43 protein-coding genes and 2 pseudogenes (1 of these 45 only partly in view) are annotated in these 57,671 nt (G+C 60.5%); 19 read left to right on the top strand and 26 right to left on the bottom strand.

The window, feature by feature from the left end:
- Positions 1-28 precede the first annotated feature (28 nt).
- The 6 genes and pseudogenes from xerC to TU75_RS20665 all read right to left on the bottom strand — a co-directional run.
- The gene (gene xerC, locus TU75_RS20680; protein ID WP_060549951.1) at positions 29-1,126 is read right to left on the bottom strand and encodes a site-specific tyrosine recombinase XerC; all 1,098 of its coding nucleotides are present in this window, start codon (positions 1,124-1,126) and stop codon (positions 29-31) included.
- Positions 1,127-1,717: 591 nt separating this feature from the next.
- The gene (locus tag TU75_RS26975) at positions 1,718-1,966 is read right to left on the bottom strand and encodes a hypothetical protein (protein ID WP_082630509.1); all 249 of its coding nucleotides are present in this window, start codon (positions 1,964-1,966) and stop codon (positions 1,718-1,720) included.
- Positions 1,967-2,313: 347 nt separating this feature from the next.
- Positions 2,314-2,595 (bottom strand): hypothetical protein, encoded by a 282-nt coding sequence (locus TU75_RS27460; RefSeq protein ID WP_141719142.1) that lies wholly within the window; start codon positions 2,593-2,595, stop codon positions 2,314-2,316.
- A gap of 141 nt (positions 2,596-2,736) precedes the next feature.
- Positions 2,737-3,141, bottom strand: a complete 405-nt coding sequence (locus TU75_RS20670; RefSeq protein WP_060549949.1) for a HEAT repeat domain-containing protein — start codon at positions 3,139-3,141, stop codon at positions 2,737-2,739.
- A gap of 10 nt (positions 3,142-3,151) precedes the next feature.
- Positions 3,152-3,505 (bottom strand): annotated as a pseudogene (locus tag TU75_RS28675) (EndoU domain-containing protein); the annotation flags it as partial.
- Positions 3,506-4,276: 771 nt separating this feature from the next.
- Positions 4,277-6,480 (bottom strand): annotated as a pseudogene (locus TU75_RS20665) (DUF637 domain-containing protein); the annotation flags it as partial.
- Between the two features lie 469 nt (positions 6,481-6,949).
- Between TU75_RS20665 and TU75_RS28670 the strand changes: the two are divergent.
- Genes TU75_RS28670 through TU75_RS28660 form a run of 3 tightly spaced genes read left to right on the top strand, consistent with a single transcriptional unit; the run spans position 6,950 to position 8,083 of the window.
- Positions 6,950-7,252, top strand: a complete 303-nt coding sequence (locus tag TU75_RS28670) for a transposase (RefSeq protein ID WP_060549947.1) — start codon at positions 6,950-6,952, stop codon at positions 7,250-7,252.
- Positions 7,249-7,878, top strand: a complete 630-nt coding sequence (locus tag TU75_RS28665) for an IS3 family transposase (RefSeq protein WP_060549946.1) — start codon at positions 7,249-7,251, stop codon at positions 7,876-7,878. Before TU75_RS28670 ends, TU75_RS28665 begins: the two co-directional genes overlap by 4 nt.
- A 31-nt stretch (positions 7,879-7,909) precedes the next feature.
- The gene (locus TU75_RS28660; protein WP_060549945.1) at positions 7,910-8,083 is read left to right on the top strand and encodes an integrase core domain-containing protein; all 174 of its coding nucleotides are present in this window, start codon (positions 7,910-7,912) and stop codon (positions 8,081-8,083) included.
- A 240-nt stretch (positions 8,084-8,323) separates the two neighbouring features.
- On the opposite strand, the gene TU75_RS20645 is transcribed toward TU75_RS28660, so the two are convergent.
- The 4 genes from TU75_RS20645 to TU75_RS27715 form a co-directional block, all read right to left on the bottom strand.
- Positions 8,324-8,647, bottom strand: coding sequence for a hypothetical protein (locus TU75_RS20645; RefSeq protein WP_069665458.1), 324 nt, complete (start codon positions 8,645-8,647; stop codon positions 8,324-8,326).
- Positions 8,640-23,201, bottom strand: a complete 14,562-nt coding sequence (locus tag TU75_RS28160; protein WP_060549943.1) for a two-partner secretion domain-containing protein — start codon at positions 23,199-23,201, stop codon at positions 8,640-8,642. The genes TU75_RS20645 and TU75_RS28160 overlap by 8 nt, the downstream gene beginning before the upstream one ends.
- 33 nt (positions 23,202-23,234) lie before the next feature.
- Positions 23,235-24,941 (bottom strand): ShlB/FhaC/HecB family hemolysin secretion/activation protein, encoded by a 1,707-nt coding sequence (locus tag TU75_RS20635; protein WP_060549942.1) that lies wholly within the window; start codon positions 24,939-24,941, stop codon positions 23,235-23,237.
- Between the two features lie 153 nt (positions 24,942-25,094).
- Positions 25,095-25,253: a hypothetical protein gene (locus TU75_RS27715; RefSeq protein ID WP_003230791.1), complete on the bottom strand. Its 159-nt coding sequence runs from the start codon at positions 25,251-25,253 to the stop codon at positions 25,095-25,097.
- Between the two features lie 216 nt (positions 25,254-25,469).
- Here TU75_RS27715 and TU75_RS26885 point away from each other — a divergent pair, with 216 nt between their 5' ends.
- Positions 25,470-25,601, top strand: coding sequence for a DUF2256 domain-containing protein (locus TU75_RS26885; RefSeq protein WP_003230793.1), 132 nt, complete (start codon positions 25,470-25,472; stop codon positions 25,599-25,601).
- A gap of 45 nt (positions 25,602-25,646) precedes the next feature.
- On the opposite strand, the gene TU75_RS20630 is transcribed toward TU75_RS26885, so the two are convergent.
- On the bottom strand, positions 25,647-26,012 hold the full coding sequence (locus TU75_RS20630; RefSeq protein ID WP_003230219.1) for a histone-like nucleoid-structuring protein, MvaT/MvaU family: 366 nt from the start codon (positions 26,010-26,012) through the stop codon (positions 25,647-25,649).
- Between the two features lie 450 nt (positions 26,013-26,462).
- Between TU75_RS20630 and TU75_RS20625 the strand changes: the two genes are divergently transcribed.
- The 9 genes from TU75_RS20625 to TU75_RS20585 are packed head-to-tail and all read left to right on the top strand — an operon-like array spanning position 26,463 to position 35,091.
- Complete coding sequence (locus TU75_RS20625; RefSeq protein ID WP_060549941.1) at positions 26,463-27,671, top strand: methyl-accepting chemotaxis protein; 1,209 nt, start codon at positions 26,463-26,465, stop codon at positions 27,669-27,671.
- 10 nt (positions 27,672-27,681) lie between these two features.
- Positions 27,682-28,050: a response regulator gene (locus TU75_RS20620; protein WP_003230217.1), complete on the top strand. Its 369-nt coding sequence runs from the start codon at positions 27,682-27,684 to the stop codon at positions 28,048-28,050.
- A 25-nt stretch (positions 28,051-28,075) separates the two neighbouring features.
- A complete protein-coding gene (locus TU75_RS20615; protein ID WP_003230216.1) occupies positions 28,076-28,363 on the top strand; it encodes an STAS domain-containing protein in 288 nt (95 codons plus the stop codon).
- A 40-nt stretch (positions 28,364-28,403) separates the two neighbouring features.
- Positions 28,404-30,437, top strand: a complete 2,034-nt coding sequence (locus TU75_RS20610; protein ID WP_060549940.1) for a chemotaxis protein CheA — start codon at positions 28,404-28,406, stop codon at positions 30,435-30,437.
- Between the two features lie 29 nt (positions 30,438-30,466).
- Positions 30,467-32,122 (top strand): methyl-accepting chemotaxis protein, encoded by a 1,656-nt coding sequence (locus tag TU75_RS20605; RefSeq protein ID WP_060549939.1) that lies wholly within the window; start codon positions 30,467-30,469, stop codon positions 32,120-32,122.
- Positions 32,123-32,158: 36 nt separating this feature from the next.
- Complete coding sequence (locus TU75_RS20600) at positions 32,159-32,698, top strand: chemotaxis protein CheW (RefSeq protein WP_015372014.1); 540 nt, start codon at positions 32,159-32,161, stop codon at positions 32,696-32,698.
- 9 nt (positions 32,699-32,707) lie between these two features.
- Positions 32,708-33,517 carry a CheR family methyltransferase gene (locus TU75_RS20595; protein ID WP_003230208.1) on the top strand — a complete coding sequence of 270 codons (810 nt, stop codon included), beginning with the start codon at positions 32,708-32,710 and terminating at the stop codon, positions 33,515-33,517.
- Positions 33,514-34,008: a chemoreceptor glutamine deamidase CheD gene (gene cheD, locus TU75_RS20590; RefSeq protein WP_015372013.1), complete on the top strand. Its 495-nt coding sequence runs from the start codon at positions 33,514-33,516 to the stop codon at positions 34,006-34,008. Before TU75_RS20595 ends, cheD begins: the two co-directional genes overlap by 4 nt.
- The gene (locus TU75_RS20585) at positions 34,009-35,091 is read left to right on the top strand and encodes a protein-glutamate methylesterase/protein-glutamine glutaminase (protein WP_015372012.1); all 1,083 of its coding nucleotides are present in this window, start codon (positions 34,009-34,011) and stop codon (positions 35,089-35,091) included.
- Here TU75_RS20585 and TU75_RS20580 read toward each other — a convergent pair.
- From TU75_RS20580 to pstS, 6 genes are all read right to left on the bottom strand, one after another.
- The gene (locus TU75_RS20580) at positions 35,080-35,628 is read right to left on the bottom strand and encodes a hypothetical protein (RefSeq protein ID WP_060549938.1); all 549 of its coding nucleotides are present in this window, start codon (positions 35,626-35,628) and stop codon (positions 35,080-35,082) included. The two genes, TU75_RS20585 and TU75_RS20580, sit on opposite strands and share 12 nt — an antisense overlap.
- Positions 35,628-36,326: a hypothetical protein gene (locus tag TU75_RS20575; RefSeq protein ID WP_003230201.1), complete on the bottom strand. Its 699-nt coding sequence runs from the start codon at positions 36,324-36,326 to the stop codon at positions 35,628-35,630. The genes TU75_RS20580 and TU75_RS20575 overlap by 1 nt, the downstream gene beginning before the upstream one ends.
- Before the next feature lie 97 nt (positions 36,327-36,423).
- Positions 36,424-37,185 (bottom strand): phosphate ABC transporter ATP-binding protein PstB, encoded by a 762-nt coding sequence (pstB, locus tag TU75_RS20570; protein WP_049818560.1) that lies wholly within the window; start codon positions 37,183-37,185, stop codon positions 36,424-36,426.
- Positions 37,186-37,261: 76 nt separating this feature from the next.
- On the bottom strand, positions 37,262-38,155 hold the full coding sequence (gene pstA / locus TU75_RS20565; RefSeq protein ID WP_003230198.1) for a phosphate ABC transporter permease PstA: 894 nt from the start codon (positions 38,153-38,155) through the stop codon (positions 37,262-37,264).
- On the bottom strand, positions 38,152-39,120 hold the full coding sequence (gene pstC, locus TU75_RS20560; protein WP_003230197.1) for a phosphate ABC transporter permease subunit PstC: 969 nt from the start codon (positions 39,118-39,120) through the stop codon (positions 38,152-38,154). Before pstC ends, pstA begins: the two co-directional genes overlap by 4 nt.
- A gap of 74 nt (positions 39,121-39,194) precedes the next feature.
- Entirely contained in the window at positions 39,195-40,223 is a 1,029-nt protein-coding gene (gene pstS / locus TU75_RS20555; RefSeq protein ID WP_003230196.1) for a phosphate ABC transporter substrate-binding protein PstS, read from the bottom strand.
- 186 nt (positions 40,224-40,409) lie between these two features.
- Here pstS and ppk2 point away from each other — a divergent pair, with 186 nt between their 5' ends.
- Positions 40,410-41,327 (top strand): polyphosphate kinase 2, encoded by a 918-nt coding sequence (ppk2, locus tag TU75_RS20550; protein ID WP_003230195.1) that lies wholly within the window; start codon positions 40,410-40,412, stop codon positions 41,325-41,327.
- 69 nt (positions 41,328-41,396) lie between these two features.
- Here the strand turns inward: ppk2 and TU75_RS20545 are convergent, their stop codons facing one another.
- Complete coding sequence (locus TU75_RS20545) at positions 41,397-43,250, bottom strand: ABC transporter ATP-binding protein (RefSeq protein ID WP_060549937.1); 1,854 nt, start codon at positions 43,248-43,250, stop codon at positions 41,397-41,399.
- An 83-nt stretch (positions 43,251-43,333) separates the two neighbouring features.
- Positions 43,334-43,480 carry a hypothetical protein gene (locus TU75_RS27450; protein WP_156422790.1) on the bottom strand — a complete coding sequence of 49 codons (147 nt, stop codon included), beginning with the start codon at positions 43,478-43,480 and terminating at the stop codon, positions 43,334-43,336.
- A gap of 278 nt (positions 43,481-43,758) precedes the next feature.
- On the opposite strand from TU75_RS27450, the gene TU75_RS20535 reads away from it, so the two are divergent.
- Positions 43,759-44,418, top strand: coding sequence for a glutathione S-transferase family protein (locus TU75_RS20535; RefSeq protein ID WP_041931465.1), 660 nt, complete (start codon positions 43,759-43,761; stop codon positions 44,416-44,418).
- A gap of 46 nt (positions 44,419-44,464) precedes the next feature.
- Here TU75_RS20535 and TU75_RS28340 read toward each other — a convergent pair whose 3' ends face one another.
- On the bottom strand, positions 44,465-44,587 hold the full coding sequence (locus tag TU75_RS28340) for a hypothetical protein (RefSeq protein ID WP_003230191.1): 123 nt from the start codon (positions 44,585-44,587) through the stop codon (positions 44,465-44,467).
- 153 nt (positions 44,588-44,740) lie between these two features.
- On the opposite strand from TU75_RS28340, the gene ligD reads away from it, so the two are divergent.
- Both ligD and TU75_RS20525 read left to right on the top strand, forming a co-directional pair.
- Positions 44,741-48,109 carry a DNA ligase D gene (gene ligD / locus TU75_RS20530; protein WP_060549935.1) on the top strand — a complete coding sequence of 1,123 codons (3,369 nt, stop codon included), beginning with the start codon at positions 44,741-44,743 and terminating at the stop codon, positions 48,107-48,109.
- Positions 48,106-48,426 (top strand): hypothetical protein, encoded by a 321-nt coding sequence (locus tag TU75_RS20525; RefSeq protein ID WP_060549934.1) that lies wholly within the window; start codon positions 48,106-48,108, stop codon positions 48,424-48,426. The genes ligD and TU75_RS20525 overlap by 4 nt, the downstream gene beginning before the upstream one ends.
- Before the next feature lie 28 nt (positions 48,427-48,454).
- On the opposite strand, the gene treS is transcribed toward TU75_RS20525, so the two are convergent.
- From treS to TU75_RS20510, 3 genes are all read right to left on the bottom strand, one after another.
- Positions 48,455-50,521 (bottom strand): maltose alpha-D-glucosyltransferase, encoded by a 2,067-nt coding sequence (treS, locus tag TU75_RS20520; protein ID WP_060549933.1) that lies wholly within the window; start codon positions 50,519-50,521, stop codon positions 48,455-48,457.
- A gap of 164 nt (positions 50,522-50,685) precedes the next feature.
- Positions 50,686-51,960 carry a glucarate dehydratase family protein gene (locus TU75_RS20515; protein WP_060549932.1) on the bottom strand — a complete coding sequence of 425 codons (1,275 nt, stop codon included), beginning with the start codon at positions 51,958-51,960 and terminating at the stop codon, positions 50,686-50,688.
- Positions 51,957-53,348 carry an MFS transporter gene (locus tag TU75_RS20510; protein WP_060549931.1) on the bottom strand — a complete coding sequence of 464 codons (1,392 nt, stop codon included), beginning with the start codon at positions 53,346-53,348 and terminating at the stop codon, positions 51,957-51,959. The genes TU75_RS20515 and TU75_RS20510 overlap by 4 nt, the downstream gene beginning before the upstream one ends.
- Before the next feature lie 106 nt (positions 53,349-53,454).
- On the opposite strand from TU75_RS20510, the gene TU75_RS20505 reads away from it, so the two are divergent.
- Positions 53,455-54,363 carry a LysR family transcriptional regulator gene (locus TU75_RS20505; RefSeq protein WP_003230182.1) on the top strand — a complete coding sequence of 303 codons (909 nt, stop codon included), beginning with the start codon at positions 53,455-53,457 and terminating at the stop codon, positions 54,361-54,363.
- A gap of 6 nt (positions 54,364-54,369) precedes the next feature.
- Here the strand turns inward: TU75_RS20505 and TU75_RS20500 are convergent, their stop codons facing one another.
- From TU75_RS20500 to TU75_RS20490, 3 genes are all read right to left on the bottom strand, one after another.
- A complete protein-coding gene (locus tag TU75_RS20500; RefSeq protein ID WP_060549930.1) occupies positions 54,370-54,840 on the bottom strand; it encodes a hypothetical protein in 471 nt (156 codons plus the stop codon).
- Positions 54,841-54,907: 67 nt separating this feature from the next.
- On the bottom strand, positions 54,908-56,191 hold the full coding sequence (locus TU75_RS20495) for a HAMP domain-containing sensor histidine kinase (RefSeq protein WP_060549929.1): 1,284 nt from the start codon (positions 56,189-56,191) through the stop codon (positions 54,908-54,910).
- Positions 56,188-56,871: a response regulator transcription factor gene (locus tag TU75_RS20490; RefSeq protein WP_060549928.1), complete on the bottom strand. Its 684-nt coding sequence runs from the start codon at positions 56,869-56,871 to the stop codon at positions 56,188-56,190. The genes TU75_RS20495 and TU75_RS20490 overlap by 4 nt, the downstream gene beginning before the upstream one ends.
- Positions 56,872-57,025: 154 nt before the next feature.
- On the opposite strand from TU75_RS20490, the gene bamA reads away from it, so the two are divergent.
- Positions 57,026-57,671, top strand: the start of a protein-coding gene (gene bamA / locus TU75_RS20485; RefSeq protein WP_060549927.1) for an outer membrane protein assembly factor BamA. The gene runs 1,721 nt beyond the window's last position; only the first 646 of its 2,367 coding nucleotides appear in the window; its start codon is at positions 57,026-57,028; its stop codon lies beyond the right edge, outside the window.

Below are 57,671 nucleotides of genomic sequence, written 5' to 3'. Positions count from 1 at the left end.
CGCGGCCTGCGTGGCTGTCAGGCGTTTGTCAGGCCTGATCGCTCTCTTCGTACGCTTCGGCGTCCAGAGCGGTTAACAGAGCCTCGACGGGGTCATCACGAAGGGGTTCAGTCATGGTTTGGCTGGCTGTGTTCTGACGGTGCAAACGTGCCGGATGGGGCGCGGTATGAATTTCCTTCAACGCCCGGATACTGACCTGGGTGTAAATCTGCGTGGTGTTCAGGCTGACATGTCCAAGCATGGCCTGGATGAAACGAATATCGGCACCGTTCTCCAGCATCAGCGTGGCCATGGTGTGGCGGAATAAATGGCAACTGCCACGCTTGCCGATGTTGGCTTTTTCGATGTGTTCGCGCACCAGTTGCGTCAGCCGATTGGGGCTGAATCCTTCGCCCTGCTGGGTCAAAAACAACGTGCCATCGTCCTGGCCCAAAACAAAATGGGGCCGGACGTCGTCGCGGTATTTGGTGATGCAAGCCAGAGCCCGTTCACCGATGGGAATCATGCGATCTTTTTTGCCCTTGCCCTGGCGAATCATCACCGTACCGCGCTCGTAATCGATGGCGCTCCAACTCAGGCCAATCAACTCCATGCGGCGCATGCCGGTGCTGTAGAGGGTTTCCAGCATCGCCCTGTCGCGGATGCCGGTCGAGGTTTGGGTGTCCGGCACATTGAGAATACGCTCGGCTTCGTCGCCGCTGAGGATATGCTTTGGCAAACGCTGCTCCATTCTCGGCAAATCAAGGTCAGGAGCATGGTTGTACAAGATGCGATTGGTTTTGGTCAGCCACTTGAACCACACCCGAATCGGCGTGATGCGCACCGTTTGGCTACGCGCTGACAGCGCTTCGCCATCGGCTTTTCGATACAAAAAAAGATGGCGCTGGTAGCGCTCTAAAATCGGTCGGGTGATTTCTTGTGGCCGGGTCAAACCTCGTTCATCACACCAGCGGATAAACGCAATCAGCAGGCTTTCGCGGTTGCCCACGGTGCGCTCGGAATAACCACGTTCGCGCTGGTATTGCAGGAACTGTTTCATCTGAAAATACAGGCTGCCGGGATCGCCTAGCGGGCCAATGATTTGTTCCGAAACACGCTGCTTTTTGCTCTCGCCTTTTTTCGGCATAACCACCTCGACTTAGACGGCGCTGGGGCCGGACGACCGCCTGAAACTTCAGTTTGAGGCCATTTCCAAGCTGGACGACAAAGAGCGCGAAGCCCTGGAGACAGTGATCAGTAGCGCATTGCACATGCACGACGCCAAGCGCTGGACACAAGCTGCGACTAAAAGAGACAGCTTGCCGGGCCAATAAAACGGGCCAACCTTGAAAAAAGGACCAGTTCTGTGGTGCTGCCGCTGTGTATAACAAATGCTATACAACTCACGTCAGTGCTTGCTGGATGAAACACTCGTTTTGTATGACAAATGTATAACAGCACCCAGAAGACAGAAACCGGATAACCAATTGATACATATAGAAAATACCCAACTCGCGAGAGGTGCGTGATGTGTATTGAGATTTTGTTCCTGTTAAGGAGCAAAAAATCATGCTGAAAAAGAGCGTATTGGTTAGGTAGACCGAAGGTCGTCAGGCTGAGGTGCAGAAAGACTACAGAACGGGTGCAACTTTAGTGCAGAAAGGGTGCTGCCAGAGGGCAAACAGGGTGCAAAAAACACCGGCGCAAGGCCGGTGCTGGGAATGTCAATTTAGTGCAGCTAACTTAACTCAATTGATTTTAACTGCCCTTCCTCATCACACAAAATAACTACTGTGCCGTAAGGGCAATCCAGAATTATTACTTTATCCTTATACTCTTCATCAACAATCCCAGATGCCTTGCGAGTAGAGCTGTCAAATCTAATTTCTAGAAAGTAGCCCTCCCCATTATCTTGATTTGGCAAGGAATCTTTATTGCCTTGCGCAAACAGGATTTTTTGAATTTCCTCAATATGAATTGAAGCCACAAGTCCTCCGAAAATTCAAGGTAACGGGACAAATCGCCCTTGTCTAACAAATTTTTAACTTGGTTAGGTCTAATTGGGCCAACAGAAATAATCTTCATCTCGTCTCTTGTTACGGTAATTCGAATCAGCTTCCCTTCAACTTCTTGAATTACATTGATATGCCTTGTCCTTGCGTCCATGAACCGAGTAGCGCTGGGATGATTAGCAAGCTTCTGTAATGCATCGGCATCAAGCTTTCCTGCAAATTTCCCCATTCGAGGATCATTGAGCTGACCAAAGATGCGATCGGCAATTGAGAAGTTTTTTGCCGACCCTGAAGCTTCGCCTATCCCTTTTGTACCAATACTTTAAGACGCAAAAAAACACCCATTCTCATCTATCCAAATTACTCCTGGAATATCATAAAAATAAATCGTTAACTCTCCATCATTTTCAGAATCTGCGCTTTCTGGCCAGCCATCTCTTAGATAAGAAACAATCTCCTTTACAGCTAAATCCCAATGGGCCATCTCATCGCAAATAGAGAGCCTTGGGTGGGGATTATCTGGGGAAACATAACAATCTGCCCCAGGCTTAATAAATTTCCACCGAGAGGCCGAGGCTCTGTTGCTGTGGATGGCGTTGTCCATCAGGTAGCGGAACAGTGCATCGTCGGAATCACCAGGCTGCGATCGATACAAATGTTATGGCACTTGGGATAAAAAAGAGACAGATTTATTTTCCAAATAAAATAAACTTGTCCCTTTTTTCAAAACTTCAGCCACCCCTCATTAATTTTTAAGATTTTTAGCTAGCGTCGCAGACATTAACTGCATTGTTCTGGAAGAGTTCTCAAAGCCGTCAGCTAGGACGTTCAATACATCTTCAACATCAAGGATACTACCAGCCAAAAAAAGTGAATTGATTGACTCTATAGCGTGAATAGCCACACATTCGTCTTCCGCCCTAATCAACTCTAATAGAATATATAGAGCTCGCTCATCATTCACGTCACTTAACGATTCGGCGCAGCGGCCTCTCCACTCTTCAGATTTCATTGACAATGTAGATTTCAACTTACACCAGTCGAAATCATCGAATTTATTTACTTGAGAGCAGGCAACATCGACTCCTATATCAGACCAATAATCTTCAGAACTGATCGATTCTAGAAAAACCTCATACTCTTCAAACATTTTTCACCTATTAGAATTTTGTTGGATCAGTACAGCCTTTACCACAAGGGTAGCCAGCAGTCACTCTATCACCTACTTTAATAACCTCAACCTTAACTCCATTTACCGTCGCCTGGTGCAATGAGGCGCCATCAGCGCGAGTTGCGATTGCCGGCCCATTTCCAGTGGCTCGTACCGCGTTCATAGTCTCCGCGTCCGACCATGATACTGGGAACAAGGTACTTGTCTTAATTTTCGAAATATTTCCATCCGAAAATTGGGCTACCAGTTTTGAATTTCGACTTCCATCTGCGTTGCTTGATAAAACTTCAACAGCGTAATCCGGATGCACATCGCTTATATCTCCTGAATGAGCGCCTATAATTTCGTTTTTTGGATTTCCTGAGGAAGAGATTTTACGCTCACCGTAAAGTATTTTCTGCTCAACTTCTGGAGATATGAAAGTTTTGCTTATTAGTGAATATGGACCTGCGATCTCATTTGAGGTAAGAGGTCCCCTATCATCTACAGTCGCTTCAAGCTTCTGGCTCGGCAATAGAACCGATGCTCTCTCTCCACTCGCAAGTTTCGCGGCTCCTCTGAACAGCGCAATTTCCAAGGCTGCACGTGCTGCCGCCGTTCCATAATCACGCATCGGGTTAACATCACCCGGATAGGTATCTGAACTGAACGAATCCAGTACCTTGCCTCCCTGCGTATATTGGTAGGGTGTAAAGAGCTCACCCGTCGCTTGCATACCATCGTGAAAAGACAGCGCACCGCCCAAACCAGAAAGTGCAGGTACGGCACACCCCACTAATGTCACGCAGGCTGGCGTAGACAATATAGCACCACCTAACCCGGCAGCAGCCCCTATAGCCCCCAGGACGGCTCGGCTCGCATTACCCGAGCGAGTAAGCGCTTTGTCATTCTTAAGCAACGCGTCGTTTGCCTTATCCCAACTGCCGTACTCATCGAAAGCGCCCGTTGCCAATAGTTGCTTTTGAGCATCCTTGAAGCCGTTGCCATCCAACTCAAGATCGCGGACATATTTGTAGTTACGATCATCAACTGGAACGGAAGCACTGCATTGCACCAGGGCGCACGCTGCAGCCTTTAATTTGTAGGCGTTGTTTGGATCCTCCTTTTGTAACGCCTCAAGCGCGATTGTTTCCTTCTGGTGCAACTGGCGGTTGTATTGATCCGCCATTTGCGAGACCCAGGACGCCTTGTTGACATCGCCTCCAGCCAGGCCGGCGGCAGTTAAACCTACAATTTGCGCGAACCCTTGTCTCATTTCAGGTTGCTTGTCGAACGTATCGTTCAAGATCTGCGCCATTGCCTGGCTAGCACCCGCAGCGATTGCGCCAGTCTTGAAATCACCACCTGTAGCACTGGCAACCGCGCCGCCAAATAATGCGTGCATGGAGACACGGGCGGGTCCACCTTCTGCCCAGGCTGCCATACCGTTGATATCACCGGCCGCCTTGGCGGCCTGCCAATGCTCTTGAGCGTAATTGCCTACATAATTGAATGCTGTCGCAGCCACAACGTTTCCAGCCTGCGCAACCAAGCCACTTGTAATGTTTTGGCCTAAGCTTCCACCACCGATCGCAGTCTGGATGGTTCCAGCAGCCACCCCTTGTGCTGCAGCATGAATCGCAAATCCTCCAATCCCTTCCAGCGATTTCAGATCAAATCCTTTGGTCAGGTTATTGAACGGCGCAGTCGCCCCTCCCAAATAGGGATCAATGACACCTGTCGTAAAACCGCCAGTGATCCCCGAAATCGCCGCATTCTTTAAGCTGTTACTGCTGAAGGTGTCCTTGAAAGCGGCCCCGAGGTTTCCTTTGTTGTTAATAACGCTAACCGCACCTGTACCGGCCATTGACGTAAACGCAGCCGTAGCCATCGCATTGCCCCAACCGGCAGCCGTGAACTGAGCCCCAGCGGCCAAAGCCTGTGATGTAGTAGCTGCAGCCATTGTCATTCCGGAGCCAGCCCCCGCTCCCGCAGCACCACCTATCGCCGCACTGGCCGTTCCGGCAGTCAGAACCGTCACGATGATGATGATCGCTAGCATCGCTCCCTGCCCAAGGCTGGAGTTACTGTACTTGTAAGAGTCGTGCGTCTCCTTGATCAGCTTCCAGTCAACATCGCCACGCTTCTCGGCGTCTTTCAACCACGCCATCTGCGGATCAGCCTGCACCATCGCATCAATGGCCTGGCTAACCGTCTGCTGATTCACCTGCTTCACATCAATATGCAGCCCATCCAATGCTTTGATGACAACGTCACCTTTAGCCGCCATCTGCGTTTGCCTGAACGTTTCGTCGGTATTGCCCTTACCGCTCATGCTGTTCCAGGCGAGGCTCGATTTGCTTTTTGAATGGTTCTCCTGATCCAGGTCCTTCACGCCCTCGAAGTTGATTCCTCCACCACTTTGCAGGGTCAGGTCTTCACCGCTTTCCAGCCTGGCCGCTTGATAGCGTTGATCGCCGCCGCTAACCAGCGCGACGGTGCCACCGCCCTTGACCTCGCTTCCCACATTGACGACCTTGGTCACTTCATCGTGCTTGGTCTGCTTACTCCCCCAACTCCCCTTCTTCATGTCATACAACGAATAATCACTGTCCTGCGCCGCCAGCACATCCAGTCGATCACCCGCCACCAGATACGCCTCATCCCCCGCCGTCACGCGGCTGGAAATCAGCGCCATGTCATTCCCCGCGCTCAGGCGGATATCCGCCCCGGCGCTCACGACAGTGCCGACCTGGCTGACGTGATCTTCCTGAGTGGTTTTCTTTTTGCTCTTGGCCAGCGAGTGGTCCTCGTCCGCTGCCGAGGCCAGGTTCATGTCTTCTCTGGCCGACAGGCCGATATCGCGCTTGGCGTCGATCACGCTGGCGATGGCGTTGAGGTCGCGGCCGGCGTTCATCTGCACATCGCGGCCGGCGCTGACGGTCGAACCGCTTTGCGTGGTGTTGGAGGTGTGTTTCCACATGCCCCCGTCGCCGGAGTCGAGGGTTTGCGTGGCGACAATATTGATATCCCGCCCAACATTGATCAGCGTATCCGCACCACTCTTCAGCACACTGCCACTGTTGGTGAAATCGCGGCCCGCCTTGATCGTCAGGTCGTTGGCCGCTTCCACGCGGGCCGCGTCGCCAAAGTAGCTGCGGTTGTCCTCGCCCATGCCCAGCCCGGTGAGGCTGCGTTCGTTGATCACATCGCCCTTCACGGCCGTCAGCGTCACATCCCGCCCGGCGATCACGCCGCCGGACTGGTTGACGATGTGACGTTGTTGCCGGCCAGCAGGTTGACGTCCTGGCCGGCGATGAGCGCGCCGTTGGAGGCCAGGCACTGGTCAGCGCGGCGACCTGTTCGCCGGTGAATGACACGCCCACCGAAAGGCCCAGGCTATGTTTGCAGCCGGCCACCCAGTGCGTAGCCAAAAAAGGGCCGATCTGAAGGAGTGAACCCACTTGCTTGCTTCGCGGCTGCGTATCGCAAAAACTATACGCCATACGTCAATGTTTATTGGGTGAACCTGCATTTTTTATTACAAATGTATAGCAGCATTTAAAAAGCAGTAATAGGATAACTAATTGATACATATAGGAAATACCCACCTCGCAAGAGGTGCGTGTTGTGTATTGAGATTTTGCTCCTGTTAAGGAGCGAAAATTCATGATCAAAAAGGGCGTCTTGAGCAGATAGACCGTAGGTCGTCAGGGGGGGGCAAAAGGGATGCAACTTGAACTGGCCTAATGATTTTGGACACTTCATTCGGGCGCTATGATAGCGCCCAAATTTGAGGTGTTTGGATATGCGTAAATCTTATTCGAGTGAGTTCAAGCTCAAGGCCGCCAGCATGGTGTTGGATGAAGGTCAGCCAGTTACCGAAGTCTGTGCCAGCCTGGATATCGGCCCCACAGCGCTGCGTCGCTGGATCGATCAAGTGCAAAAAGAACGCTTGGGCTCGACTCCCGTAGGGGCCAAGGCGATTACCGCTGATCAACGAGAAATCCAGAGGCTCAAAGCTCTGCTCAGAGAGAAAGACCTGGATATCGAAATCCTAAAAAAGGCCAGTGCTCTCCTGCTTTTGGACGCCAAAGATCATTCACGTTGATCGATGAGCTGGACGAGCAGTACGGCGTTAAAAGGTGTTGTCGGGCGTTCGGGGTCAACCGCAGCAGTTTCTACGCCTGGCGTCAGCGCCAGGGCAGAGCAAATCCTGAACGCGACAAGCTCAAGGCCGCGCTGGTCAGGCACCACAAGGCGTCCAGAGAGTCGGCCGGCGCACGTACATTGTCCAAGGAGCTACAAGCCAAAGGGCATCGTATCGGACGTTATATGGCTCGCAGTTTGATGCGCGAAGCTGGCATCGCTAGTCGTCAACGCAGGCGCCATAAGTACAAGTCGCCGGGCGCGGAGGCCTTGGTGGCGCCACACGTGCTCAAGCGGAAATTTGATGTGACGGCGGTTAATCAGGTGTGGTGTGGCGACGTGACTTACATCAAGGTCGGCAAGCGGTGGATGTACTTTGCCGCCGTTTTGGATTTGTACGCTCGCAGGATCGTAGGCTGGTCGTTCTCGATGATTTCTGATGCCAACCTGACCTGCGAAGCGCTACGCATGGCGGTTGAGCTACGCGGCCATCCCCAGAATGTGTTGTTTCATTCTGACAAGGTTGCCAGTACACCAGTCATAAGTTTCGAAACGAGCTGCTCAAACAGGGTTTTAGGCAAAGCATGAGCCGTAAAGGCGAGTGCTGGGATACGCCCCGATGGAGCGTTTCTTTGGCAGTTTGAAATCAGAGTGGGTGCCTGAGACGGGCTACAAGCTGGAACATGAGGCCCGAGCAGACGTACAGCGCTATGTCTCTCGCTACAACATCAGCAGGCCTCACAGCTATAACGACTACCGGTCGCCGGTCATGAAGGAAAGGTTGGCGGCGTGAACCGTAATCAGTGTCCAAGATTACTTGACCAGTTCAGTGTTGCGCCGTCCATGGTGAGCGACCGTTTAACATCATCTATTGATTTCCCCCAAACGGCGGAAGGATTTTCAGTAATATTCCGAGGAATACCAGCTTGCGCCGCTAAGTCTTCGCGTAACCCGTCCCGAGCCAGCGGGGATGTTGCTGGAATATCGTCTGCTACCTTTCCAGCATTTCCTGCGCCAGTTGCTTTTGCACCAGCTAATCAAGCGAAAATGATGAGAAGTAAAACGACAACTTTTTATCCTCAAGATCACTCAGTTGATAACGCATCCTATCAAAGCCAGAATCAAGCTTACTAACGTTCATGTGCATCAGCTGAGTTAATCCGCCGCCGAAATCACGGGACGTAAATTGGCTAATATCAATGAACCTGATACTAACGTCATCAGCCCCTACCTTTTCAGACACCGAAATCGATAGAGATAAATCATAAGCTATCCCGTCAGCATTCAACTGAATACTAATTGCATGCAAGCAGTTGTGAGCAACAAGCAACTCATTCAACTCTGGAAGACTAATCATTATTGTTCCTCGTCTCTTTCCCGTTGGAGCCATAGCCTGGACCATATTCATAGGTATGCGTGTGGGGGTCGGAATGATATTCAGCAGGCTTTTCTTGGTTCCCATATCCGTGATTAGTGTAATCCGTTCTTTTAACCTGCCGGCCATACTGGTCGTACTCGATCACAGACTTCTCCAGTTTCCCAGTCGCGGGGTTGTACCTCTCCTGTGTCACACTCCCTATTCCAGGAGTGGTCTGATGCGGTTTCTTCCCGGTAAATACCTCGTCTGGAAACGTTCCTTGCGTTGCAGCACCTTTTGCCCCAACCGCAACGCTTGGCTTGCTCCCTGGAAATCCCAACCCCGCAATCGCCAACGCGCCAGCCAGCAGATTACCTGCCGCGTTCCATCCATCCCCATTGAAGGCCTGCTTGGCACCTTGACCAGCCTGGAGCACCCCATTAGCCGCTGCAGCAATTCGAACACTAGCGCCTAACGGCCCCGAAAGTCCATAGATTGCGGGGCTACCGATATTCGCGAGACCTTGCTGCTCATTGTTGATACGCAAAATGCCTTCGGCATCTCTGTAAACAAGCTCGTTAGCGCTCTTGTCTCTAGTCCAGAAAAATTGCTCCCCCCAACTGAGTTCAGCGCGCGCTGCATCAGCGTATGCGTTCTTCGCATCGGAGGTGCCTGCATAATAAAAGTCTGATGACGGTACAGGTCCCTTTTCAAGTAAATTAGCCAATTCTGCACGCGCTTGTGTCTCGCCCTTGGCTGCAACTTGCTCGTATGTGTAGACCTGCAGATAGGCGGTCAGCTCGGCTACTTCGGCGGCGGATAAAGACCCGGGATCGTTCTTGTAAGCCGCTAACAGGTTATCGCTGCGTTGATCCGCGCCCTCCAGTGTTATAAGGGTTTTGGCTGAGTCGATACGTTGATCCTTTGCAAACGCGTTACGCGCTTTATCCCGCTCAGATGAAGAGTGACCTCCCAAAAAGTTATATTGAGTAGCATTCTTCGCAACCCACCCACCCTGCTCCATGGATTTCGCATCCGCATCCTTCTGCGACGCAGCGGCCAGCACGCCCACAATCTGGGAACTCATCGACAGCAGGTCTTTATCGCCTTTAACCAATGTATCGAGCTGAACGACTAGCGCTTCGTTAATACCCGCCGCCAGCGCACCGGTCTTGAAATCGCCGCCTGTGGCTTTGGAAAGCAATCCTCCCACCATGGCGTGCACGATCACCTTGGGCGGATACCCTTCCGTCAGCACGCCTTGGGTATAGTCGCCAATGGCGTTAAAACTTGCCGCCGCCAGTGTGTTGAACAGCGCGCCCTTGAGCGCATCACCCAGATCCCCGCCTTGCCCCAATGCCTTGCCCAACAGCGTTGAAGTGGTATTTTGCAAGACTTGGTTCGCGGCGAACTGTCCAACGCCGGCCCAGGTTCCAAGGGCGCCAGGCACGGTAACAATTTTGCCAGTGGCATTGACGGTTTCGGTTCCGGTCCAGCCATCGAACAGGCCGGCCGTCAAACCTGCCGTCACGCCCGAAATGAAGTAACCCTTGATCGCATCCGAAGACGTCACATCTTTGAATACTGCCCCCAGGTTGCCACGGTTGTTAATGACACTGACCGTGGCGTTAGTCGCCGCACCCGCGGCAACAGCGCCTGTCGCGGCTGATATCCCGGCAGCGGTTCCTGCCGATAGCGTTCCTGCAGTAACCAGCCCTTCCGTGGCAGTGCCCATCGCACCGGCAGCCAATGGCCCAAGCACAGTCGCCATGACGATCGCGATAATCAGCTGCGAAGCCGGCCCCAGCCCTGAGTTGCTGTACTTGAAGCTATCGTGGATCTCCTTGACCTGCCGCCAGTCAACATCTCCTCGCTGTTCCGCGTCCTTAAGCCAGGCCAACTGCGGGTCAGCCTTTACCATTGCATCAATCGACTGGCTTACGCTCTGTTGATTGACTTGAGTAACGTCGATTTTCAGCCCGTTGACTGCGTGAATGGCGATGGTCCCTTCCGCCACCATTTGCGTCTGACGCTGAGTCTCATCGGTATTACCTTTGCCCTTCGACGATACCCAGAACGCATTGTTGTTGGTCTTCTCGTGACTCTCCTGATGCAGGTCCTTCACACTTTCAAACGCAATATCGCCACCGCTCTGCAGAGTCAGGTCCCCGCCGCTTTGCAATTTCGCGGCCTGGTAACGTTGACCACTGCCGCTGATCAGAGAAACATCACCACCCGCCGTGATCGCGCTCCCAATATTCTTCACATCGGTCACTTCATCACGCTGGGTTTTCTTGCTGCCCCAACTCCCCTTCTTCTTCATGTCATACAACGAATAATCACTGTCCTGCGCCGCCAGCACATCCAGTCGATCACCCGCCACCAGATACGCCTCATCCCCCGCCGTCACGCGGCTGGAAATCAGCGCCATGTCATTCCCCGCGCTCAGGCGGATATCCGCCCCGGCGCTCACGACAGTGCCGACCTGGCTGACGTGATCTTCCTGAGTGGTTTTCTTTTTGCTCTTGGCCAGCGAGTGGTCCTCGTCCGCTGCCGAGGCCAGGTTCATGTCTTCTCTGGCCGACAGGCCGATATCGCGCTTGGCGTCGATCACGCTGGCGATGGCGTTGAGGTCGCGGCCGGCGTTCATCTGCACATCGCGGCCGGCGCTGACGGTCGAACCGCTTTGCGTGGTGTTGGAGGTGTGTTTCCACATGCCCCCGTCGCCGGAGTCGAGGGTTTGCGTGGCGACAATATTGATATCCCGCCCAACATTGATCAGCGTATCCGCACCACTCTTCAGCACACTGCCACTGTTGGTGAAATCGCGGCCCGCCTTGATCGTCAGGTCGTTGGCCGCTTCCACGCGGGCCGCGTCGCCAAAGTAGCTGCGGTTGTCCTCGCCCATGCCCAGCCCGGTGAGGCTGCGCTCGTTGATCACATCGCCCTTCACGGCCGTCAGCGTCACGTCCCGCCCGGCGATCACGCCGCCGGACTGGTTGACGAGGTTGTTGCCGGCCAGCAGGTCCAGGCGGTTGCCCGCTTCGATGCGGCCGCTGTTGATCAGGTCGTTGCCGGCGGCGGCCGAGAGGTTGTTGCTGGCGCGCAGGGTGCCGGCGTTGGTCAGGTCTTTGCCTGCGATCAGGTTGACGTCCTGGCCGGCGATGAGCGCGCCGTTGGAGGCCAGGCGCTGGTCGGCGTTGGCGAGGTAGAGCACCGGCACCAGGACTTTTTCGCCGTTCACTTCGTGCTCTTCCAGCCACACGATGTCGTGGGTCAGCGCGGCGACCTGTTCGCCGGTCAGCGACACGCCCACCGAGAGGCCGAGGCTCTGTTTGCTGTGGATGGCGTTGTCCATCAGGTAGCGGAACAGTGCGTCGTCGGAGGTCTGGCCGTCGAGGAAGCGTTGACCGGTGCGGGCGACCACGGCCTGTTGGATCAGGCGCTGTTCGTAGAGGCCGTCGCCGAGGCGTTTGGCGCTGTCGTCGGGGTTGTAGCCGAGGCCGGCGAGCAGGTAGTCCGAGCTGACGAATTGCTTGAGGTCGGTGAGGACCGGGTTGGTTTCGATCAGGTATTTGTGGGGTTGCGAGGCGGCTTGCGGGGTGGCGAGGCCTTGCACGCGGTTGATGGTTTGGGTAGCGACGGACGTGCTGCTGTCCACGGCCTGCGGGGTGACGCCGGGGATGTTGACCGGCGCGCTGCGGGTGGTGGCGACGGTTGTATCGCGAGACGCGTTCGACAAGCCGGGCTGAGCGGTGGTCGCCGGCGCGGTGATCGGTGTGCTGGCGTCACGCGCGGCAGGCGTCAGGCCAGGCACGTTGAGGTCCGGGCGAGACACCTGGGTGGTGTCGCCATTGCCGTGGTTGATTGCAACGTCCGGGGTACGCCCCGGTTGCCAGGCGCTGCTGTCGGTGTTGCCGGCAACGTTGATCGCGCTGGCGTTGGCGTTGATGCCACCTGCTTCGCGGGCGGTCAGCACGACCTGATGCACGCCGGCGGCGGTTTGCGCGGCATCGGCGATCTGGAAGCTGCGGCCCGATGTGGCGGGCGCAGATTGCTGACGTTGCGCCACGCCGACGCTGGCGCCGCCCAGGGTCCAGCTCTGCGGGCCGGTAGCGCCGCTCACCTGGCTGTCGTTGGCGGCCTGGCCGCTGAGACGGAACAGGCCGTTTTTGCCGGTGGGCAGGCTGAAGCCAGGCAAGGCAATCGGGTTGACCTGTTGCAGGGCAAGGCCGGGCGGCAGCTCACGGTTGATGGTGACCATGACCGCAGTGTTGCCGCTGACCTGGGTGGCGCCGACCCGCGATGCATTGCCGCTGACGGCGACGTTTTGGCGCACCACGCTGTTGGTGAGGTTTTGCGTGGCGTTGATGCTCACAGCGCCGCCGGCTTGAACCACGGCATTGGCGGCAGTCGAGGCGCCGACGGTGGTGCTGTTGAAGGGTCGGGCACCGACCATTTCCCAAGGGCCGTCGGCGGCGCCGATGCTTGGATCCACCGATCGAGCGGTCGCGACGCTCAGCGGGCCGTACTGAGTGGTGCCGTTGGTATCGTCACGACCATTGCGCCGGTTGACCACACGCACGATGGACTCGGTGCCATTGCTGGTCCACACATGGATAGTGGGTGCAGATGCATTGTAGGAAGGATCATGACCACGGTTGTAGTTCATCACTGTCACCATGAAGCGCGACAGGTCGTAGGGGTTCACATCGCCGTAGGTGTAAGAACGGCGCAGCGTGTATTCGCCGACCGAGGCCCCTTCGTTGGTGAAGTTCTGCAAGGCAAAGTTGATGTTGCCGCCGGCGGTGAGAGTTGAGTTCGTGTTGCTGAAGTCGCCACCTGCGACCGTGAAATTTCGCCCGGCCGTCATGGTGGCCGAGGCCGAGTCTGCAACGATCTGCGACTTGAAGTTCTGCGCCCACACCAGGTAACTGTCGGCGGTGCGGTTGGTGTCAATCGACGCACAACTGCTGCACTGCACGCCGATATAACTGGATACCAACCCGCCGGTGGTGGTGAACACATCCTTGCGGTTCTCGATACGCGCCGCCGCCAGCTTCAGGTCGCCGCCACTCTCGATCGTCGCCGACAGGTTGTTGATTGTGCTGCTCTGACCGTCGTTGTCATCCCTGGCGATGCTCACGTTGCCCAGACCGTAAACGTCGGCAAAGCGGTTGGTGAAGGTGTCGATGCGCAGCGCCATGTCGCCGCCGCTGAAAATCAGGCCGTTCTGGTTCAACAGGGTCGAGCCGGCCAGACGCAGGTTGCCGGTGCTGCCCAGGGTGCCGCTGTTGTTGATCGTGCCTGCGCTGACGGTCAAGTCGGTGGCCGAGGTAATCCGGCCTTCATTGGCCAGAGTGTCGCCCACGCTGATACGGCTGCTGCCGCCACTGGCGATGCTTGCCTGTTGCGCAACGCTCAACTGCGCGGCGGTGAGGTCCAGCGCGCCCACGCTGCTGATACGCCCGCTGCCCCCGTAGCCACCGGTCAACTGCAACCCGAGGCTGCCATCGCTGGCAATCAGGCCGTGGTTCGTCCACTGGCCGCCCTTGCCTTCCAGGCGCGATGAGGCCAGCAACTGGCCGGTGGCGGTCTGGGTAAAGGTGCCGACGTTGACGTAGAGGCGCCCGGCCTGGATCACGCTGCTGTTGGTCCAGGTGTCAGCGTTGAGAGTCAGGCCGCCACGGGTGACGATGTTGCCGCCGACGGCGGTGACGTTGGGCAGGGAGATATCAAACTCGCCCTCCCCGCTGTGCAACAACTGGCCGCCGTTGTTCTGGAGCGAGGCAGCCGCGAGGCTCAGGTCGGTGTTGGCGATTTCAACGAGGCCGTTGCGGTTGTCGAACAGGTTGCCGATCTGGAACTGGGTCTTGCCGCTGCGCGCCAGGGCACGCAGTTTGCCGCCCTGGTTGACCAGATCACTGGCCTGCAGGGTCAGGGTTTCATCGCTTTCGATCACCCCTGACTGGTTGTTCAGTTGACCGGTGAGGCCAAGGTCGATGCGCTGGCCGGCGATTTGCCCGTTGCCGTTGTCCAGCGAGGCGCTGCGCACGAGCACCGCACCTTTGGCGTACAGCCCGCCGTAGGCATTGAGCATCCGCGTGGCGCGGATGACGGCGTCGCCGTTCTGCGCAGCGATGCGGCCTTGCCCGTTGTCGACGGTGAGCGCGACCAGGTTGACGCGTTGGCCCTGCACCACACCGGCCGTGTTCTGCGCCAGGCCGTTGAGCAGGCTGGCATTCAAGTTGGCGTCCACCAGCCCGGTCAGGCTGGCCACGCTACCGCCCTGGTTGCTCAGGGTGTTGGCCTTGATCACGGTGTCGCCGGTTTGCGCCAGCAGTTTGCCGCCCTGGTTGTCGATGTCGCCGTTGATGTCGAGGCTCAGGCCGCTTTGGCCTTGCACGGCGCCGCCGGCATTGGTGAGGCCTGCGGTATTGATGTTCAGGTCGGCTTCCTGACTGTAGATCAAACCGTCGGCATCGTTTTGCAGCACGCCGGTGCTGCTGATCGCCACGCGATTTCTCGCGGCGATGGTGCCGCGCTGGCGGTTGTCGAGGCCGCCGGCCAGCAGGGTCAGCAGGCCTTGGCTGACTATCTGCCCGCCCTGGTTGTTGACCTGCGTCGCGCGCTGCAACAACAGCGGGCCGGCGCTGGCCAGTTTGCCGTTGGTGTTGGTCAGCGCGCCCAGCAGGTCGACGGTCAGGCGGTCGTTGCCGGCGACGGTGCCGCCGCTGTTGTCGAGGTCCGAGGCCGTGACGGCCATGGCTTTTTGCGCATTGATCGTGCCGGCCTGGTTGCCCAGGCTCAGCGCTTGCAGGTCCAGTTCGGCGCCGCTGTCGATCAGGCCGCCGCTGCCGTTGTTCAACGCGCCACTCACGCCAAGGCGTTGCCCTGCGCCGCTGGAAAGAATGCCGCCGCTGTTATCCAGGCTGGCAGCGGTAAGGTCCAACCGCCCCTGGCTGACCAGCGCACCTGCGCCAGTGTTGAGCAGTGCGCCGGTGAGACGCACATCCACTGCGCCGTTGCGGCTCGATAGCGTGCCGTTATTGCGGTTGTCGAGGCTGCCGCCCGTCACGCTCAAGCCCTGCCAGCCGGACAGCAGACCGCCCTGGTTGAGCAGCGCCGCGGCGTTCACCGACAGCAACTGGCTGCTGATCAACTTGCCGCCGGTGTTGTTCAGGGTATTGAGATTCAGCGTGAGGTTTTGCCGGGTCGACAGTTCGCCGTTCTGGTTGTTGATTTCGCCAACGCGATTCAGCACCAGCGCGCCCTGGGCGGCGATCAGGCCGTTGCGGTTATCCAGGTCGGTGTTGTTCAAGTCCAGGGTCACGCCCGCGCCGCCGACGATTTGTCCGCCGTCCAGGGTCACGCCGCTGAGTTTCAGGTCCATTGTGCGCTTGGCCGACACTTCGCCGCCGCTGCCGGTGCCGAGGGTGCCTGCCGCGAGGTCCAGAGTGCCTTGGCTGTTGATCAGGCCGCGGGCGGTGTTGTCCAGGGTCGCCGCATTGAGCACAGCGCGGCTGCCGCCCAACAGCGTGCCGCCCTGGTTGTTGAGCAGGCCGTCACTGGTCAGTTGCAACTCGCCCCGGCCGTTGAGGGTACCGCCCTGGTTATTCAGGGCGCCGGCGCGCAGGTTGAGGTTGGCGGCGCCGACCAGGCCCTTGATGTTGGCCAGCGCCTGGCTGATGCGCAGCGTCAGGTCGCCATTGCTCAGCAGCCTGCCGCTGCTGTTGTCTAGGCTTTGCGCGGACAGGGTGAAGGCCTGGTCGCTGGAAATTTCACCGCTCTGGTTGTCGACGCCGGTGAGGTTGCTCAGCAGCAGTGCGCCGCTGGCATTGATCAGGCCTTCCCGGTTAATCAATTGCCCGTTGCTCAGGTCGAGGTTCAGGCCGGCCTGGCTGAACAGCTTGCCGGCCTGCTGGTCGAGGCCGCTCACCGTGGCGCTCAGCGTTTTGACGCTGCCGATGCTGCCGCCGTTGTTCAATTGGCCGGTGGCCAGGCTCAAGGTGTCGCCGCTGGTGAGGTGCCCAGCCTGGTTGTTCAGGGTGCCGGTGGTGACGCTGACCGGGCCTTTACCGCTGATGCTGCCCTGCTGGTTGCCCAGGTTGGCGCTGCGCAGTATCAGGCCGGCGTCCGTCACCAGCTCGCCGCCCTGGTTGTTCAGATCGGCGCGGGTGGTGACGTTAAGGGCCTGGGCGCTGGAGAGGCTGCCTTGGGTGTTGTCGAGGCTGCGCGCATTGACGTCCAGCGAGCCTTCGCTGCTCAGCAGGCCTTGTTGGTTAGTCAGGTCACCGGTGAGGTTCACCACCAGCGGCTGCTGACTGAACAGCTTGCCGCCGCTGTTATCCAGCGCCGTGCCGGTCAGGGTGAGGCGCTGACCGTTCAGTTGGCCGCGCAGGCGGTTGAGCACCTGCTCCACCACCAGGCTCAAGCCTGCGGCGGAGAACACTTTGCCGCCGTCGCTGTTGTCCAGGCGCTGGCCGGTGAGGTCAAGGTCGGCGTTGCTGGTCAGCTCACCGCTGCGGTTGTCGACGTCACCTACCTTCAACGTCAGCGTCTTGGTTGCGCCCAGCAGGCCCTTGCGGTTGTCGAGGCTGGCAGCGGTCATCAGCAGGGTGTCGGTGCTGAGCAACTGGCCCTGCTGGTTGTCGATGCGGTCGGCGTTGACGGTGACCTTGGCCTTGCCCGCCATTTCGCCCGCGCGATTGTCGAGGGTCGACGCCGTCAACAGCACGCTGGCGTCGCCGATCAGGCTGCCACGCTGGTTGTCGATCAGGCCGTCGGCGCTTACGTCCAGGCCGCCACGGCTGCTGAGCAGGCCGTCAGTGTTGTCCAGGCTGGCGCTATGGGCCGTGAGGCCGACTGCACTGATGCTGCCTTTGATGTTGGCCAGCGCCTGCTCGATGCGCAGCGTCAGCGCCTGGTTGCTGATCAGCTTGCCGCTGCTGTTGTCGAGGCTGCGGGCCGCGAGGGTGAAGGCGTTCTGGCTGGAGATTTCACCGTTGCGGTTATCCACGCTGGCGAGGTTTTTCAGCACCAGCAGCGGTGCGTTGATCACCCCGGCGTTGGTCAACTGGCCCTGATGCAGGTCCAGGTTCAACTCGCTGCTGCTGAACAGCTCGCTGCCGCTGGCCTGGGTCAGGCTGGCCAGGTTTGCGGTCAATACGCCGCCGCTGGCAATGCGCCCGCCGTTGCTCAGGTCGGTGGCCGTAAGGTCGAGGCTGTTGGCGCTGATCACGCGCCCGCCCTGGCCGTTGTTGAGTCGCCCGGTGGTCAGGCTGGCGGCGCCCTGGCTTTTCAGCAGGCCCTGGGCGCTGTTGTCCAGGCTGGCGCTGCCCAGGGTGAGTGCCTGGGCGGATTCCACCACGCCGCCCACGTTGAGCAGTTCGCCGTCGCTGGTGAGGGTCAGATCGCCGGCACTGGACAGGTTGCCGACGCTGTTGTCGATCTGCTGCGCGCGCAGTTGCAGGACGCCTTCGCTGCTGAGCTTGCCGTGCGTGTTGTCCAGCGCGCCCGAGAGTTGCAGCGCCAGCACCCGCTGGGCGGCCAGTGTGCCGTCGCGGTTATCCAGGTGCGCAGCCTTGAGGTTGACCTCTTGGGCAAACACCAGTCCCTTGGCCTGGTTGATGACGTCGGCCACCGTCAACTCCAGTGCGGTACCGGCCAACACCTTGCCGCCGCTGTTGTCCAGGCGCTGGCCACTGAGTTGTGCCTTGAGCTGGCCGGAGATTTCCCCGGCGCGGTTGTCAACGCGCTCGACGTTGAGTTGCAGCGCTTTAGTGGCGCCGACCAGCCCACTGTTGCGGTTATCCAGGTCGTTGCCGGCAAGGCTCAGGTTGCCCTGGGCGACAAATTCGCCGCCCTGCTGGTTCAACACGCCGACCGTGGCATCCAGATCGGCCTGGCTGGCGATACGGCCCTTGCTGTTGTCTGCGGTGTCCAGCGTCAGGCGCAACGGCCCGACCGCGCTGATCAGGCCGCCCTGGTTGTTCAGCGATTGAGCGCTGAGGGTTTGCGCCTGCCGGCCGTTGAGCACGCCGCCACGGTTGTCGACGCTGCCGGCCGCAAGACTCATGTCGCCCTTGGACAGCATGCGGCCCTTGGCCTGGTTATCGAGCAGGCCCTGGAGCTGCACCGTCAGGCTGCCATCGCTGACCAGATTGCCGGACTGGCTGTTATCCAGGCTCGCGGCACTGACCTGCAAGCGCTGCCCGGCCCCGAGCGTGCCGCCCTGGTTGAGCAACGCCCCATGGGTGGTCAGGTTGAGGCTGACGTCGCCCATGACCTGCCCATTGCGGTTGTTCAGCGTCATGGCGTCGATCACGCTGGCACCGGCGCTGGACACTTCGCCATTGCCGTTAAGCCACTCGCCAGCCACGGTCAGGCCGAGGTCCTTGGTACTGTTGAGCACGCCGTCAGTGTTATCCAGCCTGGCTGCCTGGGCGCTAAGGCCAGCGGCGGCGATCACGCCCTTGAGGTTGGCCAGGGCCTGGTCGACGGTAAGAGTCAGTGCCTGATCGCTGAGCAGTTTGCCGTTGCTGTTGTCCAGGCTCTGCGCCGCCAGGGCGAATGCGTGTTCGCTGGAGATTTCGCCGTGCTGGTTGACCACGGTGGCGAGGTTTTTAAGCACCAGGACGCCGGGGGTGTTGATCAGGCCGTCGCTGTTGTCGAGCGTGCCGTGGTTCATGTCCAACGTCAGGCCGGCGCCGCTGCGCAGTGTGCCTTGCTGATTCAGCAGCGGACCGGTTAGCAGCAGGTTCAGGTTGCGCCTGGCGTAGAGGTTGCCCTTGAGCTGGTTGTTCAGGCGCTCGACGCTCAGCTGGATGTCGCCGTTGGCGAGTACCTTGCCGCCGCTGCTGTTATCCAGTTGGCGACCGTTGAGCACCACATCGGTGACGCTGGACACTTCACCGGCACGGTTGTCTAGGCCGTCGACCGTCAAAGTCATGGCCTCGCCCGAGTTGAGCAGGCCGCTGCGGTTGTCCAGGCCCGCACCCGCCACACTGAGCTGCCCGGCAGCGGTGACGCTGCCGGCGCGGTTATCGAGTTGGCCGATGGTCAACGCCAGGTCACGCTTGCCGGTGATACGACCAGCGTTGCGGTTATCAAAGCTGGCCGCGCTCGCCTGCAACAGACCGGCAGACGCCAGCAGCCCGGCCTGGTTGAGCCATTGGCCGCTGATCAGCGCACTCAAGGTGCCGTCGCTGGTGAAAGTGCCGCTGGTGTTGTCGAGGCTCGCGGCGCGCACATCCGACGCCTGACCGGCGAGGAGACGGCCGTTGCGGTTGCTGAGGGTGCCTGTGTGGTTGAGGGTCAGGCGCTGGTCGGCCTGGATCAGGCCGTTGCCGTTATCCAGAGACGTACCGCTCAGCACGGTGTTGGCGCCGAGGATCTCGCCCTGGCGGTTGTCCAGATCGGTGGCGATGCGTGCGCTCAGGTCATCGCGCGCGCTGAGTTTACCTGCTGTGTTGATCAGGCTGTTGGCACGCAGGTCCAGGCCGCTGGCGGCGATCAGGCCTTTGCTGTTGTCCAGCGCCTGAGCGATCAGTACCTGCAGCCCTTGCTCACTGAGCAATTTGCCGCCGCGGTTGTCGAGGCTGTCAGCGGTGACGTTCAGCGCCTGGGCGCTGGAAATTTCGCCGCCCTGGTTGTCGACGCTGTTGAGGTTGCGCAGCAGCAATGCGCCGGGCGCGTGGATCAGGCCGCCCTGGTTGTTCAGGTGGCCGTGGTTGAGGTCCAGGTTTACGCCGACCTGACTGTAGAGGTTGCCTTTGAGGCTGTTGTCGAGGCTGGCGGCGCTGACCTGCAGTTGGCCGATCGCACTTAACAGGCCGGTCTGGTTCAGCAGTTGCGCGCTGATCAGTGCACTCAATTGCCCGTCACTGGTCAGCTTGCCGCCGCTGTTGTCCAGGCTGCCAGCGCCGATGGCAACGCCCTGCCCCGCGAACAAGGTGCCTTGACGGTTATCGAGCAGGCCAACGCTGTTGAGGGTGAGTGAGGCATCGCCTTGCATCAGGCCCTGGCGGTTATCCAGTGAGGCGCTGTTGACCGACGCGGTGCGGGCCAGCAGCTTGCCGCTGCGGTTATCCAACGCAGCGTCGACCTGTGCGAGCAGGCCTTCGCCAGCGCTGAAGGTGCCGTTCTGGTTCCCCAGGCTGCCGGCGTGAATATCGAGGCTTTTCGCCGACACAAGCCCTTGGGTGTTGTCGAGGGCGCGGGCGATTCGCAGCGTCAATGCCTGCTCGCTGAGGAGCCTGGCGTTGGTGTTATTCAGCGCCGTGGCGGCCAGGGTGAACGCCCGGGTGCTGGAAATTTCGCCGCCCTGGTTATCGACGCTGTCGAGGTTGCTCAACAGCAACTGGCCGGGGGCATTGATCACGCCGCCCTGGTTGTTCAGGTGGCCGCCGTTGAGGTCAAGGCTGACATCGCCCTGCCCGAAGAACCGACCATCGTTGTGCTGGTCCAGGCCGCTGACGCTGGCCGTGAGCACCTGGCCGCTGCTGATGCGCCCACCTTCGCTGTTGTCGACCTGGCCCGCGTTCAAGCCCAGGCGAGCATTGCCGCGCAGGTTGCCCTGCTGGTTGTTGATAGAGCCGGCCAGTTGCAGCATGAGGGTGTCGGCGAGCAGCGTGCCCTGACGATTATCGAGGCTGCCCAGGCGCAGCCGCGCGTCGCCCTTCGCGGCGAACAATCCGGCCTGATTGAGCAACTGACCGGCGATGGCGGCGCTCAATGTGCCGTCGGTGGTGAGCTTGCCGGCGCTGTTGTCGAGGCTGGCGGCAGTCAGGTCGAACGCGCTGCCGGCGGCCAGGGTGCCGCGCTGGTTGGTCAGCGCGGCGCTGGTGAGGGTCAGCGCATGATCGCCCTGGACGGTGCCGTCACTGTTGTCCAGCGCACCGCTGCCGATGACGAGGTCGGTGGCAACCAGCTTGCCGTTGCGGTTATCCAGGCTGCCGGCGGTCAATTGCATCGACTGGCGCGCGGTCAGGCGACCGCTCTGGTTATCGATCAGTCCTGTTGCGCTCAGGTTCAGCGATTGCCCGGCCGACACCAGGCCTGCCACGTTATCCAGCGCATCGAGTTGCAGCGTGACCTGTGCCTGGCTCGACAGCTCACCGCTGCGGTTGATCAATTGGCCGATATTCGCGGAAAGATTGCCGCTGCTGCTGACCAGGCCACCCTGGCTGTTGATCAATTGCGCGGCGTTGATGCCAAGGCTGCCGGCGCTCAGGATTCGGCCCTGATTCTGGTTGTCGATCTGCGTGGCCGTGATCTGTGCGCCACGCTGTGCACTCAAGGTGCCGCCCTGGTTGACCAGTTCGCCGGTGTTGACGCTGAGGTCACGGCTGGCGATCACCGTCTTGCCGCTGTTGTTAACCGCCTGCGCCGTCAAGCGTACATCGCCCTGGGCATTGCGGCTGTTATCGGCGTTGACGCCGGCCTCGACGATCCCGTTGTTGGCCAGGCGCCCGCCGGCATCCAGCGTGATGCTGTCTTTGGCCGCGAGGGTGTGCTGATTGGTCAATGCGCCCTGGGTGTTGATCGACAAATCGGTCCCCGCGTAAACCGCGCCTTTGGCTTCCACGCTGGCCGCTTTGACGGCAACGGCGGTGCCTGCCGTGGTCGTACCCATGACCACATTGCCGGCGGCATCGATCTGAATATCACCGCCTGCGACCATGTCGCCGGACAACCGCACCCCCACACCTGCCTCGGTGCCGATCAACTTCACCGCACCGACGTACATGCCGCCCAGCGCCGAAGAATCAATCGCCAGGTCCGGCGCCGCGCTGCCATCCGCCGCGCGTGCCGTGGCACTCAGGGTGCGTGCGTCCACGTCGTTGCGACCGGTGACGAGGGTGAGTTTTTTCGCTTGAATCTGCGCGTTGAGGGTGGCGGCGCGGGTGATGATTTCGAACTGGTCGACGTTGGTGGCGTTAAGGCCGGCGCCCTCGATGGCGACGCTGCCCTGGTCGACCTGATAGCGGCTGACCTGGCCGTTATCGATCACCGCTTTACCGGTGGTCAAGGTCACTTGCGGCGTATTGATAAAACCGCAGCCGTTGCAACTGATGCCATAGGGGTTGGCCACGATCACATGGGCCGACTGCCCCGCCACTTCGGTATAGCCGCGCAGTTGGCTAGGGCTGGCGCCGTTGACTTCGTTAAGGATGACGCTGGCGGCGCTGCCCTTGAAGTTCGGGTTGCCGACGATAAGGCCGCCCAGTTGGGTGGCTTGGGTGCGGTCGGTGGCGTTGTTGAGGATGACGCCGTTGGCGCCGACGTTGTAGTCCTGAAACTGGTTGTGAGACAGACCGTTGGCGTTGGGTGCGGCGATGTTGACGATGGGCACGCCATTGCCCGCCTGGCCGAGCGTGGTGCCCGGCGCGCTGACCACGATGCCTTCCGCCTGGGCCAGCAGTGGCTGCCAGAACATCGCGTTGGCCAGGATCAACGCCAGCCCGCGCTTGGGCAACCCGAGGAAACTGGAACGGGTTTTCAGGGCGGCAGAAGGTTGGCGCGCGAGGAAGGCGAACTGGCGAACATCCATGTCAGGTCTCGATGCCCGAAGGCGGTAAGGGTGTTAAAGGAAAAAATCCAGGCGGAAGTAAATCGGCGCTTCACGTTCGGTGATCACGCCGGGTCGTTCCAAAGAGTGTGCAAGGGTCACGCTGGCCGCGACGTTCTTGCCGCGTGCAAACAGATCAAGGGAATTGCTGCTCATGCGCCCGTGCTGGTCGCCGTTGAAGCGGTCGCGGCTGATCACGCCCTGGTCGTAACCCAGGCTGGTGCCGTACTCGCTGAACAGCGGTTGCAGCCAGGCCCAGGTCACCGGGCGGCTCCAGCGCAGGTCGTTGCGCCAGTAGCCGCCGCTGTCGCCGGACAGCATCTGGTCGCGGTAGCCGCGCACCGACGATTGCCCGCCCAGGCTCAGGCGCTGTGGGCTGAAGAGCACGTCTTCGCTGTGCTGGCCGGTCATCAGGCTGCTGAAACTGAAGGCCTCACCCCACAGCTTGAACGGGTACAGGTAACTCACCGTCGCGGTGTATTTGCGGTAGCGCGCATCAGCCTGACCCGCCCGTGGGTTGTGGTTGGCCTGGGCGTCGAAGGCGCCGATGCCGTCCTGCATGCCCAGGTCGATGTTGAGAAACGAGCCGCCGATGCGCCGTCCATGGTTGATGCCGAACTGCGCTTCGCTCAGACGGTTGCTGCTCAGGGCCAGCTTGCTGTCTTCGATGAAGTTGTTGGTGCGCAGGTAAGCCACGCCGGTGCTGAGTGAGGTTTTGCTCAGGGCGTCACGGTGGATAACGCGCTCCAGGCGCAATTGGTGGTTCTGGCTGTCGCCGGTCTGCTTGAAGTTGAAACCGTTGGCCTGGGCCCGGGAGCGGTACTCGCTGTCGGAGTAGCTGTAGGTGAGGTTCCACCAGCCGAACGGCAGGCTGTAGTTGAGCATCGAGTTGCGCGAGGTGCGCTGGTGATCGCTGACCGCATCATGGCCGCCGCGCAACGATAATTGATCGGCCAGACCCAGCGGGTTATCCCAATCCAGGTTGGCGCCCCACTGCTGTTCGCCGGTGCTGCGCTGGCCGCCGTTGTGGCGCGACAGCCCGACGCGCCAGGGCTTTTGCGGGGTGTTCTTGACCAACACTTCGCTGCCGCCCACGGTCTTGCCCGGTGCCAGTTCCATCTGCGCCTGGTTGGACGGCAGGCGGTTCAACTGGTCGACCATCTGCTCGATTTCCCGCAGGTTGAGCAATTGGCCTGGCTTGCCGGGGAAGCTCATCGCCAGTTGACGGTCGGTGATGCCACTGCCCTCAGCGCCTTTCATGCCTTCAAGCCTGCCTTCGACCACCTGTAGCTTGAGGTGGCCGCTGGAAAGATCTTGTTGCGGCAGATAGGCGCGGCTGGTGACCAGGCCCTTGGCGAGGTAGCGGTCGGTAATGACCTTGAGCACCGCGTTCAGTTGCGGCACGCCCAGGCATTGGCCGATGTAAGGTTTGATCAACTCAGCGCGCTCGCCTTCGGACAACGCGTCGGCGCCGGTCAGTTCGATGGTTTTGATCGGGAAGCAACGGCTGTCGACAGGGGTTGTCGGCGTGCCGGACGCTGCGGATTTACCAGGCAGGTCCTTGAGGTCTTCGAGGCGTCGTTGCTGTTCTTCGAGCAGACGGTCCTGGCGGTCACGAATCAGGTCGGTGACACCGGGCGTGTCCTGCGGGGCTGCGGCTGCAGTGAGCCAGAAGAAAACGGACAGCAGGCTGAGCCCGGTCCGGCGTAACAGACGCCACATCGCTAGGTCCCTCTACATGGCTCTATGCCATCAATGGGCGGCGATCTTAGGGTGGCAATATAGTGGCGTCAATTAAATGTACAAATTTGTTCCATGGATTTACCTGAGAGCCAGTCGCACGCGACTGGCTCGGCGGCAAAGGCTGCCAGACACCTACGTTGAGCGACCCTCGCTGCGGTTTTGTTGTTTTTTAACGCCTTTCCCGTTCTTTCGCTCGTATTGATGGTGGATAAACCACGCGACCAGCACCAGACCGGCCACACCAAAAATAAACAGCAACAGCTCTATCGCGGGACCTTCATGTGAAAACATCTTTCGTTCCTCGTCCTGAAGTATCGCGCCGCAAAAACGGGCGCCTCCGAAATTGTTTGTAACAATTCATACATTTCCAGAGTAGACGCCAAAACCGCACGTGACAACCCTGACATCGCCAGAACCCTTGATCCAGACGTGTCAGTCGTCGAAAAGCGTTGCTGTACCCTTGGACCCATTAATCAAAGATGGACGGATAAACGTAGGTAAAACCCCATGAAGAAAAGCGAGCTCCCCGTCAAAACCTGCCTGACTTGCGGCCTTCCCTTTACATGGCGAAAAAAGTGGGCACGTTGCTGGAACGACGTGCGTTATTGCTCGGAGCGCTGCCGACGTAATAAAAATTGAAGCCAAAAAAAGGGGCCGTTGAAGGCCCCTTTGCACACATGAGTCTTACTTGCTCAGCCATGACTCGACAGTGTCGGCGCCATGTTCAGCTTTCCATTCTTTCAAGCCTTTGTGATTGCCACCCTTGGTTTCAATCGTCTCCCCTGTGTGCGGGTTCTTGTAGACCTTCACTTGGCGGGCTTTGCGCGTGCCGGCCTTGGGCGCAGCCACCGGAGCACGTCGGCTGCTTTGCGGATCCAGCAGGTTGATCACATCCTTGAGGCTATAGCTGTACTTGGCGAGCAAATCGCGAAGTTTGGTTTCGAATTCAATTTCTTTCTTAAGGCCGGCATCGCCTTTTAAGTTCTCCAGCGCTTGAAGTTGTTCAGCGAGATGTTTTTCGAGTTGACGGAATTCGGCGAGCTTGGACATGGGTATTTCCTGGAGAGTGAATAATGGTGCGGCACATTCAAATGGACACTTGAATAAGGCAGAAGTATCAATCGAATGCAGCGCGCAGCAACAGCGTTTATTTGCGGCAAGCTGACTTGTTGTAGCGAGCAGGCTTCTTGTGGCGAGCGGGCTTGCCCCGCGTTGGGGTGCGAAGCGCCCCCAATCCAGCAAACGCGGTGTAACTGATGCGGCTCAGCGCCTGGTTTTGGGGCTGCTGCGCAGCCCAACGCAGGGCAAGCCTGCTCGCCACGGGGAATCTGTGCATGACTGGACGCATTAGGGCTCGCCACAGTGAGGGTTTGACACTGACCGGTCACACGACAGTCATAAACCAGACGGAAGGCACACGCGGATGTCTAAAGTTGTGACGCACCGCGCAGATAACCCCTATGTCGTTTACATCCGCAACAACGTTCAAGGACCGAACTCATGACCCCGAGTCAACCCATCCGTACTGCCCTTTCCGGTCATCCGCGTTTTCGTTGGTTCGCTTTCATCCCGGTTATCCCCGCTGTCATCTGGATACTTTCGCAGTCCACCACCCCGGCAAACCTTGCGGCATGCGCCTTATTGGTGTTGCTCGGCCTCGCTGCCTGTGCCTGGAGCGCACGTGCCCAGCGCGGGGCGGTGCAGCGCGCCGTCGCGCTGGCAGAAGATTCAACCGCACAAACCGGCCTGCAGGGTCTGGATTCGCGCGCCCAGCTCGATGAAGTCCTGCTCGGCGCCATGCCGATCTGGGCCAAGCAGGTGGAGAGCTCGCGGCAGCAGACCGAAGACGCGATTGTGAGCCTGGCCAATCGGTTCACCGGGATTTCCGCGCGTTTGCAGGACACCGTGCAAGCCTCGCAGCAAGCCGCTGGCGAGCTGGATGGGCACGCCGCCGACGGTGCGCTCAAGGTGCTGGCCAGCAGCGACAGCGAGCTGAGCCAAGTGATCGATTCGCTCAAGGCCACCCAAACCAGCCGTGACCAGACGCTTACCCAGGTGCGCAGCCTCACTGCCTATACCGGCGAGCTGCGCACCATGGCCGCCGATGTCGCGGCCATTGCCGCGCAGACCAACCTGCTGGCGCTCAACGCCGCCATTGAAGCCGCGCGGGCCGGAGAAGCCGGTCGCGGCTTTGCGGTGGTGGCCGATGCGGTGCGCAGTCTGTCGAGCAAATCCAGCGAGACCGGCCAGCAGATGTCGGCCAAGGTCGACATCATTAACAACGCCATTACCCAACTGGTGCAGGCGGCCTCCAGCAGTGCCGACCAGGACAGCCACTCCGTCGCCGCATCCGAGCAGAGCATCCAGCAGGTGCTCGAACGCTTCCAGAACATCACCGGTCGCCTGACCGACTCCGCCGACCTGCTCAAGCAGGAAAGCTACGGCATTCGCGACGAGATGACCGAAGTGCTGGTCAACCTGCAGTTCCAGGACCGGGTCAGCCAGATACTCAGCCACGTGCGCGACAACATGCACGCCCTGCACGAACACCTGCTGCAGGCCAGCCAGGCGCCGGAACAGGCGCTGGCCGTGGATGCGCGCCAATGGCTGGCGAGCATGGAGGCCACCTACGCCACCGACGAACAACGCCGCACCCACCATGGTGAAGCGGCCGCGTCACAGAATTCTCAAGACATCACCTTCTTTTAAGGAGCACACCATGGCAAAGAATGTATTAGTGGTCGACGACTCCAGCAGCGTGCGGCAAGTGGTCGGCATCGCCTTGAAAAGCGCCGGTTACGACGTGATCGAGGCCTGCGATGGCCGGGATGCGCTGGGCAAGCTCACCGGGCAGAAGGTCCACTTGATCATCAGTGACGTGAACATGCCGAACATGGATGGCATCACCTTCGTCAAGGAGGTCAAGAAGCTGGCCAGCTACAAGTTCACACCGATCATCATGCTGACCACCGAGTCCCAGGAATCGAAAAAGGCCGAAGGCCAGGCGGCGGGTGCCAAAGCCTGGGTGGTCAAGCCGTTCCAGCCCGCGCAGATGCTGGCAGCGGTGTCCAAACTGATCCTGCCCTGACCACCTGACCATGGAGGGCCTTGCCATGCCGATTACCTGCGAAACCGTCGACGGCACCCCGTGCGTGGGCATCGACGGTGAACTGACGATCTACACCGTGGCCGAGCTGGCCGCCGCGCTGCTGCCGCAACTGGGCACGGCACCGCGCCTGGCGCTCGACCTGTCCCAGGTCACCGAAATGGACGGCGCCGGCCTGCAATTGCTCGCGGTGCTTCACCGCGAAGCCGACCACCGCGGCACGGCCCTGAGCCTGGTCGGCCAGAGCCCGGTGGTCGAGCAAACCTTCACCTTGTGCGGTGGCGTCGCTTTCTAGCGCCCGCCGCCCCGTTCAATACGCGACAAGGAGTGTCCAGGTGAGTATCAATCTCGATCAGGCACAACAGACGTTCATCGTCGAGGCACGCGAACTGTTGCAGGCCATGGAGCAATCCCTGCTGCAACTGGAAAGCGAGCCTGGCGATCAGAATGCCATCGGCGCGGTGTTCCGCGCCGCACACACGATCAAGGGTTCGGCCGGCCTGTTCGGCCTGGAGCCGATCGTGAGCTTCACCCATATCGTCGAAGACGTGCTCGACCGCCTGCGCGATGCCAGTGTGGCGGTGGACGCCACGCTGATCGCGGTGCTGCTCAAGTCCGGCGATCACATGCTCGAATTGATCGACGTGGTGGCCAGCCGAGGTGAAGCACTGCAAACGCCGGCGCTGGAACGCGAAGCGGCGCTGCGCCAGGCGCTGAGTGCCTATCAGGGCGCGGACCATGCGGTGGCCGGCGTGCCGATGACTTCCGTGGTCAACGACACCCAAGGCGACGTGCTGTGGCACCTATCCCTGCGATTTGGCGTGGACGTGTTCCGCAACGGCATGGACCCGCTGTCCTTTCTGCGCTACCTCGACACCCTGGGCCGGATCCTGCAGGTCACCACCCTGACCGATCGCCTCCCTGCCCTGGACAGTTGGGATGCCGAAAGCTGCTACCTGGGTTTTGAGATCGACCTGCGCTCGGCGGCCAGCCACGCCACGCTCAATGAAGTCTTCGACTTCGTGCGCGACGACTGTGAGGTGCACATCAGCGCCGTCGACGACACACCATTCGAGACCGCGCCCGGCGGCACCGAGCTGGTCGCGCAACCCGAGCAGCTTGCGCCGGCGCCTCAGCGCGTGGCGACGAACAGCGAGGCAAAACCCCGCGATGGCAACTACGTAAGGGTCAACGCCGACAAACTCGACGAACTGATCAACCTGGTTGGCGAACTGGTGATTGCCAGCGCCGGTGCCAGCCTGCTGGCGCGCTCGTGCACCAACGACCCGCTGCAGGAGGCCACCTCCACCGTGTCCGGGCTGGTGGAAGAGATCCTCGATGGCGCCCTGCACCTGCGCATGATCCCCATTGGCGATACCTTCAACCGCTTTCGCCGCGTGGTGCGCGACGTCAGCCAGGAACTGGGCAAGGACATCGACCTGCTCATCAGTGGTGCGGAAACCGAGCTCGACAAAACGGTGGTGGAAAAGATCGGCGACCCGCTGATGCACCTGCTGCGCAATGCCATGGACCACGGCATCGAAAATGCCACGGCGCGGCGCGAGGCGGGCAAACCGAGCAAGGGCCACCTGAGCCTGAATGCCTACCACGACTCCGGCAGCATCGTCATCGAAATCGCCGACGACGGCGCAGGGCTCAACCGCGAGCGCATCCTCGCAAAAGCCCAGGAGCGCGGGCTGGTCGCCACGGGTGCGCAGCTCACCGATCAGGAAATTTACAACCTGATCTTCGAGCCCGGCTTTTCCACCGCCGAGGCGGTCACCAACCTGTCCGGGCGCGGCGTCGGCATGGACGTGGTCAAGCGCAACATCACGTTGCTGCGCGGCACCGTCGATCTGGACAGCCGCCCCGGCCAGGGCACGGTGGTGCGCATTCGCCTGCCGCTGACCCTGGCGATCATCAACGGTTTTCTGGTCGGGATCGATCAGTCCACCTACGTGATTCCGCTGGACATGGTGCAGGAGTGCATCGAGCTGGACGAACCCCAGCGCCAGTCAAGCCGCGACCAGGGTTATCTGGACCTGCGTGGCGAGGTGTTGCCGCTGGTGGACCTGCGTGAGCACTTCAGCCACGAAGGCCCGCCGGCGCGGCGCCAGAATGTGGTGGTGGTGCGTTACGCCGAGCACAAGGCCGGGCTGGTGGTGGATGACCTGCTCGGCGAGTTCCAGACCGTGATCAAACCCCTGGGCAAGCTGTTTGGCGCACTGCGCGGCATCAGCGGCTCAACCATCCTGGGCAGCGGTGCCGTCGCGTTGATTCTGGACGTGCCCGCCCTGCTCAGCCAAATCGTACAACTGGAAGCCCGTACGGCCCAGGCGCCTCAGTCGCCCTCGGTCGTCGTTCGCTGATGTATCTGCAATTCCATGGAGGTTCCCCGATGAAATGGTTCTACGATCTTAAAATTTCCACCAAGCTGATCAGCTCGTTTCTGGTGGTCCTCGCGCTGACGGCGGGCATGGGCGTTTTCGCCATCATGCAGCTGGGTGCCGTCAATCAGGCCGCTCAGGACATCAAGAGCAACTGGTTGCCATCGGTGCGCGCAGCGGCCGGCATGCGTTTTTATGCCGCCAATTATCGCTTGAAGGAATACCGCCATCTCAGCGCCGAGACCGTCGAGGAAAAGGCACAGATGGAGCGAGAGGCCGCCGAAGCGAACCAGCAACTCGAAACCCGTATGGACACCTACGAAAAACTGATCATCAGCGATGAGGATCGTCAGTTTTTCAACAGCGTGAACACCAGCTGGGATGCTTACCTGGCCAGCAGCAAGCAATTGCTGGAGCTGTCCCGACAGAACCAGGAGACCGCAGCGCGGGCAATGCTCAAGGGCGAATCCAAGCTGCGCTTTGAAGAGGCAGTCACCAACCTGCAAAAAATGGTCGAGCTCAATGACACCGGCGCCAAGGTCGCGGGTGACAAAGGCACGGCGTTGTATGAAAACGCGCGCCTATCGATCATTGCTGCATTGGTCGCGGCGCTGCTGATCGGCCTGTGCCTCGCGCTGTTTATCGCCCGGATCATCTCGCGCCCGCTGCGCCAGGCCGCCGCCGCCGCCGAACAACTGGCCGAGGGCAACCTCAACGCCCACATCGACAGCGGCGCCAAGGACGAAACCGGCATGGTGCTCAATGCCATGCGCAACATGGTCGGCAAACTGGCGCACATCATCGGCGAAGTGCGCAACGCCGCCGATAACTTGGCCAGCGCGTCGGAACAGGTCAGCGCCACCGCGCAATCGATGAGCCAGGCCACCAGCGAGCAGGCCGCCAGCGTCGAGGAAACCAGCGCGTCGGTGGAACAGATGAGCGCCAGCATCAACCAGAACACCGAGAACGCCAAGGTCACCGATGGCATGGCCAGCAAAGCCGCCAAGGAAGCCACCGAAGGCGGCGAATCGGTGCAGCAGACCGTGGTGGCGATGAAGAAAATCGCCCAACGCATCAGCATCATCGATGACATCGCCTACCAGACCAACTTGCTGGCCCTTAACGCGGCCATCGAGGCGGCCCGGGCCGGCGAGCATGGCAAGGGCTTCGCGGTGGTGGCCGCCGAGGTGCGCAAGCTGGCTGAACGCAGCCAGGTGGCCGCGCAGGAAATCGGCGAGTTGTCGTCCAGCAGCGTGGAAATGGCCGAGACCGCCGGCAAGCTGCTCGGCGAAATGGTGCCGTCGATCAACAAAACCTCCGACCTGGTGCAGGAAATCAGCGCCGCCTCCGAGGAGCAAGCCGCCGGCGTCGCGCAGATCAACACGGCGATGACCCAACTCAACCAGGTGACGCAGCAGAACGCCTCGAGCAGCGAGGAACTGGCCGCCACCGCCGAAGAAATGAGCAGCCAGGCTGAACAGCTGCAACAGGCCATGAGCTTTTTCGTGCTTGATGCATCTCCCACGGCCACCGTGCAAAGCAGCGCGGTGGACACCGGCAACAAGCCCAACCGCCAGCCGCCACGCCCGGCTGCACCGGCGCCGCGCAAGGCATTTGCCTACAACATGGCCAGCGCTCCGGACGAATCGGAATTCACCCGTTTCTGATCGCACGCGACGCTACGGGCTCACAGGGAGAATCACATGGGCGCAGTTACCCCTTCCCGTCACACCGCCGTTATGGCCGACGAGGATGCGCAATACCTGACCTTCATGCTCGGCGGCGAGATGTTCGCCATCGGCATTCTGGGCATCAAGGAAATCATCGAATACGGCAGCCTGACGGTAGTGCCGATGATGCCCGCCTTCGTGCGTGGCGTGATCAACCTGCGCGGCGCCGTGGTGCCGGTGGTGGACCTGTCGGCACGCTTTGGCCGGCAGAACTCGGCCATTACCCGGCGCTCCTGCGTGGTCATCATCGAAGCCCGCGCCGACGATGGTCAGCCCCAGGACATCGGGCTGCTGGTGGACACCGTGTCGGCGGTGCAGGAAATCCCGGCGGCACAGATCGAGCCGCCGCCCAGCTTCGGCGCGCGGATTCGCGCCGATTTCATCAGCGGCATGGCCAAGGTGGAAGGCAAGTTCGTGATCGTGCTGGAGGTGGACAAGGTGCTGTCCATCGATGAGATGTCCAGCCTCGCCGAGGCCGGCCAGATGCCGGCGCTCGATGCCGATGCGCGGTGAGGCCCGGTCATGGCAGATACTTCATCACTTGATGACCGCGAGTTCGGTCAGTTCCAGTCCTGGCTGTACCGCGCGGCCGGCATCAACCTGTCGCCGGCAAAAAAGGCGCTGGTGGCCGGACGCCTGTTCAAACGCCTCAAGCACTACGAGTTGGAGAGCTATGGGGAGTACTTCAAGCTGATCATGAGCGACCAGCGCAAGGGCGAACTGCAGGTCGCGCTGGATTTGCTGACCACCAACGAAACCTATTTTTTTCGCGAGCCCAAGCATTTCGACTTCCTGCGTCAGCAGGTGCTGCCCAAGGCGCCGCCGGGCAAGCTGTTTCGCGTGTGGAGCGCGGCCAGTTCCTCCGGCGAAGAACCCTACAGCCTGGCGATGACCCTGGCCGAAGGCCTGGGCACTACCCCGTGGGAAGTGATCGGCTCGGACATCAGCACCCAGGTGCTGGCCAAGGCACGCAGCGGGCATTACGCCATGGAGCGCGCTGGCACCCTGCCCCAGCCGCTGTTGAGCAAATACTGCCTCAAGGGCATCGGGCGCCAGGAGGGCACGTTCCTGATCGACAAGAGCCTGCGCAGCCGGGTCAATTTCGTGCAGGTCAACCTCAACGAGCCGCTGCCCGGCCTGGGTGAGTTTGACGTGATCTTTCTGCGCAACGTAATGATCTATTTCGATCAGCAGACCAAGAGCCAGGTGGTCGCACGCCTGCTGCCGCTGCTCAGGCCCGGCGGTCATTTCATCATCAGCCACTCGGAAAGCCTCAACGGCGTCAATGACACGTTGAAGCTGGTGGCCCCGTCGATTTACCGCAAGCCATGAAAAAGCCCATCGATGCCCACGAAGTGGTATTGGCGCCAGGCCAGGTGAGCTTTGCGACGCGGCCCACGCGCCTGCGCACCCTGCTCGGCTCCTGCGTGGCATTCACCTTCTGGCACCCGCAACGGCGCATCGGCGGCATGTGCCATTTCATGTTGCCGGCACGCTTGCGCAAGGGCCAGCCGCTGGATGGCAAATACGGCGATGAAGCACTTGAGCTGCTGCTGCGTCACGCCCACGCTAACGGCACGCGGGCGCATGACTATCAGGTCAAACTGTTCGGCGGTGGCGAGATGTTCCCCGAACAGCCGCGCCGCCTGCCGGCCCAGGACGTGGCGAGCCTGAATATCCGCGCGGCGCTGGCCCTGACCGAGCGTCATCATCTGCACCTGACCGCGCAGGACATGGGCAGCACCGGCTATCGCACGATTGTGTTCGACCTGTGGAACGGCAACGTCTGGGTCCGGCATCAACCAATGGGAACACTCCAATAAATGCCTATTAAAAAAATCAGCGTGCTGCTGGTCGATGACTCGGCCGTGGTGCGCCAGGTGCTGCTGGCGATCCTCAACGACACGCCGGACATTCATGTGATGGGTGCGGCGTCCGACCCGATTTTCGCCATGGACAAGCTCGCCCGCGAATGGCCCGACGTGATCGTGCTGGATGTGGAGATGCCGCGCATGGACGGCATCACGTTTCTGCGCAAAATCATGAGCGAGCGCCCGACGCCGGTGGTGATCTGCTCCTCGCTGACCCAGAAAGGCGCGGAAACCTCGCTGCAGGCGCTGTCGGCCGGCGCCGTGGAAATCATCACCAAGCCCACCACCGGGCTGAAGAACTTCCTGATCGACTCGGCGGCCGAACTGGTGGCGGCGATCCGCGCGGCGGCCAACTCCAACGTCAAGAACCTCGGCAAACGCGCCGTCAGGCCGCCCCCCGCGCCCGCTCCTGCCGGCAAGCTCAGCGCCGACGCGATTTTGCCCGCCGCCAACGGCCATGCCATGGCCCAGACCACCGAACGCATCGTCGCCATCGGCACCTCAACCGGCGGCACCCAGGCGCTGGAGGCTGTGCTGACGGCGCTGCCGAGGGTGTGCCCGGGGATGGTGATCGTGCAGCACATGCCGGAAAAATTCACCGCGTCCTTTGCCGAACGCCTGAACAGTGTGTGCCAGATCGAAGTGCGCGAGGCGCGCAACAATGACCGCATTCTGCCGGGCCTGGCGCTGATCGCCCCCGGTGGCAAGCACCTGATGGTGACCCGCAGCGGCGCCTACTATCACGCGCAGGTGATCGAAGGCCCACTGGTGAACCGCCATCGCCCGTCAGTGGATGTGCTGTTTCGCTCCGTGGCGCGGTTTGCCGGCAAGAACGCCACCGGCATCATCATGACCGGCATGGGCGACGACGGCGCGCGCGGCCTCAAGGAAATGCTCGACGCCGGTGCCGCCACGGTGGCTCAGGACGAGGCCAGCTGCGTGGTATTCGGCATGCCCAAGGAGGCGATCAAGCTCAATGCCGCCCAGCGCATCATGGCGCTGCAGGACATTCATCAGGCGATTTTATACAAGTGAGCGGATGCGCTGGCGGGCTGCCTGCGGGCGTCTGATCAACTGCTGCCAGACGAGCTGCCCCTGCACCAGGGCAGCGGCATGCAAGACCTTGTGTGTCCAGCGTGCATCCTGCGGGTCAACCACCACCACGCGGAAGCCGTGATCCTCACCTTCAATCCGCACCCCGTCGGAATCATCGACGTGCAGGTCAATGTCGAAGGCCGGCGGGTACTTCGACGGGGCATTCGACAGCCCATGCACCGTCAGGGCACGGTTGTGCAGCACACTGTTGACCACACCGTCGACATGGATGCCATACAGCAACAGCCAGCGGCGGATGTAGGACGGCGTGCGGCCGGACGATGTGTAGACCCACACGCTGCAACCCTGGCGACGCAACTCGCGGATCAGCGCGCGCGTGCCCACGCGCAGCGGCTCGCCCAGCCAGCGATGCACGCAGGCCGGCAGCCGACTGCTTTCCACCGCGCAGTGATGCGCCTGGCAGGCCAGGGTGTCGTCAATATCGAAGGAAATACGCATGCGTGGAAAGGCGCGCATCAATGGCCTCCCTGATGCAGCGGCCGGGGGCGGTCGCCCAGGAAAAACTTGCCTGGGTCGGGTGCCTGATGTTCCAGAAAGGCCGCGTATTTTTTCTTGATCTTGGGCAATTCGTACAACGCCTTGACTCCATGTTTTGCAGAGTTGCGGATCACCGAGGACGGGTTGAAATAGCCCTCGGCGTTCTCCAGCGTCAGCACGAAGGGCGGTAAACCTGCGCGCATGAGCAAATAGCTGACAATCAGCGAACCGCTGCGGTTGTTGCCTTCAATGAACAGCTGCGGCTTGCTGAGAATGCGTACATAGACACCGGCCGCGCGCTTCCACACCGATTCGCTGCGATACGCACAATACCAGTTGAACAGGTCCTTGATCCCGCCTTCAACGTTGTTGAAGAAGTGTTCCTCGGTGGCCGCCAGGTGCTGCGCGTATTCCAGCCGGCGCGCCGGGTCCTTGCCGCACAGCACCACGGCGTTGATCTCCAGCATCAGGTTCAGTTGATGCAGATCGAACAGGTCGACGCCGCGTGCGACATAGTCGTCAATCAACGCATAGCCTTCAAGCACATTGTGCAGCACTTCGTCGGTCAGCGGATCGCGCGGCTCGGTGAAGTGCCGGCTCAGTTCGGCGAAGCGATCCTGCACTTCACGCAGTGCGCGCTCAATGGCCGGCAGGTCCAGGCGATGCGTTGCAAACATTGAAACTCCTTGAAAACGCGAGGTAAGAAAATCTACCGGATGCCCGCCAATTCCCTTTGGCGTTTGCAGGTATGCGGTGTTGATGGGGCGGTGATGCTCAGCTGAACTTGCCGCTGATGTAGTCTTCGGTCATTTGCTCGCGGGGTTTGCCGAAGATCTGCGCGGTGGCGCCCATCTCCACCAGATAGCCGGTGCGTGTGCCCTGGGAAATATCCACCGAGAAAAACGCGGTGGTATCCGCCACGCGGATTGCCTGCTGCATGTTGTGGGTGACCAGCGCGATGGTGTAGTCCTTCTTCAATTCCACCATCAGCTCTTCGACCCGGCGCGTGGCAATCGGGTCGAGCGCCGAGCACGGCTCGTCCAGCAGCAGCACTTCAGGTTCGGTGGCGATGGCGCGCGCGATGCACAGCCGTTGCTGCTGGCCGCCGGAGAGCGACAGGCCGCTGACCTTGAGCTTGTCCTTGACCTCGTCCCACAGCGCCGCGCCCTGCAGTGCGTGTTTCACACGGTCGCCCAGGTCGCCCTTGTAGCGGTTCAGACGCAGGCCAAAGGCCACGTTGTCGAAGATGCTCATCGAGAACGGGTTCGGCTGCTGGAACACCATGCCGATGTAACGACGCACCACCACCGGGTCGACGCCCTTGCCGTACACGTCCTGGCCAAGAAAATGCACATGGCCCTCGAAACGGAAGCCCTTGACCAGGTCATTCATGCGGTTGAGGCTGCGCAGCACGGTGCTTTTGCCGCAGCCCGACGGCCCGATGAAGCCAGTGATCTTGTTTTTTTCGATCGGCACATGGCTGTCACGCACGGCCATGAAGTTGCCGTAGAAAATCTTGTCCAGCTTGCAGTCCATGACCACAGGCGAGTCGGTCACAAACGGAGCAGCAATTTGCGCAGTTGATACGTTCAAAATTCAGATGCTCCCGCTCTTAGTACTTGGGTTTGCCGAAAATACGGCTCACGACATTCACAACCAGCACGATCATCACCAGCACCAGCGAGGCCGCCCAGGCGAGTTCGAGCTGGTTGTCAAAGGGCATGCCGGAGAAGTTGTAGATCAGCACGGCCAACGAGGCTGTCGGGTTCATGACGGCCAGGTTGCCGTCGTGGTAGATCCAGTAGTTGCTGAACAGCGCGGTAAACAGCAGCGGCGCGGTTTCGCCCGCCGCGCGCGCCACGGCCAGCATCACGCCGGTAAGGATCGCCGGCATGCCGGTGGGCAAGACGATTTTCCAGATCACCTGGGAACGGGTGCATCCCATGCCGTACGCGGCGTCCTTCATGATCTTGGGCACCATTCTCATCGACTCTTCGGCCGTGAGTACCACGATCGGCAGCATCAGCACCGCCAGCGCCACGCCACCGGCCGGGGCCGAGTAGGTGCCGGTGGTCATCACCACCAGGGCGTAGGCAAACACCCCGGCCAGGATCGACGGCAGGCCGGTGAGCATTTTTGCGGCAAAGCGCGCCGCGCTCGCCAGCTTGCTGTCCGGCCCCAGCTCGGCAAGGAACACCGCCGCAAGGATGCCGACCGGCACGGCGATGGCCGCCGCGATACCGACCATCACCAGGGTGCCGGCCATGGCGTTGCCGAAACCGCCGCCGGTCTCGAAACCGGTGGGTGGCAGCTCGGTGAAGAGTTCAAGGCTCAGGCGCGCGCCGCCCCGGGTGATCAGCATATACAGCACGGAAATCAGCGGCACGCTGGCCAGCAGCGCGCCCAGCCAGACCAGCGTGGTCAGCACCAGGCTGCGCAGGGCGCGACCTTCGAAGCGGCGTTGCAGGCTGGGCAGCGCGGCGTCGGGCAGAGTGAGGTTGGTCATTGCTTGGTCCCCCGCTGGGCATAAAGCATGAGCATCGAACCTGCCACGTTGACCAGCAGTGTGATGAACATCAGCACCAGTGCTGCATACATCAACACCTCGATCTCGTTCGGCCCGGCTTCAGGAAAGTTCAGCGCCAGCAAGGCCGCCAGGGTATTGGCCGGGGCGAACAGCGACAGGGAAATGTTGTTCGCGTTACCCACCAGCATCGCCAGCGCCATGGTTTCACCCAGGGCGCGACCGAGACCCAGCACCAGGGAGCCGAAAATACCGGTGGCCGCCGACGGCACCATCACCTTGAGAATCGCTTCCCAGTGCGTGGTGCCCATGCCATAGGCCGCCTGCTTGGTTTTCATCGGCACGGCGGTGAGCGCGTCCTGGGACACGGCGGCAATGGTCGGCAGGATCATGATGGCCAGTACCAGCGCGGCCGGGAGCAGGCCCGGGCCGCTCAAGGACGTGCCAAAAAAAGGAATCCAGCCAAGCTCCGTGTTCAGCCATGCAGTCAGCGGCCGGATGGCGGGGATGACCACGTAGATTCCCCACAGGCCATACACCACGCTGGGAATGGCGGCGAGCAGTTCGACGATGGTACGAAACACCGCAGCCAGCTTGGCCGGGAGGAAATCCTGGGTAAGAAAAATGGCCATGCTGACGCCGAACACGCCGGCGATCAGTAACGCGATGAAGGCGCTGTACAGCGTGCCCCAGATCGCTGGCAGAATGCCGTATTTGCCCTGATTGACATCCCAGACGCTGCCCAGCAGCACGTCAAAACCGTGCTTTTCCATGCCGGGGAGCGCCTTGCGCCCTACTTCGAACACCAGCGCGAACACCAGCGCCAGCACCAGCACTACGCCGATGCGTGCAAGCGCACGGAAGGTGCGGTCAACCACGAAATCCTTGGTGGATGGTGGCTGACACGCAGAGTCCGGGTTAACCGGTACGACAAAAGGTGAGTTCATGGGTTGATTCCGCAACAGGGAGGACGCGCTCCCGGCGTGGCTGAGCGCCTGCGCCGGGAGTGAGCTGGCAAGCCTTACTGGATGTTGGCCGACGCTTTGCGAACCTGTTCGACCACCGAAGCCGGCAGCGGGATGTAGCCCATCGAGTCAGCGATTTTCTGACCTTCGGTGAGGCTGTACTCGACCATTTCACGCATGGCCTTGGCCTTGGCCGGGTTGCCGTTGTCCTTGCGGAAGATCATCCAGGTGTAGGACGTGATCGGATAGGACTTGGCACCGTCCGGGTCCGGCAGCCAGGCCACCAGGCTTTCCGGCATTTTTACCGCCGCCAGGGCTTCTGCACCGCTTTCGGCATTCGGCACCACGTACTGGCCGGCCTTGTTCTGCAACTGGGCGAAGTCAACCTTGGCCAGTTTGGCGAAGCCGTATTCGATGTAGCCAATCGCACCCGGGGTCTGGCGTACGGTGGCGGTCACGCCATCGTTCTTGGGCGACTTGATGAACTTGTCGGTGGCCGGCCAGTTGACGGTGTTGCCTTCACCCAGCGCGTCCTTGAACGCAGGGTTAATGGCCGCCAGGTGCTTGGTAAACACGGCGGTGGTGCCGCTGGAGTCCGCACGCACCACCACGGTGATCGGCGTATCGCTGAGTTTCAGGTCCGGGTTGGCGGCAACGATCTTGGGGTCGTTCCACTTGGTGATCTTGCCCAGGAAGATGTCGGAGTACACATCGCGCGGCAGCTTCAGCCCTTTGGGGTTGCCCGGCAGGTTGTAGGCCAGCACGATTTCGCCGGCGGTCATCGGCAGCAATTGCACCCCTTCGGCGACCTTGGCGATGTCTTCGTCTTTCATGGCCGAGTCACTGGCGGCGAAGTCCACGGTCTTGTTGAGGAAATCCTGTACGCCCGCCCCGCTCCCCTTGGACTGGTAGTCCACCGTCACGCCCGCGCTTTTTTTGCTGAAATCCTTGAACCAGGTGAGGTAGATCGGGGCCGGGAAACTGGCGCCGGAACCGGTCAGGCGGATGCTTTCGGCAGCAAACACCGAAGTGGCACTTAGCGAGACCGCGACGGCGAGTGCAGCTGACTTCATCAAGCTTTTCATTCAAGGAACTCCGTGTTGTTTTTCGGGCTCCCGGGACTTTGCAGCAGCTTTGTTACGTTTTTATGAAAAATGAATGGCAGGCGCGGTTTTGTCCCGTTTTACGGCGTCAAACGCTTATTTTCATGTCATTACTTCGTAACAAGATGCGACTAACACTCGATCATCCTCACCACGCGAGTGTCTCCCATGCCTGCAACAGACGACGCCCTGATCCAGCGCATCCGCCGTGAACTGCTCGATCACAGTGACGAAGAGCTGGAACTGGAATTGACCGAAGACGGCCATGACCTCAATGCACTGCTGGACGAACACATCGAGGAAAGCCCCGAGAAAACCGAGCGCAGGGTTTATTTCAGCGAACTGTTCCGCCTGCAGGGCGAACTGGTGAAGCTGCAAAGCTGGGTGGTCAAGACCGGGGCCAAAGTGGTGATCCTGTTCGAAGGCCGCGACGCCGCCGGCAAGGGCGGCGTCATCAAGCGCATCACTCAGCGGCTCAACCCCAGGGTGTGCCGGGTCGCAGCCCTGCCCGCGCCGAACGATCGCGAACGCACGCAGTGGTACTTCCAGCGCTATGTGTCACACCTGCCGGCGGCGGGCGAAATCGTGCTGTTCGACCGCAGCTGGTACAACCGCGCCGGCGTCGAACAGGTGATGGGGTTTTGCAACGAGGCGCAGTACGAAGAGTTCTTTCGCACCGTGCCGGAGTTCGAACGCATGCTCGCGCGCTCCGGTATCCAGTTGATCAAATACTGGTTTTCGATTTCCGATCAGGAACAGCACCTGCGCTTTCTCAGCCGCATTCACGATCCGCTCAAACAATGGAAACTGAGCCCCATGGACCTGGAGTCGCGCCGCCGCTGGGAGGCTTATACCAAGGCGAAGGAAATCATGCTGGAACGCACCCATATCCCTGAAGCGCCCTGGTGGGTGGTACAGGCGGACAACAAGAAGAAAGCCAGGCTCAATTGCATCCATCATTTGCTCAAGCAAATGCCCTACGAAGAAGTCGAGGTGCCGATGATCGAGCTGCCCGAGCGTGTCAGGCAAGAGGATTACCTGCGCAGCCCCACGCCGCCGGACATCGTCATTCCACAGGTTTACTGAGGGCGTTCAAGTGCCCGCGATTGCGTGATCCCGACTCGCCCGCGGCGAGTCGGTTTGCCCTTCCCGGCTTTAGTCCATCACCTGCGCCACGCCGCGATCCTCACCCAGAAACCCGCCACTCTGGTGGTGCCACAGCCGCGCATAGATGCCGTTTTTCGCGAGCAGTTCGGCGTGGGTGCCCTGCTCCAGAATGCGGCCGTCATCCATGACGATCAGTCGATCCATGGCGGCAATCGTCGACAGCCGATGGGCGATCGCGATCACGGTCTTGCCCTGCATCATCTCGTCGAGGCTTTCCTGGATCGCCACTTCGACTTCGGAGTCCAGCGCGCTGGTGGCCTCATCGAGCAGCAGGATCGGCGCGTTCTTGAGCATCACCCGGGCAATCGCGACACGCTGGCGCTGGCCGCCGGACAACTTGATGCCGCGCTCGCCCACCAGGGTGTCGTAGCCGGTGTGGCCCTGGCGGTCACTCAGGCGGCTGATGAACTCATCGGCCTGGGCGTTGACCGCTGCCGTGCGGATTTGCGCATTGCTCGCATCGGGACGGCCGTAGGCGATGTTGTCGCGAATGGAGCGGTGCAACAGCGACGTATCCTGGGTGACCATGCCGATGGCGCTGCGCAGGCTGTCCTGGGTCACCTGCGCGATGTTTTGCCCGTCAATCCGGATCTCGCCGCTGTCGACGTCATAGAAACGCAGCAACAGGTTGATCAGCGTGGACTTACCCGCGCCGGAGCGGCCGACCAGGCCGATTTTTTCGCCCGGGCGAATGTCCAGGCTCAGGCCATCGAGCACCTGGCGTTCGCCGTTGTAGTTGAAACACACGTTGTCGAAGGTGACGGCGCCGCCGGAGGTGACCAGCTCACCCGCGTCCGGAGCGTCCTGCACCTTGGCGCCGCGAGTCAGGGTGCCCATGCCGTCCTGCACAGTGCCGATGCTCTCGAACAGCGAAGTCATCTGCCACATGATCCAGTGGGACATGCCATTGATGCGCAACGCCATGGCGGTGATCGCGGCCACGGCGCCTGCGCCGATTTCGCCCTGGTGCCAGAGCCACAGCGCATAGCCTCCGGCAGCCATGATCAAAGCCACCACCAGCGCCTGGTTGACGATTTCGAACTGGCTGACCAGGCGCATCTGGCGAAAACCGGTCTGCTTGAAATCTTCCATGGCCGCCCGCGCAAAGTGCGCTTCGCGGTTGGAATGCGAGAACAGTTTCACGGTGGTGATGTTGGTGTAGGCATCGGAAATACGGCCGGTCATCGACGAGCGCGCGTTGGCCTGCTCCTGCCCCACTTTGCCCAGACGGGGCACGAAGTAGCGCATGGCCAAGCCGAACAACAGGATCCAGGCAACAAAAGGCAGCATCAGCTTGAGCGCAAAACCGCCGGCCAGCGCGATGATCGCGATGAAATACACGCCGATGCCGGGCAGGATTTCGATCATCGTGAACAGCACATCGCGCACCGCCAGCGCCGTCTGCATCACCTTGGTGGTGACCCGCCCGGAAAACTCATCGGAAAAGAACGACAGGCTTTGCCGCAACATCAAGCGATGGAAATCCCAACGTAGCCGCAACGGCAGGTTGATCGCCAATATCTGGTGCTGAACCATCGTGCGCAGCGCCACCAGGGCGACACTCAACACCATCACGATGCTCATGCCCCACAGCACGCGGCTTTCCTGCGCGGCCGCATCACCGCCGGCCTGCCAGGTCGACAGCAGATCAACGACCTGACCCAGGAAGGAAAACAGCCAGGCTTCGTAGATCGACACCGCGGCGCTCAGCAGCGCAAACGCCAGAATATAACCCCGCGCCCCACGGGTGCAGGCCCACAAAAAGCGCGCCAGGCCCTCCGGTGGCGGGGGGACTTCGTCAGGGGGGAATGGGTCGAGTCTTCGTTCAAACGCACGAAGCATGGTGGTCTCCAAGGCAATCAAGTTGGAGGGGATTCTGCCAGTTAACGATTGCTTTGGGGGATCAGCATGCGGGTTCGTAGCGTTCAGAACTGCGTGCTGAACCGCTGCGCCGCGCGCCGCTCGTACATTGCCGCTTCAGTTTCGGCCGTCGCCCGCTCGCCTTGATGGGTGGGGCTGATAGAGTTTATTGCGAGAAACGTGACGATGATGTCGACTTTGGTGTCGGACATCTGTGGCGAGCGGGCTTGCCCCGCGTTGGGGTGCGAGACGCCCCCAATCAAGGAAAGCGCGGTGTACCTGACACGGCTCAGCGCCTGGTTTTGGGGCTGCTGCGCAGCCCAACGCAGGACAAGCCTGCTCGCCACAGGGAATCTGCGCTTAACTGAACGGCATTGGGCTTGCCCGCTCACCACAGGGGGGAGCAACCGGGGGCTGAGTCGTTTCATTACAATCTGAACGGTATTGACCGCATCAATAAAAGCCACCCACAAGCATTTAATAGGCCTGTATGTACCTTCTTTATTACTCACCCGGTGCCTGCTCACTTGCGGCCCATATTCTTCTTGAGGAACTGGGCGTGCCGTTCGAGCTGCAGTTGCGCTCGGCAGTGAAAGGCATCGGCACACAAACTGCGCAATACTTGAGTATCAACCCGAAAGGTCGTGTGCCCGCTCTGCTCTGCCGGGACGGCTTCATAGGCGAACAAGCCGGCGTGCTAACCGAGTTGCCCGCCATTTTGTTCTACCTGGCAAGCCAGTCTTCACCGCTGCGATTCATCCCGGACACGCCAGGTGAGTCGGCACGATGCCTTGAGTGGCTGAACTGGTTATCAGGGACAGTGCACGGCCTTGCGTATGGGCAGGTGTGGCGGCCGCAACGATTTGTCGACGATGAACGTCTATTCCCTGAGGTCATTGAAAAAGGCCGCAGCAATGTCATGGAGAACTACCGGTTTATCGAGCAGCGCCTTGCAGCGCGAGCTGATGGCGCGACTTACAACATTGTTCATCCAGTGCTGCTGGTTTTCTGGATGTGGGGAAAGTGGATCGATATAGACATGAGCCTGCATTTCCCGCACTGGACTCAACGCATTCAATCCATTATCGAGAGGCCGGCCGTGCAACGGGCGTTGATCACCGAGGGTATTGCCATAACCACCTTCAAGTAAAACAGTGATAGCCCCCGCAAAGGTCCGCAGGGGCTGTCAAAACTCGTCAGCAGGCCCCCGGCGGAATACCGTCCTTGTTGAAGTCCTTCAGTCGCTCACGCTCCTGCTCGGTTGAATGCGCAGGTGTTTGCTGTTCCTGTTCCGGCTGCTTCTTCTTTTCTTCGGTCATCGCGGTGTCCTCTGGGTTGTCTGCATTTCGGCAGCTTGAGCCTCTGGCAGTTCAACTGGATACGGGCGCCGCGCCCAGGCAACAAATTTAGAACTCGCTCCGTTCTTCGAGACTCGGATAAGAAAGCACCGAGAACATTGAAGGATCGAGGCCATGCAGAACCTCAAGATCGCCACATTCAACGTCAACGGCATCGGCGCGCGGTTGCCCAACCTGTTGCAGTGGCTGGACAAAGAGCAGCCGGACATTGTCTGCCTGCAGGAGCTCAAGGCACAGGACAAAGCCTTCCCGGCTGCCGAGCTTGAGGCGGCCGGCTACGGTTGCCTGCACCATGGGCAAGCGGCCTGGAATGGCGTGGCAATTCTCGCCCGCGACTCCGAACCATTGTTGATTCACAAAGGCTTGCCCGGCGCGGAAGACGATTCGCAGTCGCGCTACCTCGAAGCGGCCGTGCACGGGGTGGTGGTCGGTTGCCTGTACCTGCCCAACGGTAACCCGCAGCCGGGGCCCAAGTTCGACTACAAGCTCAAGTGGTTCGAACACCTGATCGAACATGCACGCACGCTGCAAGCAAGCGAACACCCGGTGGTGCTGGCGGGAGATTTCAATGTGGTGCCCACCGACTTCGACATCTACAACACCCGCTCATGGCTCAAGGATGCGCTGCTTCAGCCGCAGAGCCGCGAGTGTTATCAACGGTTGCTGGACCAGGGTTGGGTCGACTCGGTGCGTCACCTGTATCCCGAGGAGCGGGTCTATACGTTCTGGGATTATTTCCGGCAACACTGGCAGAAGAATTCCGGCCTGCGTATCGACCATCTTCTGCTTAACCCGGTACTCGCCCCGCATCTCAAAAACGCCGGTGTCGACGCCTGGGTGCGCGGCGAGGAGCACGCCAGTGATCATGCGCCCACCTGGATCGAGCTTTCATCGCGCAAAACACGCGCAAAGAAGACACCAAAAGCGAACAAGGCCCTGGACGAGTACCACCACAAACGTGATTTCGACGCGACTTCCGAACCCGCAGGCGGCGCGTCCAAGGGCAAGAAACGTACCAAGCCGAACGCCCTGCAGTTCTGCATTCAAAAGCACGACGCCAGCCGTCTGCATTACGACTTTCGCCTGGAACTCGACGGCACCCTCAAAAGCTGGGCGGTGCCCAAGGGGCCCTCGCTGGACCCAAAAAACAAGCGCCTGGCCGTGCACGTCGAAGATCATCCGCTGGACTACGCGACCTTTGAAGGCAGCATACCCGAGGGTCATTACGGCGCTGGCGACGTTATCGTTTGGGACCGCGGCCTATGGAAACCGCTGTCGGACCCGGCGCAAGCCTATGCCAAAGGCCGCCTCAAATTCGAGTTGCAGGGCGAAAAGCTCGGGGGCGTGTGGAACCTGGTCAAGACGCATATGCCGGGCAAGCAGGAGCAATGGTTTCTGATCAAGCATCAGGACGAGTTCGCCCGCGCCGAGAGCGATTACGACGTGGTGAAGGCCGAGCCCCACAGTGTGCTGAGCGAGCGCACCATCGTGCCGAAAAAGACCAGGGCGGCGCAGGCCAAACCTGTCGACAAGGCCCCCGTCAAGCGCGCCACGCCCACGCGCGCGAAGAAGCTGGAGAATGCCGTTGCGTCCGCGCTGCCGCAAAGCCTCAAGCCTGAGCTGGCCACGTTGGTGGATTCTGCGCCGGAGGGTGAATGGCGCTATGAAATCAAGTTCGACGGCTACCGTATCCTGGCTCGGGTGGAGGACGGCAAGGTGCAATTGTTTACGCGAAACGGCAACGACTGGACGCATAAGCTGCCGCGCCAGGCCGAGGCGATTGCCAGCCTTGGCCTCACCTCCGCCTGGCTCGATGGCGAAGTGGTGGTGGCCAACGAACACGGCGTGCCGGATTTCCAGGCCTTGCAGAATGCGTTCGAGCAGGCGCGTAGTGGCAACATCGTTTACTACCTGTTCGACCTGCCCTTTCTCAACGGCATGGACCTGCGTGACGTGCCGGTGGAGCAACGCCGGGGCGCCCTGGCCAAGGTGCTCGAGCGCAGCGACAGCGAAGTACTCAAGTACTCGGCAGACTTCGCCGAAACGCCCGAGGCACTGCTCAACAGCGCCTGCGACATGCACATGGAAGGTCTGATCGGCAAGCGTGTGGGCAGTGCGTACCAGTCACGGCGCAGCGGCGACTGGATCAAACTCAAATGCAAGCGGCGTCAGGAATTCGTCATCATCGGCTATACCGAACCCAAGGGCTCGCGCAGCAAGTTCGGTGCGCTGTTGCTGGGGTTGCATGATGACGACAGCGGTGAGCTGCGCTACGCGGGCAAAGTGGGTACCGGCTTCACCCAGGCGACACTGGCGACGATCTTTGCGCAATTGACCCCGCTTGAAGTCAAAAAACCTGCGGTGGTCAACCCGCCAACGGGGTTCGAGGCCAAGGGCGTGCATTGGCTCAAACCCGCACTGCTGGCAGAAGTCGCATTCGCCGAAATCACTCAGGACGGCGCCGTCAGGCAGGCGGTGTTTCACGGGCTGCGTAACGATAAACCCGCCGAATCGATTATCGAGGAGCGCCCTGCCCCTGCCATCAAACCCAAAACCGCCAGGAAGACCAAGGCGATGACCCAGACTGAACCCGACAAAAAGGGCTCGACCACGCTCAGGCTCACCCATCCCCAGCGCGTGATCGACCCCGCCAGCGGCGCGACCAAGCGTGACCTGGCGGACTATTACATCAGCATCAGCGAATGGATCCTGCCGCAGTTGCTCAATCGACCTGTCGCCTTGGTGCGTGCGCCGGATGGCATTGGCGGCGAGCTGTTTTTTCAGAAAAACGCAGAACACCTGGCGATTCCCGGCATTGAGATCATTGGCAAGGAAGAGACTGGCCACCCGGTGATGCTGATCAACAACATCGAGGCGCTGGTGGGCGCGGTGCAGATGAACAGCATCGAGCTGCACACCTGGAATGCGCTGTCCAAAAACCTGCAAAAGCCCGATCGCTTCATTCTCGACCTGGACCCGGACCCGGCGTTGCCCTGGAAAAGCATGATCGAGGCTACCCAGCTGACCTTGACGGTACTGGACGAACTGGGGCTCAAATCCTTTCTCAAAACCAGCGGCGGCAAGGGTATTCACATCGTCGTGCCGCTGACGCCGAAGGCCGACTGGGATGCGGTCAAAAGCTTCAGCCATGCCGTGGTCAAGCACATCGCCAACCTGCTGCCGGATCGGTTTTCGGCGGTTTCCGGGCCGAAAAACAGGGTGGGGAAAATTTTCATCGACTACCTGCGCAATGGCATGGGCGCCACCACCATCTGCGCCTACGCAGCCCGCAGCCGCGAGGGGCTACCGGTGTCAGTGCCGATCTTCAAGGAGGAGTTGAAAGACCTCAAGGGCGCCAACCAATGGACTGTGCGCAATCTGCATGAGCGCCTGGGCGAACTGGACGCCGACCCGTGGGCCGATCTGCCTGGAACCCGGCAAACCATCACGGCGCAGATGCGTAAGCGCATCGGTTTGACGTGAGTGCGTATCCCGGCACACCGGACGGTCGCTACTTCGTGGTCAAGGGCACGTTGTGGCGGTGCAGTAACCCGTCCTTGCCTGACGACGTCAGGCAGGCGCTGGTCAACCAATTGATGGTCGCGCGCCGCGACGTGAGGGCCGCCAAGGCCTCGGGTGATTCGGGTGAGTTGACCGCTGCGAGGGCAAACGTGCAGAAGGCCAAGGTCGCGTTGGGCGAACGCGGCCCGGTGTGGTGGGACGATGGTGCGCCGGACTTCAACCGGCACAAGGTCGACAACACGCCCTATGCACAGTGGCATGCATCGCTGACTGCCTGAGGTGCCACTGGCACCCCAGGCCACTTCATCACAGCATCGGGGTGCTGCTCACCACCCGCAGCGCCAGCCCTTCATAGGCATCCAGCGTGATGGTGAACTCACCCTCGGCCGTCAAGTCGCCCTCGACCCGCTCATTGATGATGTCCACCACCGGCCCCGGCGCGATATTGGGCAAGTGCAGGGTTTCAGTGATCGGCGTGGCGCCGAAGTTCAGCGCGGTGATCTGCGTGCCCTTGCCGGCTGGCAGCTCGTGGACCATCACCAGCAAACCTGGATGCTCGACGTCCGGCACCAGGATCTGGCGGCTCGCGGCAATGTCATAGGCGCGGCGCACGGCGAGAATTTTTTGCAGTTGGCAGGCGAACGACTCCGGGTCCTGCAACTGGCTGTTCAAACTGCCATACAAGGATTTGGAGCGTGGCATCTGCCCTGCCGACAGCTCGGCCTCGGGGTTCAGGTCCACCAGGTCGTACGCACCGCGATGGATCCAGCGGGTGTCGCCATCCTGCATCAGGTGAGCGACCTCATCGACCGCCAGCGGCAACGCGCCCACCAAGTCCCAGCCAGACAACGCAAACACCCCGGGCTGCATGGCGTTGTACATCACCAGCAGCAAGTGGATCTGACGAATCTGCTGGACATCGGCCGGCGTGATCGCGTCCAGGTCACGAATGCCCAGCGCCGCCGTGATGATGCTGGCGGTGGTGCACGACACCCCATTGGTGACGAACTTGAGGTTGTAGGGCGCATGCTCGCCGGTCAGGCGCTCATACATCTGCTCGCGGATGTGCTCGCGCAGGATATTGCCGGGAAACGTCTGGCCCTGGTACAGGTAGCTGTCGTGGGCGTGCAGCGTCCAGAAGTGCACCAGCTCCAGGGTCAGTTCGTCGTGGTTCTGCAGCGCGTGAATCAGCGAGCCGGGGTCGATGCCCAGGCTGTGCATCTGGCGCAGCATCAGGCGCAGGAACTCCGCATCGCCCATCAGCAAGGCGTGCTGGTAGGCCGGTCGCGTGATGAAGTCGTAAGACAGGTCTGCACCGCCGTGGGACATCGACGCGATGTCGTCCACCGTGAGGTTCAGTTCCTGAAAGCTGAAGCCGCCGGCCTTGCGAATCGCGCCGCCGATCAACTGGTTACCGGTGATGGACAGCGGGTGACTTTCCGACCAGGCGGTGCCGTCCAGCTTGCGTTCGACACCGAGGAAGCCGTTGGCATCCAGGCGCAGGATCTTCGCCCCCATCACATCGATGGCATGCAGGGCGTCGCCGATGATCATCTGCTGCGCGGCGAATGACGGGTCAAGCCAGTTGAGCGATGGCTGGCCTTCCTTGAAGTAATGCAGGTACACCCAGCGCCGTGGTTTGCCGTCGACGCCCAGCACTACCGGCGTGGCACTCCAGTCGGTTTCCTTTACGCCGGGCTCGAAAAAGATCACCCGTTGCAGTTGGCCAACGATGTAGTGCTTGTCGCGCAGGGCATCCACCTGCAGCGGGCTGAGGTTCTGCGCATCACGCCCTTCGGCGACGTCGGGCAGCAAGGACCAGTCTTCCTCGCGGATTTCCACCATGTGGTAAAGCCCCGGATAGTCCTCATACCCCATCTCGGCCAGGCGGAAATCCGCGCCCTTGCCGGTGTGCGACGGGATCACGTCATCGATGATCACCGCGTTATGCGCGGCGGCCATGCGGGTCAGCGCCTGCAACTGCGCTTCGGTGCCCAGTTGAGGGTCGATTTCGAAGCTGATGCGGTCGAAGTTGCCGTCGATGGTGGGCGTATGGCGGGTGCCGGACAGACCACCGGATTTTTTCAGCGGACCGTTGTGAATGCCTTGAATGCCGATTTTCGACAGCGCATGCCACAGCGCTTCATCGCCCAAAGCCTCCAGCACGGTGCCGTCTTCACGGGTCACGATCGAGGCCGGGTACGCGGTGAACCACACCGACGACAAGGCGGAAGCATCACGCGGCCGCGTCTGGGCGTAAGGCTGCTGCCACAACCGGCCCTGCCCCGAATACAGCCGGGCGCGCTGGCGCGCAGCGTTCAGCATCGATTGTTGTACCAGCCAGTTCACATGATCCTTGTCTGCCGCCGTCATAAGCCCACTACCTGTCTCGTGAAAGGTTATTCGTAGACATAGGAGGGGCAACGGCGCCGATTCGTTGCATCGCGGTACCCAACAGCCGGGATTCTGCGCAAATGCGCGCAAAAAAAATCCCGGCGGCACCGTGAAGGTGCGACCGGGCAACTCAAGCGACCCTTTTAAAAACGCGGTTTTACGCTTGTCCAGTCAGGCTGATAGCGCTGCATCTGTTTCACGTCGTCGCGTTGACGAATACCGCAACTCAAGTATTGGTCATGGAGCTTGCCCAGTTGATCGTGGTCCAGCTCAAGCCCCAGTCCCGGGGCGCGGGTAATTGTCACGCAGCCGTCGACAATGGGCAGCTTGCCGCCCTTGATCACTTCCTCGTCCGGTTCCTGCCACGGGTAGTGGGTGTCGCAGGCGTAATCGAGATTGGGCACCGCGGCGGCCACATGGGCCATGGCCATCAGGCTGATGCCCAGGTGTGAGTTGGAATGCATCGACACGCCCAGGCCAAAGGTGTCGCACATTTTGGCCAGCACCTGGGTGTCGCGCAGTCCACCCCAGTAATGATGATCGGCCAGTACGATCTGCACGCTATTGAGCGCCACGCTGCGGCGAAATTCATCGAAGTCGGTGACCACCATATTGGTGGCCAGGGGCAGCCCGGTGTGCGCGTGCAGCTCGGCCATGCCGTCCAGGCCTGGGGTGGGATCTTCGTAATATTGCAGGTCATCGCCGAGCAGTTGCGCCATGCGCACCGAGGTTGCCAGGGACCAGTTGCCATTCGGGTCAATGCGCAAAGGAACCCCGGGAAAAGCCTCTTTCAGGGCCTTGATGCAGGCCACTTCGTGTTCGGGGTCCAGGGCGCCAGCTTTGAGCTTGATGCTTTTGAAGCCATGGTTTTCGATCATCCGCCGCGCCTGGGCGACGATCTGTTGCGCGCTCAGCGCCTCGCCCCAGCTGTCGGGCTTGTAGGGCGCGTCGATGTGCTGGGCGTACTTGAAAAACAGGTAGGCGCTGAAGGGAATGCGGTCGCGGATCGCCCCGCCCAGCAAATCAACCAACGGCACATTCAGCGCGTGGGCCTGCAAGTCGAGAAAGGCCACCTCAAAGGCCGAATAGGCATTGCTCACCGCCTTGCTGGCATGGGAACCCGGCGCCAGCTCGGCGCCGGGCAGGCTGATGGTCTTTTGCGCGGCCACGGTGGCCTGCACGATAGAGCGCAGTTGGTTGAGGTGCAGCGGATCGAGGCCGATCAACTGTGGCGCGACCTGCTGCTGAATCGCCAGCGCCGGCGCATCGCCATAGCTTTCACCCAGCCCGATATAGCCGGTGTCGCTCTCGATCTCGATGATCGAGCGTAAAGCGAAGGGTTCATGAATGCCGCTGGCGTTGAGCAATGGCGGGTCGCGGAAGGCAATCGGGGTGACGCTGACGCGGATGATTTTCAAGAGAGGGCTCCCTGTTGGCCTGAACGCAAGGTGTGGTGAGCGTCGCGAGGTTGGCTGATGGGCGGTTCGACGGGCGCGGTGCTGGCGGGGACGCCGCCGCGTGGCGCGGTGCGGGCAAAAAACACCACCACTGCCGCCACCAGCGAGGTGGCCGCCAGGCCATAAAGCCCGCCCTGGATGGAGCCGGTGGTCTGCTCCAGAAAGCCAAAAGTGGTTGGCGCGACGAATCCACCCAGATTGCCGACCGAGTTGATCAAGGCAATCACCGCCGCAGCGATACGCGCATCCAGGTAACCCTGGGGAATCGGCCAGAACAGCGCCGAGGCCGCCTTGAAACCTATCGCAGCAAAACAGATGGCGACAAACGCAAACACCGGGCCACCCGTGGTGGACATGAACATGCCGAAGGCGGCAATCACCAGCATCAGCGACACCCAGGCCTGCTGGTGTTTCCACTTGCTGGCCAGAGCGGCAAAGCCGTACATGGCGACAATGGAAATCAGCCAGGGGATCGCGTTGAACAGGCCGACCTGAAAGTCGCCGAGACTGCCCATCTGCTTGATCATGCTTGGCAGCCAGAAGGTCGCGCCGTAAATGGTCAGGGCAATGGAAAAGTAGATAAAGCAGAACAATGCGATCTGTTTGTCGGCCAGCAATTTGAACATCGACGGCCGGCTCACCTGCGCGGCCTCACGTGCCAGCTGTTCGAGCGCAATGGCACCGACCAGTGCCTGTTTTTCTTCGTCGCTGAGCCAACTGGCCTGACGGGGATGGGACTGCAACCAGAACCACACAAACCCGCAGAGCACGATCGAGGCGAAACCTTCAATGAGGAACATCCACTGCCAGCCATGCAGGCTCAGGCCACTCACACTCAGCAGCGCGCCTGACACCGGGCCGGAAATCACCGAGGCGATGGCCGAACCGCTGAGAAAAATCGCCATGGCCTTGCCGCGCTCGCTGGCCGGCAGCCACTGGGTGAAGTAGTAGATGATGCCGGGGAAGAACCCGGCTTCGGCGGCGCCGAGAATAAAGCGCAGCACATAGAAACTGGTTTCGCCCTGCACAAAGGCCATGGCCATGGCGGCCGCGCCCCAGGTGAACATGATGCGGGTCAACCAGGCGCGGGCGCCGTAGCGCTGCAACAGCAGATTGGACGGCACTTCGAACAGCGCGTAGCCGATGAAGAACAAACCCGCGCCCAGGCCGTAGGCGGCCGCACCAATGCCCAGGTCGGTTTCCAGGTGGCTGCGCACAAAGCCGATGTTGACCCGGTCGATGTAGTTGACGATGAACATCACCACAAACAGCGGCAGGACGTGACGCTTGACCTTGGCCGCCGCGCGGGCAAGCACGGTTGGGTCGGGCGAACTCTGAACGGTATTCAAGGGCGACTCCCGTTGATTATTTTTTTAGGGACGCAGGGATGATGGACGCCCGATATTGATCCCGTCTAATCTAACTTGGCATTCGATTGATACCTGGATTAGATCAATGTTCGAGCTGACTCAATTACGTTGCTTTACCACCGTGGCCACCGAACTCAACTTTCGCCGTGCCGCGGAGCGCTTGAACATGACCCAGCCGCCCTTGAGCCGGCAGATCCAGTTGCTGGAGCATCACCTTGGGGTGGAGCTGTTCACCCGCACTACCCGCAGCGTCACGCTCACCGCCGCAGGCCGGGCTTTTTTCGTCGAAGCGCAGAACTTGCTCGAACGCGCCCAACAAGCCGCCGTGACCGCCCGACGCTTCGCCGAAGGGGATATCGGCACAGTGAACATCAGCTTCGTGGGCAGCGCGGTGTATGAATTCCTGCCCAAGGTCATCGCCGAAGCGCGGCTCAAGCAGCCCCATGTGCGCATTGACCTGGCCGAGATGAATACCTATCAGCAGCATGAAGCCCTGCGCGCGCGCCGCATTGACCTGGGTATCGTGCGCGCGCCCCTGCTGGAGCCCGGCTACGCCACCGAATGCCTGGTGCGCGAACCCTTCGTGTTGGCCGTGCACTGCCGGCATCCATTGGCCCAGGCAGAGCACGTCTCGGTGCAGGACCTGGATGCCCAGCCCTTCCTGATGTATGCCCACTCGGCCTATCCGCCGTTCAACGAACTGCTCACGGGCATGCTGCGCTCAGCCCGCGTGGCGCCGGAATACGTGCAATGGCTGGGTTCTTCCCTGACCATTCTGGCGCTGGTCAACGCCGGCATGGGCCTGGCGCTGGTGCCGCGTTGCGCCAGCAGTGTGGTGTTCAAGAATGTGGTCTTTCGCGAGATCGATCTTGGGGAAGGTGTGCAGAGCGAACTGCACCTGATCTGGCGCGAACACAATGACAATCCGGCGTTTGCCATGCTGCTGGAGGCTATTCGCAAGGCGGTGCATGGCGGATGGGAAAGTGGCCACTGAGCGTGATCAGGCGGGTGGTTGCGCACTGGCGTGGTCCGCCGCGTAAATGACGGTTTGCGCAAGGTCGGCCGACAGTGGCCGTCGGGTGAAATAGATATCGCCGTCGTCGGTATGGATTTCGTAATCCACTTTGCGCGCAGAAGGCACTGCCGTGTCGGCATGCTTGATGATCTTGTGCACGCGCTGGAACTTCACCCCCAGGGTGCCGTTCTGGACGGGGCCGGTGAGTACATTGACACTTTGAAACCAACCGTCGTCGCGTTTGTTGGCCAACAATGCGCTGGCCATTGCCTCAAAGCGTTCCAGGCGGGTAAACCCCCACAGTGTCGGCGCCTCGATGGGTTTGCCTTGACCAGCGGCACCGGTGAACACGAATAGATTGATCGTCGGATTGTCTTCGCAAAAAAAGTCATAGGGCACCAGCCCATCGATCATTTTTTTGCCAGAAACAAATCCTTTTTTATGTACCTGGAACATCGCTGCCTCTACTCAACCAATGGCGTTGCCGAGCGCAGAGTCTAATGAGGTGGCAAGTACAGAGCCGTCAAGCGAGTGTAATTTCGCGTAAAGATCGTGCCCTGGGCAGGCAGACTTCCACGGTCAAGCCACCCCCCTGATCATTGCGCGCGACGATGCTGCCCTGGTGCATTTCCAGGGCGCTGTAGGCAATCGCCAAACCCAGGCCAAAGCCGACACTGGTGTCGTCGCTGCCGCGTTCGAACGGCTCAAAGATGCTATGCAGTCGGGTCTCGTCCACGCCCGGCCCCTGATCGGTAATGCGCACGCACAGTTGCTGCGCATCGGCACTGAGCCGGGTGGATACCTGCACCGTGGTCTCCGGCCGGGTGTAGCGCACGGCGTTGCGTATCACGTTCTCGAAGCAGCGGTACATCAGCTCGCCATTGACGCAGGCAACAAACGGTGGGCCTCCCTGTAGCTCAACGCTACAACCTTTGATGTCGGCCTCGAATTGCGCATCTTCAACGATCATCGCCAGCAACTCACTGATGTCGAAAGGTTCGCGATGGATGCTCTCGGGCCGCCCTTGCAGGCGCGCCAGGGTCAGTAGCGCTTCGATCAGGGCATCCATGCGCTCGGACTCTCGCTCGATACGCTCAAGCATGGCCACGCGCTCGCTGTCCTGGCGCAGCAGCCCGATGGCCGCGCGCATGCGCGTCAGTGGTGAACGCAGCTCGTGGGAAATATCGTGAAGCAGGCGTTGCTGGGCTTGCACCAGCAGCTTGAGCTGGTTGGCCATGCGATCGCAGTCGCCGGCCAGGTCGACAATTTCGTCACGACGATTGCCCATCATCGGTTTGACCCGAACATCGAAACGGCCCTGGGCCACCTCACCCATCGCGCGACGCAAGCTGGCCAGGGGCCATGCCAGGTAGTAAGCCAGAAATCCGCTGAACAGGGCGCTCATCAATGTGCCGATGATCAGCGGCACCTGCAGGCGGAGGCCGCTGTGCTCATAGCTGATCGGGTGGGTGGAGCGCAGCGACAGGATGAGACCTTCCTTGCTGATCACCGTCTGCTCATAGGCGGGCGACAGCACAGCCGCGCCGGCCAACAGTTGCCCGGCATTGTCATACACGCCAATGGCCTGATCGGGCGGACGTCGCCAGGTCGACAGCAGCTCGGCCCCCGACTCGACGCCGAATTGGCGCAGCAGCGCGGCCTCGCTGGCCATGATGACCTTCAAGTGAGGGTCGTCCGGCTCGAACGTTTCCACCTCATGCACCCCGACCCCGGCAAAAAAGGTCAGGCTCGTTGCCAGCCAGAACGCCAGGAACAGTTTCCAGAACAGCCGGCTGGGCTTCATCATTCGACAATCAACTGATAGCCGAGACCGCGCACGCTCTGGATCCAGGCCTTGCCGTCGCTGCGCCGCCGCAGCTTTTGGCGAATGCTGCTGATGTGCACGTCGATACGTCGGTCATAGCGCTTCAGCGGGCATCCCAGGGCATTGAGCGACAGGTCGGTCTTGCTCACGACCTGACCCGCGCATCGGGCCAGTTCCTCCAGCAGGCTGAACTCGGTGCTGGTAACACCCAGCTCAGCGCCTTGCCACCGTGCTTCGCGCCTGGCCGGCCACAACACCAGTTCACCGCTGCGAATGACGTCCACCGTCGGGCTTTCCGCCGGCTGCACCCGCCGCATGATGGCACGCAGACGCGCCACCAGCTCTCCGGGGGAACTGGGTTTGGGTACATAGTCGTCCGCGCCAAGCTCCAGGCCGGCAATGCGGTCGATATTGTCGCCACGGGCCGTGAGCAGCACGATCGGTACCTGGCTGACGGCGCGAATGCGCCGCAGTACTTCTATCCCGGACAACTGCGGCAACATCACGTCCAGTACCACGATGCTGTAACGGCCCGACAGCGCCTGCTCCTCACCCTCCTCGCCGGTATGCACGGCGGTCGCGTCAAAGCCTTCACGCGCCAGGTACTGCCTGAGCATTGCGGTGAGGTCTTCATCGTCATCAACCAACAGTACTGAAATCATCGCCAGCTCCCGGGTCAGGGTGCGCACATTATCGGTTTTCGCTGACCAGCGTCATGACCTCAATGCAACCTTTACCTAACTTGACATTGGGTTAACCGCACCATACCCACAGCGCTCTTATGCTGCGCCGTCGATGTGTTCTGGAAAGATTTTGATGATTTCTTCGCGCTTGCTCTGCACGGTTGCGCTATTGCTTGATATTTCATTGCTACAGGCCCAAACCCTGACGATTTCGGATATCCGTATCAACGGCCTGCAACGGGTCTCGGCAGGCAGCGTTTTCGGCGCACTGCCACTAAACATAGGTGAGGAGGCGGACGCCCGCCAGCTGGCGCAGGCCACGCGCGCGCTGTTCAAGACCGGATTGTTTCAGGACATCCAGCTGGCACGGGAAAACGACGTGCTGATCATCAATGTCGTTGAACGACCAACGGTTTCCAGCATCACGATTGAAGGCAACAAGGCAATCGCCACCGACGATCTGCTCAAAGGCATGAAACAGGCCGGCCTGGGCGAAGGCGAGATTTTCCAGCGGGCCACCCTCGAAGGCCTGCGCAACGAGCTGGCCCGCCAGTACGTTGCACAAGGACGATATTCCGCATCGGTGGATGCACGGGCGGTCACCCTGCCACGCAACCGGGTCGAGCTCAAGGTCACCATCGATGAAGGCGCGGTGGCCGCCATCAGCCATATCAACGTGGTCGGCAACACGGTATTCAACGACGAGGAACTGGCCGATCAATTCACCCTGAAGACCAGCAACTGGCTGTCGTTCTTCAGGAACGATGACAAATACGCCC

The organism is Pseudomonas poae, assembly GCF_001439785.1.
Lineage (GTDB): Bacteria > Pseudomonadota > Gammaproteobacteria > Pseudomonadales > Pseudomonadaceae > Aquipseudomonas > Aquipseudomonas poae.
Note: the sequence above shows the minus strand (reverse complement) of the source record. Positions and strands in the feature narration are given on the sequence as shown.

Excerpts from the sequence above, each read along its gene's own strand:
- xerC (WP_060549951.1), bottom strand. The coding sequence starts at position 1,126 with ATGCCGAAAAAAGGCGAGAGCAAAAAGCAGCGTGTTTCGGAACAAATC.
- TU75_RS27460 (WP_141719142.1), bottom strand. The coding sequence starts at position 2,595 with ATGGACAACGCCATCCACAGCAACAGAGCCTCGGCCTCTCGGTGGAAA.
- TU75_RS20670 (WP_060549949.1), bottom strand. The coding sequence starts at position 3,141 with ATGTTTGAAGAGTATGAGGTTTTTCTAGAATCGATCAGTTCTGAAGAT.
- TU75_RS28670 (WP_060549947.1), top strand. The coding sequence starts at position 6,950 with ATGCGTAAATCTTATTCGAGTGAGTTCAAGCTCAAGGCCGCCAGCATG.
- TU75_RS28660 (WP_060549945.1), top strand. The coding sequence starts at position 7,910 with ATGGAGCGTTTCTTTGGCAGTTTGAAATCAGAGTGGGTGCCTGAGACG.
- TU75_RS20645 (WP_069665458.1), bottom strand. The coding sequence starts at position 8,647 with ATGATTAGTCTTCCAGAGTTGAATGAGTTGCTTGTTGCTCACAACTGC.
- TU75_RS28160 (WP_060549943.1), bottom strand. The coding sequence starts at position 23,201 with ATGGATGTTCGCCAGTTCGCCTTCCTCGCGCGCCAACCTTCTGCCGCC.
- TU75_RS20635 (WP_060549942.1), bottom strand. The coding sequence starts at position 24,941 with ATGTGGCGTCTGTTACGCCGGACCGGGCTCAGCCTGCTGTCCGTTTTC.
- TU75_RS27715 (WP_003230791.1), bottom strand. The coding sequence starts at position 25,253 with ATGTTTTCACATGAAGGTCCCGCGATAGAGCTGTTGCTGTTTATTTTT.
- TU75_RS26885 (WP_003230793.1), top strand. The coding sequence starts at position 25,470 with ATGAAGAAAAGCGAGCTCCCCGTCAAAACCTGCCTGACTTGCGGCCTT.
- TU75_RS20630 (WP_003230219.1), bottom strand. The coding sequence starts at position 26,012 with ATGTCCAAGCTCGCCGAATTCCGTCAACTCGAAAAACATCTCGCTGAA.
- TU75_RS20625 (WP_060549941.1), top strand. The coding sequence starts at position 26,463 with ATGACCCCGAGTCAACCCATCCGTACTGCCCTTTCCGGTCATCCGCGT.
- TU75_RS20620 (WP_003230217.1), top strand. The coding sequence starts at position 27,682 with ATGGCAAAGAATGTATTAGTGGTCGACGACTCCAGCAGCGTGCGGCAA.
- TU75_RS20615 (WP_003230216.1), top strand. The coding sequence starts at position 28,076 with ATGCCGATTACCTGCGAAACCGTCGACGGCACCCCGTGCGTGGGCATC.
- TU75_RS20605 (WP_060549939.1), top strand. The coding sequence starts at position 30,467 with ATGAAATGGTTCTACGATCTTAAAATTTCCACCAAGCTGATCAGCTCG.
- TU75_RS20600 (WP_015372014.1), top strand. The coding sequence starts at position 32,159 with ATGGGCGCAGTTACCCCTTCCCGTCACACCGCCGTTATGGCCGACGAG.
- TU75_RS20595 (WP_003230208.1), top strand. The coding sequence starts at position 32,708 with ATGGCAGATACTTCATCACTTGATGACCGCGAGTTCGGTCAGTTCCAG.
- cheD (WP_015372013.1), top strand. The coding sequence starts at position 33,514 with ATGAAAAAGCCCATCGATGCCCACGAAGTGGTATTGGCGCCAGGCCAG.
- TU75_RS20585 (WP_015372012.1), top strand. The coding sequence starts at position 34,009 with ATGCCTATTAAAAAAATCAGCGTGCTGCTGGTCGATGACTCGGCCGTG.
- TU75_RS20580 (WP_060549938.1), bottom strand. The coding sequence starts at position 35,628 with ATGCGCGCCTTTCCACGCATGCGTATTTCCTTCGATATTGACGACACC.
- TU75_RS20575 (WP_003230201.1), bottom strand. The coding sequence starts at position 36,326 with ATGTTTGCAACGCATCGCCTGGACCTGCCGGCCATTGAGCGCGCACTG.
- pstB (WP_049818560.1), bottom strand. The coding sequence starts at position 37,185 with ATGGACTGCAAGCTGGACAAGATTTTCTACGGCAACTTCATGGCCGTG.
- pstA (WP_003230198.1), bottom strand. The coding sequence starts at position 38,155 with ATGACCAACCTCACTCTGCCCGACGCCGCGCTGCCCAGCCTGCAACGC.
- pstC (WP_003230197.1), bottom strand. The coding sequence starts at position 39,120 with ATGAACTCACCTTTTGTCGTACCGGTTAACCCGGACTCTGCGTGTCAG.
- pstS (WP_003230196.1), bottom strand. The coding sequence starts at position 40,223 with ATGAAAAGCTTGATGAAGTCAGCTGCACTCGCCGTCGCGGTCTCGCTA.
- ppk2 (WP_003230195.1), top strand. The coding sequence starts at position 40,410 with ATGCCTGCAACAGACGACGCCCTGATCCAGCGCATCCGCCGTGAACTG.
- TU75_RS20545 (WP_060549937.1), bottom strand. The coding sequence starts at position 43,250 with ATGCTTCGTGCGTTTGAACGAAGACTCGACCCATTCCCCCCTGACGAA.
- TU75_RS27450 (WP_156422790.1), bottom strand. The coding sequence starts at position 43,480 with ATGTCCGACACCAAAGTCGACATCATCGTCACGTTTCTCGCAATAAAC.
- TU75_RS20535 (WP_041931465.1), top strand. The coding sequence starts at position 43,759 with ATGTACCTTCTTTATTACTCACCCGGTGCCTGCTCACTTGCGGCCCAT.
- TU75_RS28340 (WP_003230191.1), bottom strand. The coding sequence starts at position 44,587 with ATGACCGAAGAAAAGAAGAAGCAGCCGGAACAGGAACAGCAAACACCT.
- ligD (WP_060549935.1), top strand. The coding sequence starts at position 44,741 with ATGCAGAACCTCAAGATCGCCACATTCAACGTCAACGGCATCGGCGCG.
- treS (WP_060549933.1), bottom strand. The coding sequence starts at position 50,521 with ATGACGGCGGCAGACAAGGATCATGTGAACTGGCTGGTACAACAATCG.
- TU75_RS20505 (WP_003230182.1), top strand. The coding sequence starts at position 53,455 with ATGTTCGAGCTGACTCAATTACGTTGCTTTACCACCGTGGCCACCGAA.
- TU75_RS20500 (WP_060549930.1), bottom strand. The coding sequence starts at position 54,840 with ATGTTCCAGGTACATAAAAAAGGATTTGTTTCTGGCAAAAAAATGATC.
- TU75_RS20495 (WP_060549929.1), bottom strand. The coding sequence starts at position 56,191 with ATGATGAAGCCCAGCCGGCTGTTCTGGAAACTGTTCCTGGCGTTCTGG.
- TU75_RS20490 (WP_060549928.1), bottom strand. The coding sequence starts at position 56,871 with ATGATTTCAGTACTGTTGGTTGATGACGATGAAGACCTCACCGCAATG.